Raw genomic sequence first — 55,030 nt, 5'->3', positions numbered from 1 at the left:
CGCCGGGAGCTATCCAGGTATTGCGCGGCTTGATGTAGAGAATGGGCGCCTCCGGAGCGGCCTTGTAGGGCAGCTCGTTCACGGTGTTGCCGAGTGCAGCCAACGCGTCACGGTGGTTGAGCAAGGTGCCGTAAACGGTGCCGCGGCGAGCGACGTTTTCCATGGGATTCACTCCGTAAGGCTTGTTCGATATCAAGCCCGAGCATCGTGGGCGTCCTCGCCCGGATGGAGAAGGCGGGCGCCGTCGAGGCGTCGTCCGGCGATCAATGAACGGGCGAACGTTAGTTGCCGGGTCAGGCCTGGGTTAAATCTCACCCATCAAGCCATCGCTTGCGCGACCAACAGCGTGTCGGTGAACTGCTCGAAACGCACGATCTTTCCGGCTTCGAGCTGCCACACGTGCACCACACGCGCCTGCATCGGCTTGCCGGTGGCACGGAAGGTGCCGCGGTAGTCGCCGATGCCCACGATGTTGTCGCCGCCATCGACCAGGCGTTCGAGCTTGAACTGGTAGCCTTCCCAGGCGGCTCCCAGCACGGCGAAGACGTTGTCGATGACCTGCTGCGGGCCGACCCACGTGCCGGCGCAGGGAAAGCCGGCCATTTCGGTCCAGCGCACCTGCGGCGACACGTCGGCCATCATGGCGGCGATATCGCCCCGGTCGGACCCGGCGTAGTGCGCCTTGATGATGTCGAGGTTGCTTTTCATGATCTCTCTCAGATGGGGCTGTGGGAAGCCGGGTAGACGGTGGTCGAGGCCACTTCCATGAAGGCGCCGGCGGGGTTGTTGGCGATCTCGCCATCGCCGGTCAAGCCGAGAAACTTACCGGTCGAGCGCTTCGATGCGAAGTTGAAGAAGAACACCGAGGCGACCGGAATCAGGAACTCGCGGAAAGTGAAGATGTACTGCTGCTCGTCGAATTGGTAGTACGTCGCCATGTCCACGTCCCCGTGGCCGCGCTGCACGCCCACCAGGCACTGCCAGCAGTAGCGCTGCGAACTGAGGTAGGTGTGCTCGTAAGTGTGGTTCGGGCTGTAGGTCTGCCAGGTGCGCAGGCCGATCAGGTCACGGCTTTCGTGCGGCACCAGCCCGCTGGCGGAACCGCCCCCTAGCGTGCCGATCAGGAAGTCCTGCGCCACGCGCGGCTCGGCGCCCGCCTCCTCGGCACTGCGCACGCGGCTCTCGATGGCCAGCACGCGGCGTGTTCGCGTATTCGCGATCACGGTCAGGGCGACCAGGGGGCGCGCCTTGAACGTGATGTCGATGAAGTAGGTGTCCGGCGCCACCTCGATGGTCTCGCACCAGTCGTGGCCTTCGCCATGGGCGCTGTCCTGCCACGCGAGTTCATTGGGCCGCTCAAAGCGCAGGGTCAGCGTGCGTGCAGGCAGGGCAAGCTGCAGCGTCTGGCCCAGAAGCGCCTCGCTCGGCGGCAGCCGATTGGTGGCGATGCCAGCCGCAAATTCGTCGTAGGTCTTCCAGCCGGCCGGTGGGAGGGTGGGTGTGCTCATGCGAATCCCTTAGTGTGCAAAGGCAATGGTGGGAAGGTCGACAGCCGAGGCTCCGCCGTCGACCATCAGGAAGGTGCCGTTGACCATGCTGGCGCGCTTGGACGCCAGGTAGAGCACGGCGTCGGCAACCTCTCCGGGTTCGGCGGCGCGGCCGAGCGGCACATCGCGGGCGACCAGCGCATAGGCCGCATCGGTGTCGGCGAGCTTGTATTTTTCGACCAGAACCTGCATTTGCTCATCCGCCATCGCGGTGCGCACCCAACCCGGGCAGACGGCATTCGTGCGTACGCCCTGGCGCCCGTAGTCGCGAGCCAGAGACCGTGTGAGCCCGATCAGCGCATGCTTCATCGTGACGTAGCCCACCACGCCCGGTCCGGCGAAGTGACCGGCGAGCGACGACAACACGACGATGTTGCCGCGCCGCGAAACGAGCTCGGGCATCAACTCGCGCGCGCAGACAAAGGCCGTGTCCAGATTCAACCGGGTGGCCATGCGCCACGACTCGTCGTCGGTTTGCGTGAGTTCGCCCACGCCATGCCCCCCGGCATTGGCGACCAGCACATCGATGCCGCCGAAGCGGTCTCGCGCTACGGCGATGGCCGCTTTCACGTCGCCAGCATCGGCGGCGTCTCCGGCGACCACGAGGCCACCGATCGGCTCGGCCACTTCCAGCAGGGGCTCTCGCCGCCGGCCCATCAAGATGACCTTGCCGCCCGCGGCTGCGAATTGCCGCGCAACCGCGGCGCCGATGCCGGTGCCGCCTCCGGTGATGAAGGCGACCTGACCTTGGAATTCTGTTGACATGGGCATGGCCCCTCGTTCGACTTTGGATCGAATGAGTCTAGTGAGCCATCCATTCGAGGCATGCGCTGTCAACGCACAAACCGTTGACCCAGGGCGCACGGGACGTCAGGGGGACGTCGTCCCATCAGGATGTCGCGGGGCTACGGACGGCGACCGTTTGGTCAATCGCGCCGAATACCGTCCTGCCCGCTTCGCCCAACACTTCGAGCCGCACGCGGTCGCCATCTCGAAGGTAAGGGTGCAAGTCAGCTGCTGCGACGCCGTCAAGCATCTGGCGAACGCGCGCCTCGGTGATGCAGGCACTCCCCGCCGCAGGATCGGCGTTGCTGATGGTTCCCGCGCCGATGATGCTGCCCGCCACCAGGCTGCGGGTGCGCGCCAGGTGCGCAATGATCTGCGCGAAGTTGAAAACGGTTTCCATGTTGGCGTGCGGCTCGCCGAAGCGTTCACCGTTCAAGGTGATGCGCACCGGCAAGTCCAGCATGACGCCCTTCCATGCCGCCCCCAGGGCCGCGGGGGTCACCGCAATGGGCGCGAAGCTGGTTGCCGGCTTGCTCTGGTAAAAGCCGAAACCCTTGGCCAATTCAGCGGGAATCAATCCTCGTAGCGAAACATCGTTGAGCAGGACGACCAAGGCGATGCAATCGGCGGCCTGCTCGGCGTTGACCCCCATGGCGACATCCTTGGTGATGACGGCGATCTCCGCTTCGAGGTCGATCTGGTGCGCCTCATCGACCGCGACGATGGGGTCTTCGGGCCCGAGCATCGCATCCGAGCCGCCCTGATAGACCAGCGGCTCATCTTCATACCTCGGCGGAATGGGCTCCTGGCGCCATTGGTAAATCAGCCGGGCGTGGTTGCGGTACACGGATGCGTCGGCCCACTGGTAAGCGCGTGGCAGAGGAGCCATGCAGCGGCTCGCCTCGAACGTTTCCGCACCCTGCCATCCGCAAGCGTCCAGCGTGCGGCGGCGCCGTTCGAGGTCGGGTGCCAGCGTGTCCCAGTCGTCCAGCAATGCCTGCAGCGTTTTCGCCGTGCCGGCGGCGGGCACCCATCGTTCCCCGGAGCCACTGACCAGCATCAGCGCGCCGTCCCGCGAGCCGTCCTTGCGTGTCGCCAGCCGAAGCTGCACGCCCGCCGACTTCATGCGTCGCCTCGCGATGCTGCTCGCGCGGTGCGCTTCTCGGCGTTCCAGCGGTTTACCTCCTCGTGCGCGTTGCGTGCGAAGCCCTCCACGACATGTTCAGCGGCCACTTCCACCGTCAGTTCGAGCCGCAAACCGTTGGGGTCGAAAAAGTAGATGGACTGGATGTAGCCGTCGTGGTCGATAACGCCCAACACTTCAATTCCGTGTCGCTCGAGTCGCGCTTTCATGGCGCCCAGGTCATCCAGGCTCTCGACCCTCAGGGCGATATGGTTGACCCACGCAGGTGTGTTCGGCGACGGCAGTGCCGCCACATCGTCGCCCAGGTCGAAGAAGGCAATGCAAGAGCCATCGCGCATGCGAAAGAAGATGTGCACGTAGGGGCAGTGCTCGCCGGTGCTCGGCACGTGGTCCTGCTTGATCACATGCACCAGCGGCATGCCAAGCACGTCCTCGTAGAACTGCCGTGTTTCCTCGGCATCCCGGCAACGCCAGGCGAAGTGATGCAGGCCTTGGACAGGGCGGGCGGAAGTTGCGTCCATCATGCCGTCAGTCAAGCGAAACGCCACTGGCGCGGATCACCTGGCCCCAGCGCGCCGCTTCGGATCGCGCGAGTTTCTTGAACTCTTCAGGTGTCCCGCGCACCGGTTCGAAGCCGAACTCGCTGAAGCGCTTGACGACCGTCGAATCGGCCAGCGCCTTGTTCAGCTCCTGATTCAACCGGGCCACCACGGGAGCAGGCAGCCCGGCCGGGCCGAGCACGCCCTGAAATGCGAAGACCTCGGTGTTCTTGACACCCAGCTCGTCCAGCGTGGGCACGTCCGGCAACACCGGCGAGCGCGCCTTCGAACCTATCGCCAGCGCCTTGACCTTGCCGCTCTTGATGATGGACAGACCCGAGGCCAGATCCAGAAACATCACGGGTACCTGTCCGGCCATGACGTCCTGCATGGCCGGAGCCGCGCCGCGATAAGGAATGTGTGTGATGAAAGTGCCGGTGCGGTTCTTGAACATTTCCATGGCCAGGTGATGCGGCGAGCCGTTTCCCACCGATGCGTAGCTCGCCTTGCCAGGGTTGGCCTTCACATAGGCGAGGAAAGCCTTGAAGTCCTGGGCCGGGAAGCTCGGGTGCACCACCAGTGCCAGCGGAAACTTGCCGATGGCGCCGATGTAGCTGAAGTCCTTCTCGGGACTGATGGGCAGCTTCTTGAACAGGTGTTCATTGAATGCCATCAGCGCGTTGTCCGCCGACATGATGGTGTAGCCATCCGGCTTGGCGCGCGCGACCAGTTCGGCACCGATGTTGGTCGCCGCGCCTGGCCGATTGTCAATGACGATCTGCTGGCCGAGCACCGCACGCATGCTTTCGGCAAGCGCGCGCGCAATGTTGTCGGTGCCGCCCCCAGCGGGGTATGGAACCACCCACTTGATCAACTGCTCGGGGTACTGGCCCTGCGAGAACGCCAGCGGGCTGGCAACAGCTGCCGCCGTGGCCGTGAGGCTGAATACGAGATTGCGACGATTCATGAATGTCTCCTGGAGTGTTATGGCCGTTTCAGGGAGCCGAGAGAGAAGGGGTGGGCAGGTCTTGCAAGGCGGCCTCGATGGCCGCGATGCACCGGTCCTCGTCCTGCACCTGTTCGAACAACAGCAGCGCGAGCCGCGCCAGGAACAGGGATTCCCTTTCGCGTCCTGCAGCCGCGATGGCGTTGCTGCAGCGGGCGTAGATTCGATCTTGAACAGCGGCTTCGTACGTCATTGAAGATTCCTTTCGGCGCCGCAGGCAAGTTGGACGGCGGCCAGCACCGTGGCAGCCGATGGCGCGTGCCAGCGTGCGCAAACGTGACCATCCGGCCGGACGAGATAGACCGAGCCCGCCCGGGCGCCGTACAGTTGCGTCACCTCGGCGCCGGCGTGCAGCACGACGCACTGAACCGGTAGCCAGCGCCACCCGGGTGAGGCGACGGCCGCCTCGATCTCGCCCTGCGCGGAAAGAGAAACAAAACCAAGTACCGTGAATCCATGCCGTTCCAGCAGGTCCGTGAGGAACACGCCCTCGCGGACCTGAACGTCCACGAGCACGGCGCCTTCGCCCGGCCCGGTAACGAAGGGATCACCGGCCGACGACAGCGGCGATTTCTCATAGGCGATGGCATGCGTCTGGCGCGGATTGACCAGGCGCGCAATCCCCTTGTGTCTGCCGGCCAAGGACAGGCAGGCTTCCCGCATCAGTTCGAAGCCGCGGTTCGGCGGTGACATGAACTCTGTGCTGCGCATCGCACTTTCCGCATTGACGTGAAAGGCCTGCACGCGCTCCGCGCTGTAGCTGTCCAGGAGCCTTTCCACGCCCTTTCCGTTCACGACGGCCGCGATCTTCCATGTAAGGTTGTCGCTGTCATCGAATCCGGAATTCAACCCGCGAACGCCGAAGATAGGCATCGCGTGCGCCGAGTTGCCCGCAAAAAGTATGCGGCCGTGGCGGTAAGAGTCCAGTGTCATCGCGCCGGCGCGGTATATCGATGTCCACACCGGTTTCCATCGCAGGTGCCCCTCTCCGATCGCGTCCAGATGCGTTTGCACGAACTGCCGCAACTGCTCGGGCTCGAGGACTTGCGCCGTGTCCTGGCCCGCAGCGAGCTGGTAGTCCACGCGCCAGATGTTGTCGGGTTGCCGGTGCATCAGGATCGTGGTGCCCCTGGCCCAGGGCGGATCGAACCAGGCCCGGCGTTCGGTGGGGTGGCTGCTGTCAAGCTCGATGTCCACGATGGCATAGCGCCCCTGGTAACCCGTGCCCTTCAGCTCAACGCCCAGGCTGGAACGGATGAGGCTTTGGCCACCGTCGCAGGCCACGAGCCAATCGGCGGACGCGTCGTAAGTTCCGAGCGCGTTCTCCACCCGCACGGTCGCGCCACGGTTGTCCTGGGTACAGGCCGTCACTTTGCTGGCCCAGCGGATATCCACCCTGCCCGGCGACGCGGCGTTGACCTTGGCAATTGAGTCCAGCAGAAACTGTTCGATGTAGTACTGCTCGAGGTTCACCATCGGAGGAAACTTGTCACCCTGCGCGGACGGCATGTCGAACACCAGCACTTCGTCCAGGCCGTAGAAGCTGCGGCCTCGGGTCCAGGCCAGTCCCTTCTGCATGAACGCCCGCACCGTGCCCAGCCGGTCAAGGATCTCCAGACTACGCCGCGAGATGCAAGCGGCCCGGCTGCCCTCGCAGACCGAGTCATCGGCCTCGATGACCACACTGGGAACCCCCCAATTCGCCAGGCCCAGGGCCGTGGCAAGACCCACCGGGCCGCCCCCCACGATCAGTACCGGATGCCGTTGCCCCTCGTCACCCGCGCGGTTCAGCTGCGGCAAGCTCGGCTGATAGTGCCGGTATTCGAACGGACCGATTCGCTCTAGAGCCATGGATCATTCCCGTCTTTGTCCAAGATCAAACATGGGGAGATTGTCGAAAATGCGCTGTGCAAAAATGTCCTAATAAATGAGGACGGGGTTACCCAGCGCATGAAACCTCTAAAGCTCGGTCATGTTCAGACGTCGGCCGAGGCGGAGCTTGCGACCGCGTTGATGGCCGCCATTGGCACCGCCGATTTCGCGGCCAGGCTGCTGTCCGCCGTGGAGCCTTCCTTGCCTGCCAGCCACTGCACGGTGTTTGCGCTGCGCAGCAGCGGGCGGGTGGAGGCGATCTCGAGCGCCAGCGTCATTGGAGAAGCCGCCACCCTCACTGCCGTCGAGTACATGCGCATGGGGTTTGACCAGCAAGACTCCAACATGGTCTGGCTCGCCAAGCGCAAGCCGGGCAAGAAGACGCAAATGTGGGTGGCGCACCAATTCTCCGATGAAGTGGCGAACGAGGCGTACCGCCTGCTGTGCTACGGGGAAAACGGCATCCGCGAGCGGCTGTCCCTGCGGGTCGTATGGCCGGACGGCTATCGATTCGCCGTCAGTTTCTACCGCAACTTCTCGTTCCCCGACTTCGGCGAGCCCGACTTCGACTGGATGGCCCGGCATAGTTCGCTGTTGTGTGCCGCAGTCATGCGCCACATCCAGATAGCGCCGCGTCCGGTCTTGGACATCCCTCTGGAAGCCCAGCTCACGACAAAGCTATCCGGCCGTGAGCGTCAGATCGTGGCGCACATTCTGGCCGGTCTCACCACCAAGGAGGCCGCCCACGAGATGGGCATCTCCGCCACGACCGCCCTGACCTACCGCTACCGCGCCTTCCAGCACCTGGGCATTCGCAGCCACCGCGAGCTGATGGTATTACTGGGAACAGGGGCAACTTCCTCAGACCGGCCGCGAAAGGCCTGAAGCAGGTTTTGCAATACGGCCTGGGGCAAGCCTGCGCTGGACATTCCAGCGCAGGCTCGCGCGCCAGCGCACAAACCGTTGATCCAAGGCGCATGGGACCCGCTTGGCCGTTTCCGCGCCGTGCTGCCACGGCCACACTCGCCCCATGGGCTATGACCACATCATCATCGGGGCCGGATCGGCCGGTTGCGTCCTCGCGCATCGACTCGTTCGCGGCGGGCGCCGCGTGTTGCTGCTGGAAGCCGGACCGAGCCATGAGCATCCGTTCGTGCGCATGCCGGCGGCCTTCGTTCGGGTGATCGGCACCGAGCGCTCCTGGGACTACGTCAGCGAAGCGCAGCCCGATGCCGGGGGACGGAGAATGCATGTTCCCCAGGGACGCATGCTGGGAGGCAGCAGTTCACTCAACGCCATGGTCTACATCCGCGGCACCGCCTCCGACTACGATGGCTGGCGCGACGGCGGCTGTGCTGGTTGGGGCTGGAACGACGTGCTCCCGGCGTTCAAGCGCGCTGAGGCCAACGAGCTCTACGCCGAGCCGCTCCATGGCACCGGCGGACCGCTGCGGGTGAGCGAACCGCGCTTTCGCCATCCGCTCAGCCAGGCGTTCGTGAAGGCCGCGCAGCAAGCGGGCTTGCCCGTCAACTACGACTTCAACGGTGCCACACAAACCGGAGTGGGCTTCTACCAGTCCACTACGTTCAACGGCGAGCGCGGCTCCACCGCGGCAACCTACCTGGCGGCAGTACGGAGCGATTCACGGCTCGCGGTGCGTACGGGCGTTCACGTCACACGCCTGTTGATCGAGGCCGGACGCGCCGTTGGCGTCGAGTTCGTTGAAGCGGGGCAGGCACGGCAAGCGCGTTGCACGCGGGATGTTCTGGTCTGCGCCGGCGCGCTCGCGTCCCCCAAGCTGTTGATGCTGTCGGGCATCGGCCCGGGCGCGCAACTGCAGTCACTGGGAATTCCCCTGCTGCAGGACAGCCCCGGCGTGGGCCAGAACTACCAGGACCACCTGGAGGTGAGTGTCTACGCCCGTACGCGTGCGGCGATCAGCCTGCTGGGCCAGGACCGGGGGCTGCGCGCCCTGCGCCACGGTATGCAATGGCAATTCTTCCGGCGCGGCCTGCTTACGTCCAACGTGGTGGAAAGCGGCGGCTTCGTCGACACGACCGGTGGCGATCGGCCCGACCTGCAGTTCCATGTGCTGCCGGTGCTGGTCGGCGACGTCGAGCGCGAGCCGCTGCCCGGCCACGGCCTGTCGATCAATCCCTGCTTCCTGCGTCCCCTGTCCCGTGGCAGTGTGGCGCTTCGCAGCGCCGACCCGGCGCAACCCATCCTGTTCGATGCCGGCGCGCTGCGCGAGCAGGCGGATGTGGACACGCTGGTGCGCGGCGTCAAGCTGGCTCGCAAGATCCTGCGGGCACCCGCGCTGGCGGCGGTGATCGAACAAGAGCTGCTACCCGGTGCGGCCACCGACCTGAGCGACGACCACATCGAAGCGCACGTGCGCAGCCATGCCAAGACCGTCTACCACCCGGCGGGCACTTGCCGCATGGGTAGCGACACCGGTTCGGTGGTCGACACAGAGTTGCGCGTGCGCGGCGTGCCTGGGTTGCGCGTGTGCGATGCCTCGGTGATGCCCACGCTGCCTTCCGGCAACACCAATGCGCCGACGATCATGATCGCCGAGCGCTGCGCGGACTTCGTGCTGCGCGCCCGATGAACGTGCGCGCACAGGCAACACGCGCTGCGCTTTCGGGCAACGGCAAAACTGCCATGCCATTTAGATTGAAGCACATGAACTCGCTTGATCTTTCCCGCCAACAACTCCAAGGCTCGCAATTCCTGTCGGAGCGGCGCGTCGGCAATGTGATCGACGGTGCCAGCCGGTTGCCCCTGTCGGGCCGCTGGCTGCCGGTGACCGATCCCGCCACCGAGGTGGTCGTGGCCGAAGCGCCCGACAGCAACGCCGCCGATGTCGAGGTGGCTGTGGCCTCGGCCCAGCGCGCGTTCGAAAGCGCCGCCTGGCGCGGCCTGCGTCCCGCCGACCGCGAGAAGCTGCTGTTCAAGTTGTCGGAGCTGATCGAGCGCCACGCCGACGAGTTGAGCGCGCTGGAGACGCTGCAGAGCGGCAAGCTGCAAGGCATCGCCCGCATGATCGACGTCGGCTCGGGCGCCGAGTTCGTGCGCTACATGGCCGGCTGGGCCACCAAGCTCGAAGGCCAGACACTCGACAATTCGATCCCAATTCCCGGTCCACAGTGGGTCACGTACACCCGGCGTGAACCCGTTGGCGTGGTCGGTGCCATCGTTCCCTGGAACTTCCCGCTCGCCATTGCGCTGTGGAAAGTGGCGCCTGCGCTGGCTGCCGGCTGCACCGTGGTGCTCAAGCCATCGGAAGACACGCCGCTGACTGCGTTGCGGCTGGCGCACCTCGCTATCGAAGCCGGCATTCCCGAAGGTGTCCTGAATGTGGTGTGCGGACGCGGTGCCACGGCCGGCGCCGCGCTGATCGCGCACCCGGGCGTGCGCAAGCTCAGCTTCACCGGCTCGACGGCCGTGGGCAAGGTGGTAGGCCATGCCGCCGTTGACAACATGGCTCGCTTCACCCTCGAACTCGGCGGCAAGAGCCCGGCCATCGTGATGGAAGACGCGGACCCGTCGCACGTGGCGCAAGGCATCGCGATGGGCATCTTCTTTCATCAGGGGCAGGTGTGCACCGCCAGCTCGCGCCTGTTCGTGCACCGCAGCCTTTACCGGCGCGTGCTGGATGAATTGGCCGGCATCGCGCAGGGCATGAAGATCGGCTCGGGCTTCGACGCCGCCTCGCAGTTCGGGCCGCTGACTTCGAAGGTGCACTTCGACCGGGTGACGAACTACATCGAATCTGCCAAGGCGGAAGGCGCCACGCTGGTCACCGGTGGCGGGCGCGCGCTGGAAGCCGGTTGCTTCGTGCAGCCCACGATCTTCGCCGACACCACGCCCCACATGCGTGTGGTCCGCGAAGAAGTGTTCGGCCCGGTGCTCGCCGCAGCGCCGTTCGACGACATCGAAGAAGCCATTGCCGCGGCCAACGACTCGCCTTACGGCCTGGCGGCGAGCCTGTGGACGAACAACCTTTCGCATGCCAACCGCATCGTGCCGCGCCTCCAGGCCGGCATGGTGTGGGTGAATGCGCACAACGTGCTCGACGCGGGGCTGCCGCTGGGCGGCATGAAGCAGTCAGGCACCGGGCGCGACCTCGGCCGCGCGGCGGTCGAGAGCTTCACGGAAGTCAAGAGCGTTTGCATGGCGGTTTGACGCCGGCCGTCGCATCGATTCAACAATCACAGGAGACAACACACATGAACACCTATCGCATCGCTACGCTGTCGGCAGTGACCATCGCCGCGGCGCTCGCATCCTCCGGGGCACTGGCACAGTCGAAGTGCGGCCTGGCCAATGGGAAGAAGGCCACCGGTGAGCCCATCGCGATTGGCGCCGTCGTCGGCAAGACCGGGCCGGACGATTTCAGCTCGTCGGCGCAGGCCGCGGCGGCCTACTTCAAGTGTGTGAACGACAACGGCGGCATCAATGGCCGTCCGATCGACTACATCGTCGCCGACGACCAGTGGAACCCCGAGACGGCGGCGCAGGTGGCCAGCAAGCTCGTCAAGGACCGCAAGGTGGTGGCGTTGGCCGGCAGTACCAGCTTCGTCGAGTGCGGCGCCAACGCGAAGATGTACGCGGACGAAGGCGTGATGGTCATCGCCGGCACTGGCGTGCCGCGCGAGTGCTTCAACGCGAAGAACTACGTGCCCATCAATTCAGGCCCGCGCATCAGCGGCACGATCGCGGCGATGTATGCCGCGCAGACCTACAAGAGCAAGAAGATGGTCTGCATCATCCCCAACATTCCCAGCCTGGGCAATTGGGCCTGCGAGGGTCCCAAGGAATGGGGCAAGAAGAACGGCGTCGAAGTCGAGACCATCGCCATCGATCCGGGCTCTGCCGATGCCACCTCGGTGATGCTGCAGGCCGCATCGAAGAAGCCCGACACCATCATCATGAACGTGCCCAAGGGCATTCTGGTGCCGATGCTGGCGGCGGCCGAGCAACAGAACCTGGGAAAGAAGATCCACTTCGTGTCGTCCGCACCGGCGTACAGCGTCGATGTGCCCAAGGCCATTGGCCCGTACTGGAACAAGAACTTTGCCGTCAACCTGGAATTCAATCCGCTTGAATCCAAGGGCGCCGACAATCTGAACTGGCAATCCGTCATGAATTCGCACGGCGCCAAAACCGACCCGCGCGATACCTTTTCGCAGGCCGGCTACCTGGCCGCGCGGCTGGTGACCGAGACACTGCTGAAAATGGATGTCAAGAAGATCGACCGGGCGTCCGTGACGGACGCCCTGCGCAAGGTTTCCAACTTCCGCAGCGACATCCTTTGCAAGCCGTTCTACGTGGGCGCCGGCAATCGGCACAACGCCAACAATTCCGGGCCCATGGTGGTGATCGACGGCAACGGCTTTGCGGGCGCATCGGCGGGCTGCCTCACCGCGGATGATCCGGAACTGGTGGACGTGCGCGCGGACGAGAAGAAGCTCAGCCTGAACTGACGCGACGCGGCTTTTTTCGCGAGTCCCATCCGCCATGCCCGATTTACTTCCGTTCGTCGTCTCCGGCCTTGGCGTGGGCGCGGTCTATGCACTGTCGGGGGTCGGGCTGGTGGTGCTGTACCGCTCGTCCGGCGTGCTGAACTTCGCGTTCGGCGCGCTTGGCGCCATCGGCGCCTATGTCGCCTGGTCGATGCTGCAGGCGGGATGGCCTCAGGTGCTCGCATGGGCAGCAAGCGTGGCCGTGGCGGTGCTCCTGTCGCTCGCCTACGGCCGCCTGATCGCGCCGCACCTGGCGCAGCGCAACCCGACCATCCGCAGCATCGGTACGCTCGGCTTCGCGCTCATCCTGCTCGGCTTTACCGAATGGTTCTGGGGCGAGCAACCGCGCCGCCTCGTCCTGCCGACCGACGCGGGCGCGCTGGAACTGGCCGACGTGCGCCTGACCTATACGCGCGTCATCGGCCTGGTGCTGGCCGTCGCGATGATGGCCGGTATCGGGCTGCTGCTGGTGCGCACCCGGGTCGGATTGAAGATGCGAGCCCTCGCCAATGACCGCGATCTGAGTGCCCTGCTCGGCATCCGTGTGCTGCAGGTCGATACCGTCGCCTGGGTGCTCAGTGGCGCCTTCGCCGGCGTATGCGGCCTGCTGCTGGCAAACATCGTGCGCCTGCAGGCCACGCTGCTCACATTTCTGGTCATTCCCGCCTTCGCCGCGGCGATCATCGGCCGGCTCGAATCGCTGCCCGCCACGGTGGTGGGTGGCATCCTCATCGGCGTGCTGGAAGCCGTCGCCATCGTGGTGCCCGGCCTGGCCGCATTTCGCAGTGCGACGCCGTTTCTGGTGGCGCTGTTGATGATCGCCTTTCACCGGCCCAACACCCGGTTGGCCTGAAGCATGACAACCCTTGCACTCCCCTCCACGGATATGTTCGCGCAAGCGCTCGAACGGGTGCGGCGCGAACGCTTGCGGTCGCTGCTGACGATGCTGGGCGTTCTGCTCGTCATCGGTGTCGCCCTGCCCTGGCTCACCAATGCCTATTGGACCAAGACCCTGAGCTCGGCGATGGCGATGTCGGTGGCCGCCGCGGGCATCGGCTTGCTGTACGGCCAACTGGGCCTGGTGTCGCTGTGCCAGTTCGCGCTGCTGGGCATCGGCGGCTGGGTGGCACTGCGCATCAGCCACGGCTGGGGTCTGCCGTTCGAGCTGTGCGTGCTGGCCGCGGGCGCGGTGTCGGCTCTTGTGGGCATGCTTGCAGGCCTGCCTGCGCTGCGGCTGAAGGGCCTGTATCTGGCGCTGGTCACCCTCATGCTGGCCGGAGGCTTCCAGGTGGTCATCACGGTCGTCGGTTTTCCCGATGGTGGTTCAGGTTGGCTGGGCCGCGTCGAAGGCAGCGAGCGCCTGTTGATGACGCGCCCTGCTTTCGCCAGTTCCGATTCGGCCTACCTGCGCTACGTTTTGTTGTGGCTCGCTGGTGTGCTGATGCTCATCGAACTGCACCGCCGCACACGCGCTGGCCGCTCATGGGCTTTGATCCGGCGGGGTGAGGCGGCGGCCATGGGTGCGGGTGTCAACGTCCTGTTCTATCAAACGTGGGCCTTCGGGCTGGCGGGCTTTTGCGCCGGCGTCGGCGGCGCCCTGCTGGCCGGCGGGGTCGGCCAGCTCGACGGACGCGCTTTCGGCGCGAGCGAATCGGTGATGCTGTTCGCGCTCTCGGTGGTGGGTGGCGTGCATCACTGGCTGGGCGCCATCATCGCGGGGCTGCTCCTGCGCGCCGTGCCGTCTCTGCTGACCGACTACAACGTCAACGGCTTCCTCGCCATGATCTTCTTCGGCGCTGCCCTGCTGCATGCCTTGATCACTGCGCAGCAAGGTGTGGCGGGTCAGGTGCTGGGACTGATCCATCGGGTACGCCGCCGGTTCACAGGCGGAGCGACACCATGATGACGATCCGCGATCTGACGGTGCAGTTCGGCGGCGTCAAGGCCCTGTTGAGCCTGGACGCGGTGCTCGACCACCCAGTCTGCGGACTGATCGGGCCGAACGGCGCCGGCAAGACGACCTTGGTCAACGTACTCAGCGGGCTGGTTCAACCGCGCACCGGCCGCATCGACGTGGACGGCACGGACCTGCTTACGCTGACCCCGACCCAGCGCGTGCGCTTCGGGCTGCGCCGCTCCTTCCAGACCGAGCAGGTAGTGGAAGACCTCGATGTGTGGAGCAACGTCCTGGCGGTGCTTGACCACGTGGCGCACGATCGCCGAAACGCGAACGCCGAGGTCGGCCGCGCGATCGACTATGTGGGGCTGGTGCACGTCGCCACAACGCCCGGCGCCCAGCTCAACCTGTTCCAGCGTCGAATGGTCGAGGTCGCCAAGGCGTTGGTGGGTGCACCCCGCCTGCTGCTGTTCGACGAGCCCGGCGCCGGACTCACCGAGCACGAGGCCTCGCACCTGCGCCGTGCGTTGCTGGGCATCAAGGACTTCTGCGGCGCGCAGGTGCTGCTGATCGATCACGACGTGGACTTGATCAAGACGACCTGCACACAGACGCTGGTGCTCGATTTCGGCCAGCGCCTGGCCCTCGGCCCGACGAACGAGGTGCTGGCCGACCCCGCGGTACGCCGCGCGTATCTTGGCGCGGAGGATTAAATGACACTCCCCCCGAAGCGGCCTGCGGCCGCCTCCCCCTCAGGGGGCGCCACCAGCGGCCCGGCAAAGCCGGTTCCGCGGTGGCCCCCGCCTCGGCCGGGTGGGCACTGAGATGCTGAGTCTGCAGAACCTCGTGGTGCAGCGCGGCGGCAAGAACGTGCTGCACGGCATTTCGCTGAACATCGCACCCGGCCAGATCACCGCGCTGGTGGGTGCCAATGGCGCAGGCAAGTCAACTCTGGTGATGGCGCTGGCCGGGGCGCTGCCGATCGTGTCGGGGCAGATCGACCTCGATGGTGCGGCACTGCAGGGGCGGCGGCCCGAGGCCGTTCGCGCGGCCGGGGTGGCCGTTGTGCCCGAGGGGCATCGCGTGCTGGGCGATTTGTCGGTGCGAGACAACCTGCGGGCCGCCGCCACGGCGTGGCCCGCGCGCCAGGTGCAGACCGAGATTGATCGCGTACTGGCCGTGCTGCCTGAACTGGAGGACAAGATGAACGCGCTGGGCCGTTCGCTCTCCGGCGGACAGAAGCAGATGGTGTGCGTGGCGCAGGCCCTGATCGCCCGGCCGCGGTACCTCGCGCTCGACGAACTGTCGCTCGGGCTCGCGCCCACGGTCGTGAAGCGCCTGGTCGCGCTCGTACAGGAGGTGGCGAAAGACGGCGTGGGTGTGCTGCTGATAGAGCAGTTCACCAGCGTGGCACTGGCGGTTTCGCAGCAGGCCTATGTGCTCGAACGCGGCAGAGTGGCGTTCGGTGGCTCGGCCCAAACCTTGCGCGAGCAGCCGGAGATTTTGCACAGCAGCTATCTCGCAGCCTGATCTCATGAGATAGGCTGCGAGTTTCGGCTAGTGCACTCTGCGCTTGAGGAACTCGCTGGGCGTGGTGTCGAACTCGCGCTTGAACATGCGGGAGAAATGCGCGTTGCTGTTGAAGCCCCAGCGATACGCCAGCGCCGAGATCGAGATTGTCGACGCATCGCCCGTGGCCAAGCCCTGCCTGCAGCGTTCCAGCCTGGCCAGCCAGATCTGGCGATCCAGCGTGTGGGCTTCGCCCTGGAACAGCGAGTGCAGGTAGCGCTTGGAACAGCGCATGTCGTGCGCGATACGCTCAACGGTCAGGTCGGGATCGGTCAGGTGAGCGTGGATGTACTGTCGCACGCGTGCGCGCATCACCTCAGGCAGCGGCACGCGCTCGGGAGCTTCCCCGCGTTGCGCCTGCAACGCCTGCGCGAGCAAGCCCAAAGTGGTTTCTGACAACGGGGCACCCACGGCATCGGGCAGGGTTCGCAACTGGGCCGCCAGCGCACCGAGGAACGATGACAGCACTTCGTACAACGCCAACAGCTCGGGCGCGTCGGCTTCACAGGTATGCAGCGAGCCGACCGGCAGGTGACCGAGTTTTTCGCGAGGTATCTGCACGACGAGATGGCGGATCGGCTCGGGAGAAGTGATGGTGTAGGGCTCACGCGGGTCGTAGAGGCTCCAGTCGCCCGGCTGCAGGCTGAAGCTCGCGTCGCGCTGGCGGATCTCGCTCACGCCCTGTATTTGCAACAACAGCTTGAAGCTGTCGTGGCGCGGATCGCTGGCGGCGTGGTCGCGCAGGACCCGATGCGCCGGTGCGTCGATCGTCAGCAGCCGCAGCGACCCTGCCTCGCAGGCGGTGAGGCGCGCGTCGAATGGGCCGTCGCAGAACGCCTGCGCCTGCAGGGGGCCGAAGTAGTGATCGGTCGCGTCCTGCCAATGCCGGACCTGCTGGCGCAGTGGCAGACCAAGGGTGTCGTGGGTCGCGCATTTCATGCCGTGTCTCCGATGTGGCCCGTACATTGCGGGCGTACATTGCACCACAAACGAACCCATCGGGAAAGGCGACCCCCCGCCTGCCTACATGGCGTCGAGACCCGCCTTCTTCATCATGACCTCGGTCAGCGCGATCTCCCGCGTGAAGCCGCGTGTGTAGGTCGCCGGGTCCTGGATATCGACCAGGCCGCCCGTGTCGCGGATACTGGCGAGCACCTTGGGGCTCTTCATCGCCGTCTCGAACGCGCTCTGGATGCGCGCGGCCACGGCATCGGGCGTTGCTGCCGGCACCGAGATGCCGCCCCACGAGGTCAGCTCGACGCCTTGGACGCCCAACTCGGCGAGGGTCGGCACCTGGGGCAGCGCCGGGTTGCGCTTGGGGCCGGTCACTGCCAGCGCACGCAGTTTGTTGGCCTGGATCTGCGGCAGCGCGACCGCCGAGATCGGGATGCCGAACACCACCTGCTTGCCCAGCACCGCGTTGACCAGTTCAGAGGCGCCCTTGTACGGTACGTGGGTGGCCTTCACGCCCTCGGCGCTCAACAACAGTTCGACGCCCATGTGCGAGGGCGTGCCAACGCCGCCCGAGGCGTAGTCCAGCTTGGCCGGCTGGGCGCGCGCCCTGGCCACGAGTTCGGCAAGGGTGCGGATGTCGGAATCCGCGCTGACGATCAGCGCGCAGTCCGCGCTGGTCAGGCGCATGATGTGGCGGAAGTCTTTCAGCGCATCGAAGCCGGGGTTCTTGTACATCCGCATGTTGGTCGCCATCGGGACGGCCGAATAGAGCCAGGTGTAGCCGTCGGCCGGCGCCATGGCCGCGAGCCGCGCGCCGATGTTTCCGGCCGCGCCGGCCTTGTTCTCGATCACCACGGGCTGGCCCATCAGCGGGCTCACCGCCTCGGCCAGCATGCGGGCCGTGGTGTCGGGCGCCGTTCCGGCCAGGTAGGGCACGACCCACTTGATGGCGCGGCTGGGGTAGGCCTCGTTCGCCCGGACGGGCGCTGCGAGCATCGGCAAGCCCAGAGCGGCCAGGGTGCCCTGCGCAAAGCGGCGGCGGTTGATGTCTTTCATTTCTTGTCTCCTGTATTTGATTCTCTGTGCGGCGGGCCCGCGTCGGGGCGCATGTCGCCGAGCAGCTCTTTGGCGATCGTGTTCTTCTGGATCTCGCTGGTGCCCGTCAACACACGGTACATCCGGAGCATCCGGAAGAGGAACTCGACCCGCCGCCCCTGCACGATGCCTTCGCCACCGTGAATTTGCACCGCACGGTCGGCCACGCTAAAGGCTGTCTCGGAGCAGAACAGCTTGGTCATGGAACTTTCCGCCCGGCCGTCCATGCCGGCATCGAGCTGGCGCGCGGTGTGGATCATCAGCGCCCGCGCCGCGGCCAGCTCGGTCGCCATATCGGCCAGCATGTGCTGGATGGCCTGGAACTGCCCGATGGCGCGGCCGAACTGCCGGCGCTGCAGGGCGTAGTCGCGCGCATCGCGCAGCGCGACCGTCGCCAGACCCACCATCGACGGGCAGTGCAGCAGCCGGTTGACGGTGATGCGCCCCAGTGCAAGCGCGAGTCCGCGGCCTGGCTCGCCGATGCGCTGCGCGGTCGAGATGCGGTGGTTCTCGAACACGATGTCGCCCGTGCTCGACTGGCCAGCCAGCGTCTTGTAGCCTGACTCCACGCGCACGCCCGGCGCATGCAGGTCGACGAAGAAGGCCGAAACCTCGCGTTGTTCGGGATCGGTCGCGGTCGAAGCCACCAGCACGGCGAAGTCGGCGAAGGGCGAGCCCGAAATGAAGCGCTTGCGACCGTTGATGACGTAATGATCACCTTCGAGCACGGCGTGTGTCTGCACCGCGCCGGCATCGGAGCCGGCTTGCGCCTCGGTGAGCGCGAAGCAGATCGCCTTCTCCGCCCGTGCCACGGGCAGGATGAAGTGCTGCATCTGGTGCGGCGTGGCAATGCGGGCCAGCGCACCCACGCGCGGCGGGCCGCTCAGCTCGCCAAAGACATGCGGCGCGAAGGGCGAGCCGGTGGCGTAGATGGCTTCCTTGATGAGGACATGGTCGAGCACCGAGAGACCCAGCCCCCCCATCGCCTCCGGCAGCGTCATGCCGTAGAAGCCGAGTTCGTGCGAGCGCTTCCACACGTGCTGCAGCAACGCGCGATCGACACTGCTCTCGTGGTCGATCCGGTGCTCGCGCGCCAGTGCGGCCAGCTCGCCGTTCAGATAGGTGGTCACGCGGTCGATCACCTGTTGCGCGCGCTCCGAACCTTCGAACGGACCGGCGAAGAAGCGCTCCGCGACCGGGATGGGCATGAGGGTGGTGGCTGCGTCCATCAGTTCACCATCCGCGATTGGCCGGCCCAGTACGGCGCCTGCACCGCCCTGCGCATCACTTTGCCGTTAGGGTTTTTCGGGAGAACTTCCACGAACTCGATGCGGCGCGGTCGCTTGAAGCCGGCCAGCCGGGCGGCGCAGAAGGCATCGATCAAGGCCGCGTCGGCGGCGCGACCGGCCTTGAGCACCACGTGCGCGGCCACCGACTCGCCCCACTTGTCGTCGGGAATCGCGAAAACACACGCCTCCTGCACCGACTCGTGTTGGTAGAGCACCGATTCCACCTCCGACGGATAGACGTTGAATCCGCCGCTGATGACCATGTCCTTCTTGCGGTCGACGATGTAGACGTAGCCTTGGTCGTCCATGTGCGCCAGGTCGCCCGTGTGGTAGCGGCCGTCCTTCAGCACCTCGGTCGTGAGCTCAGGCGCGCGCCAGTAGCCGGCGAAGATGTCCTCGCCGCCCACGACGATCTCGCCGATCTCGCCCGCGGCCACAGGCTGGCCCGCATCGTCAAGAATCTGCACGTCGCATTCGAGATAGGGCCGCCCGCAGGAGGCTAGGCGTTCGGGCATCGCGGCACGGGCGAACAGGTGGTCCTCCACCGAGAGGCCGCACACGCCGGAGGTGGTTTCGCCCGCGCCGTAACCCTGCGACAGCACGGGGCCGAAGACGTCCATCGCCTTCATGATTCTTGCGGGCGCCATCGGTGCCGCGCCGTAGCCCAGGCGCAGCAGATCGGGCAGCGGACGGTACTGGCCCTCCAACTCGGCGAGCAGCATGTTGATCATGGTCGGCACCATGAAGGTGTGCGTCACCCGGTCGGCTTTCATGTCGGCCACGAACCGGCCGGGCTCGAAACTGGAGAAGAGCCGGATCGTCACGCCGCTGCACAATGAAGGCACGATCTGCATGCCCGAGGCGTGCGTGACGGGGCCGACCAGCCCGATGATGTGACCCGCCTGCATGCCTTCGGCTCGCGTGAGGAACTTGCGCAGCTGGGCCAGCCGGTTCCCGAAGGTCTGCATCGCCGCCTTCAACACGCCTGATGAGCCCGAGGTGTAGTGCAGTACCGCCACCTCGTCGGCGAAGACCGTGACCGGCGTGAAAGAGTCGCTGGCGCGCGCCAGCACCCCTTCGTAGCCAATTTCGGTCTGGTCGTCGACTGCGAGCAGGCGCGGCATCACGCCCTGGATGTGCGGACGGAACGCCTCGATGCGCTGCGCCGTGCTGACAATGATCAACGCTTCGCTATTGGCTGCGACCTCGCCGACCTCGGCCGGTGAGAGCCGCGCGTTGAATGGGGCCTTGATCAGCCCAGCCTTGTAGCAGGCCAGCTCGAGCTCGACGATCTCAACGCAATTGGGCAGGTAGATGCCCACGCGGTCGCCGCGTGTCAGGCCCAAGCCCAGCAGCGCGTTGGCGAGGCGATTGGAACGCAGCTCCAGCTCGGCATAGGTGACGTTGCGGGCCGGACTCATGACAGCGATCTGCCGCGCATGGGCGCGGGCGCTGCGTGCGACGAGTGCGCCGACATTGGCGACGGTGCGTCGGGGAACGGTGGGGGTTGTGATGTGTCGTCTCCTGAAGGCGCTGCGGGCGTATCGGCCGGCGCCGGTTGGCGCGGCGTCGTGCATGGAGGCAGTGTTTCAGAACGGGCGGTATCGGGGAAATACCGTTTGCTGATCCGGGCCCATCACAGGAAGTGATGGCCCTCGGCTCACTCACTCGCCATTCACTCGCCCGTCAGGGGCCGCTCAGTCGCGGCTTCTCCACTCCGCTTCCCAGCGGCCGGCCTCGATGAGGGACTTCGCCTGCGTGAGCAACGCGTCGATCACGACCTGCGTGAGCGCATCGACCGGCTTGTCGGCCACCGTGGCCAATGTGTAGCTGCGCGGCAGCTCGGGCCGCGTGACGCGGGCCACGAGCCAGTCGCTGCCGCCCGGCGAGTCGCCCAGGGCGCACGCCGGCGAGAAAGTGAAACCCGCCCCACTCAGGTACAGCGAGCGGATGACGCGCGCCGAATCGTGCTCGTGCACGATGTTCAAAGGCACGCCCAGCGCGGCGGCAGCACCTTCCACGCTCTGGCGGATCGAAAAGCGCCGCGACTGCAGCACCAGAGGCTGCGCAGCGGCGACCGCAAAATCGATCTCGGCGTAGCCGCTACGCGCGGGTGCGGCGCGTCCGCGGCGACCGCGCGGGGCCGGGGGCTTGCGCAGCAGGCGCGCCACGGTGCCGCCATCGTCACGGCCGCACAGGAAGATGGCCTCGCGCGCGAACGGGCGGCAGCGAAGGCCCTCGACATGAGGCGTGTCGACAAGGATCGCGACATCGGCGCGGCGGTCGAGCATGGCCTTCCTGACCATCAGGCTCAGGTCGTCGAGCACGAACACACGCACGCGCGGATGCGACTGCTTGAGCGCCGTCAGCACCGGTCCCATGAGCAGCGAGGCCAGCAGGAAAGGCACCGCGACCGTCACGGAGCCTTCGGGGCCCAGCGGCAGGCGCTGAATGCGTTCGCGCATGGCGGCGGCGTCCGACAACAGCCGCCGGGCGTCCTGGTACAGCTGCAACCCGGCCGGAGTCGGCGCGACGCCAGCGTGCGAGCGCTCGAAGAGCTGCGCGCCCAGTTCGGCCTCCAGCTTCTTGATCTGCGCCGTGAGCGCCGGCTGTGCCACGAAGAGCGAGCCGGCGGCGCGCGAGAGGCTGCCCGCCTCGAGCACGGCAATGAAGTAGCGGAGTGCGCGCAGATCCATACCTCTTCAATCCCCAAGTTTGAGGAGGCCGCAAGTTGCTTGCCCCCTCTCCGGACGGTCAGCTTCGCACGTCGGCGTCTCGTGATCCCCCTTCAGCGCGAACCTCGTCGGGGACGGAAACGCGGTGATAAGTCATGCGCGCCGCCGTCTCCGAGGAATGGTACCCAAAGACGCGGCAGCATCATCGGGGCACTCGGGCGACCTCGCCGCGCCGCAGTTCAGCGCAGCCGAGTCTTCAACTCTTCGCTCGCCTGGTGCAGCGCCGCGCGGGTGGCGGGCACGCCGCCCAGAACGTTGAGCAGCCCGAAGTCGTGGATCATGCCGTTGTAGCGCGTGGCCACCACCGTGACGCCAGCGGCATCGAGCTTGCGGGCATAGGCCTCGCCTTCGTCACGCAGCACGTCCTTCTCGGCGGACTGGACCAGCGCCGGCGGCAACCCCTTCAGCTGCTCGGCCGTCGCCAGCAGCGGCGAGGCGTAGATCTCCTGCCGTTGCTTCGGGTCCTTGGTGTAGGCGTCCCAGAACCACTTCATCATGTTCTTGGTCAGGAAGTGGTCGTTCGCGAACTCGTCGTAGGAGGCGTTCTCGAAGTTGGCGTTGGTCACCGGCCAGAACAGCACCTGTGCGCGCAGCGCCGGCGCTCCCTTGGCCTTGGCCATCAGGGCCACGACCGCCGCCATGTTGCCGCCCACGCTGTTGCCGGCCACCGCGAGCCGCTTGCCGTCGACGTTGATCTGCGCGCCGTTGTCGGCCACCCACTTGGTTGCGGCATACGCCTCGTTGATGGCCACCGGATACCGCGATTCGGGCGAAGGCGTGTAGTTCACGAACACCGCCGCGGCGCCGGAGTCGGCCACCAGGTCGCGCACGAAGCGCTCGTGGGTCGGGAAGTCGCCGAGGATCCAGCCGCCGCCGTGGAAGAACATGAACGCAGGCAGCACGCCCGTGGCGCCCACCGGCCGCACGATGGTCAGCTTGAGCGGCTTGCCGTCCACGGTGATCGTCTTCTCGCTGACGTCGGCCGGCGGCAGTTTGGCCCCGGCTTGTGCGCCAACCAGCACCGCGCGGGCATCGGCCGGCGAGAGTGTTTCGAGCGGCTGGCCACCGCCTTTGGCCAGCGCTTCGAGGAAGGACTGGGTGCTGTGTTCGACGCCTGGGCTGCCTGCGGCCAGCGCGGCACCGGCGGCCAGTGAAACCAGTGAAGCGGTGAAGACTTTGCGGATCGAGTTCATGTCGGTACCTTTGTGGATGAATTGGAGGGGAACGGGGTTGGATTGGGGGAACGAATCGCGTCTGGAGACTGCAGCCGATGCGCGACGCCGGCTTGATTGATTTGCATACTATTAACTCGTGTACGATGTATTAGACTGAAAGACGGGCGCATGCCGCGCCCGTTCTCGTCGAATCTCAGCCGGCGTTCTTGTACAGCTTGGACCTCATGTTCGTGAGCTGCGAGCGAAGCGTGTCGATCTCGACTGGCGTGCACTCCATCGCCGCGGCGACACAGGCTGGAATATTCCGGGCGCGCTCGCGCAGGCGCTGGCCGTCGAGCGTCAGCGAGACGATGACCTGCCTCTCATCAACGCCCGACCGGTTACGCGCAACGAAGCCTGCCGCTTCCAAACGCTTGAGCAGTGGGGTGAGCGTGGGCGAATCCAGGAACAATCGCTCCCCGATCTCGGAGACGGTCAGGTCATCGCGCTGCCAGAGCGCGAGCATCACCAGATACTGCGGGTAGGTCAGGCCCAGATCCTTCAGCAACGCTCGGTAGACCTTGTTCACGCCCAGCATCGTGGAGTACAGGGCGAAGCACAGTTGCTGGTCCAGCTCGAGTGACGGAGCCGGCAGTGGTGTTGAGGATTTTCTGAGCTTCTGCATGCATCGAATTATACATCGCGTGCGATCTACTTGCAAGCGATGTTTGTCACCCGGCGCGCGGAGCGCCGAAATGTGCCTTGGCGAGATCACGCGATGCTTGGAGCCTGAACCGCGTCAGCCCAGGCTCACCGCGGCCTTTGCCATATCCGCACGCAGCGAACGCGGCGACGCGCCAAAGTGTCCGCGCACCGCGTGCGAGAAAGCACTTGGCTCGGCGTAGCCCAGTCGCTCGGCGAGCGCTGACAGCGGCACGGTGGTGTCGGCGAGCAATTGCACGGCCTCGGTCATCCGCGCTGCCTCCACCACCTGCCGGAAGCTGGTGTGGCACTGCTCCAGCCGCCTTTGCAATGTGCGCACGCTGAGATCCAGCGAGCGCGCCACGCTCTCGCATCGGGCCTGCGCATAGCCCTCTGCCGCAACTGCCGCGCGGACCTGGTCGACCAGTGCATCCGATCGACCCTGCGCCTGGCGCTGCGCGTCGGCTCGGCCCAGCAGCAGGCGCAACAGGCTCGGGTCGGCGGCGGGCCAGGGTGCATCCAGCGCCGCGGCGTCGAACTCCATGAAGATCTGCGGCGCTTCCAGCATAACGGGGCACTCCAGCCATTGCTCATAGGCAGCTGACTGGGCCGGGTCAGTTCCTGGCAACGCGACGAGAGACGGTCTTTGGTTGTTGGGCACGCAACGGTACAGCATGGTCAGGAAGCCCGCGAACAGTGAATCGACCTGCGCCGGATGCATGGGGACTGGGCAAGGCGTGATGCGATAGGCCATGCGGACCCCTCCCGGCACCGCGCTCAGCCGGAAGCGGCCGGAGTTGCTGATCAGTTGCTGGTAACGGATGCAATAGCTCAGTGCATCGCGCAGGCTGGCGCTGTGCATCACGACCAGGGTCAGCACGTTCATGGCCTGCAATGGAAGGCCTGCGCCCACACGCAGCCCCAATAGCGGGTCCGCGCTCAGGACAGCGGCGCGCTGCCACAGGCGCCGGACCTGGACCAGCTGCAGTTGCCGTGTCGGCGCCGCAAGCGCAACACCGGCGGGCATGCCAGTCCCCAGTTCGGCGAGGTCGATACCCAAACGCTCGAACTGCGCGGCAACTCCCAACAGCCAGGTGGCGATGACCGTCTTCGGCGTGGTCATCCTCCGTCATTCCCTACCTGGCGCGTCGGATCAAGTTCTTGGCACATGCGCGCATGGTCAACCACGGGGTGCGCTTCCACAATCCGCGAAAACCAGAAGCCCCCATCGACAACCCGGCGACCGAGCCGGCGCATCGCAAACCCGAAGGAGACGCATCTTGATCCGCATCACCGTGAGCTACCCGAACGCTGAAGGCAAACGCTTCGATCACACCTACTACCAGACGCAGCACCGCAAGCTGCTGATGGACCGATTGGCCGAGCACGGCCTGCAGCGCGTCGAGATGGACAAGGCGCTTGCCGACGGCGCCGGTGGCAAGCCTCCGGTGGTGGCCGCGGCACACCTGGTCTTCACGGACATGACGGGCTTCCAGAAGGGCATGGCGGCTCACGGCCGCGAGATCATGGGCGACCTCGCGAACTACACCGACATCGCGCCTGCCATCCTCATCAGCGAGATGGCGCCGTGAGCGGTTCGACGCTGTCCGGCAAACCCGCCCGTCGCTTCTGGGGCTGGGGCTACCTGCGCGACGGGCTCACCGATGACGAGCTCCGCGGCGTGCACAAGCTGCTCGCAACGCTGGGGCCGGCAGGCCCCGCGTTGCCCGAGCCGCAGCTGGCCGACTATGTGCTGACCCCGTCGCGGGGCAAGCTGCCCGAGTCGCTGTCGGCGCTGGTGTCCTCCACCGCCTACGACCGCATCACGCACTGCTATGGCAAGGGCTTCGCCGACGTCGCCCGCATGTGGATGCGCCATGTGCCCCACGCGCCCGACTGGGTCGCGTTTCCGCGCACCGAGGCCGACATCACCGACGTGCTCGATTGGGCCAGCCGCAGCAACGTGGCCGTGGTTCCTTTTGGCGGCGGCACCAGCGTGGTGGGCGGCGTGGAGGCGGCAGTCGGCGACGGGTACGCCGCCACCTTGTCGCTCGACCTCGAGCATTTCAACCAGGTGCTGGAGGTCGACACCACGAGCCGGGCCGCGCTGATCCAGGCGGGCGTGCTCGGGCCTGACCTCGAAACGAAGCTGCGACCGCACGGCCTGACGCTCCGGCACTTTCCGCAGAGCTTCGAGTTCAGCACGCTGGGCGGCTGGATCGCCACCCGCGCCGGCGGCCACTACGCCACGCAGTACACCCACATCGACGACTTCGTCGAGAGCACGCGCATGGTGACCCCGGCGGGCGTCGTGGAGACGCGGCGCCTGCCGGGGTCTGGCGCCGGGCCTGCGCCGGACCGGCTGATCATCGGCTCCGAAGGCACGATGGGCGTCATCACCCAGGCCTGGATGCGGCTGCAGAGCCGGCCCACGTTCCGCGCCTCTGCGTCGGTGGCGTTCGACGACGTGCTCACGGCCGCCGCCTGCGTGCGCGCGCTCTCGCAATCGGGATTGCAGCCCAGCAACTGCCGCCTGCTCGACGCGCGGGAGGTGGCGTTCGCCGGGGTCGGCGACCGCCGCAGTCCGACGCTGGTGCTGGGGTTCGAGTCGGCCGACCATCCGCTGCAAGCCTGGATCGCTCGCGCACTGGAACTGGTGGCCGACCATGGCGGCCGGTGGGATCGGCAAGCCGTGGCCGAGTCGATGCGTCCCGTGGGTGAGCAGCCCGCGGCCCACCGCAGCGGCGCCGCCGGCGACTGGCGCAACGCCTTCATCCGCATGCCCTACTGGCGCGACGAGACCACGCGCCGGGGGGCTATCTTCGACACCTTCGAGAGCGCCATCACCTGGGACCGGTTCGAGTCCTTCTACGACGGCGTGCGGCGCGACGTCGAGTCCGCCATCGAGCGCATCACCGGCCACGCCAGCACGCTGTCGTGCCGCTTCACGCATGTCTATCCGGACGGTCCGGCGCCCTACTTCACCTTCATGGCATGCGGCAGCAGCAGCGGCGACATCGCCAGCGCCCTCGCGCGCTGGCGCGACATCAAGCTGGCGTGCAACGAAGCCGTGGTGGGCCACGGCGGCACCAGCACCCATCACCACGCCGTGGGCCGTGACCACCGCAATGCCTATGAGATGGAGGTGCCGCCGTTGATGCGCCAGGCCTTTGCCGGCGCGAAGGCCGCGCTCGACCCGCGCGGCGTGATGAATCCGGGAGTGCTGTTCGATCCGCTGGGGCGCTCGGTGGGCATCCGCGGCGTTCTGGAACCCGGCAGCGCCGGCCGCTGAACCCGCACGCCGGGCCGCGTCCAACCGGCACGCGATCACACGACTGGCTCATTTCCATCGGAGACAACAATGATTGACTTCTCTTTCGTTCGGCGAGCGCTCGTACTCGCAGCGCTCGCTTGCGCCTGCACCGCACAGGCGCAAGGCTTCCCGGGCAAGACCCTGACTCTGGTCGTTCCCTACCCGGCCGGCGGCCCGGCCGACGCAACAGCACGCTGGCTGGAACCCGGCCTGCGCAAGTCGCTGGGCCAGGTCATCGTGGTGGACAACGTCGGCGGCGCCGGCGGCGCGCTAGGCATCCAGAAGGTGCTCGGGGCCCCCGCCGACGGGCACCAGTTCCTGATGGGGACGCCCAGCGATGTGATCCTCACGCCACTGGCGCTGACGGCGGTCAAGCACCGACCCGAACAGCTACGGCTGGTGGGGCTGGCCACGCGCGCACCGCTGGTGCTCGTGGGCAACATGCAGCTTTCGGCACGCAGCGTGCAAGAGTTGCTTAGTGGCGCGCAGAGGCCCGGCGCGCGGGAGCTGAGCTACGGAAGTCTGGGCGCGGGATCGCTCTACCATCTGCTAGCCGAGGACCTGTCCGCACGACAGAAGATCCGCATGACGCACGTGCCCTACAAGGGCGTTGCGCCGCTCCTGCAAGACCTGATGGGTGGCCAGATCGACCTGGCCTTCCTGCCCGCGGCGGGCAACCTGGGCGACCTGATCCAGCATGGCAAGCTGCGCGCCTTTGCCGTCACCGACGGCCAGCGCCTGGCGCGAATGCCCGAGGTGCCGACGATGAACGAGGCGCTAGTCACGCAGGACTTCGTCTACGAGATCTGGGCCGGCCTGTTCGTGCCGCGCGCGGTGCCTGCCGATGCCGCGCAGCGGCTGAACACCGCCGTGAACGACGCCTTGCAGGACCCTGACTACCGGCGCCAGGTGGAAGCCACGGGGGCCAACGTCGGTGCCCGGCTCGGCCTGGCCGAGGCCGACAGCTACCTCGCCGACCAGACCGCCCGTTACCGGCGGATCGCGCAGGCCGTGAAGCTGGAGCCGCAATGAGCTCGTCTGCCACTGTGCAGCCGCACGGCTTGGCCACGCTGGCCGACGTCGAAGCCTTCGAACGCGCGGCACCCCTGGAGCACAGGCTGCCGCAAAGTGGCGTTTGGACCATGCTCGAGTCTGCCGGCGAGCGTCATGCGGATCGCCCCGCCCTCAGCTTCCTGCCGAATGGCGATCCTGCCGAGCCTGCCGACACCTGGACCCATGCCCAACTGCTCGTGCAGTGCCGCCAGTTCGCCAACTGGCTGCATGCGCACGGCGTCGAACGCGAGGACGGCGTGGCCGTGCTGCTGCCCAACCTGCCGCAGACCTACTTCGCGCTGTTCGGCAGCCAGGCCGCGGCGGTGGCCTGCCCGATCAGTCCCACTCTGGGCGCCGCGGCAATGGCGGGCATTCTGGTCGCGGGCCATTGCGCCGTGCTCGTCACAGAAGGTCCCGCGCGCAACCCGGCACTGTGGCAGCGTGCCTGCGCCGCGGTCGCGCAGGTCCCTGCCGTGCGCCATGTGCTGGCCGTGGGTGGTGGCGGGCCCGGCATGCCTGCGGATGTGGACGTGCACGACTTCGATCTGGCCTGCGCCGCCCAGCGCGGCGGCCGGCTCGACTTCGTATCCACGCAGGACCCGCAGGCGCCCACGGCCCGTTTTCACACCGGCGGCACCACCGGTGCGCCCAAGCTCGCCACCCATACCCAGCGCAATCAGGTCTACCTGGCCTGGTGCATGGGTGAACTGGTCGATTTCGGCCCGCACGACGTGGTGCTGATCGGCCTGCCGCTGTTCCACGTGCATGCCGTGATCCCGCTCAGCATGGGCCCACTCAGTCAGGGCGGGCACCTGGTGCTGCTGGGGCCGCAGGGCTTTAGGCACGCCGGAGTGATGCAGGGCTTCTGGCGCATCGTCGAGCGTTTCGGCGCCACCTGCTTCAGCGCGGTGCCGACTGTGTATGCGGGCCTGCTGCAGGTGGACGTCGCGGGCGCCCGGCTGGACAGCCTGCGCGTGGCCTTCAGCGGCTCGGCTCCACTGGCCCGGCAGGTGGCGCAGGATGTCCAGGCCCGCACCGGCCTCGTCATCCTCGAAGGTTACGGCCTGACCGAAGGCACTTGTCTGTCGACGCTCAGTCCGCTGCGCGGGCCGCGCCGGGTGGGCTCCATCGGGCTGCGCCTGCCCTACCAGGCCATGAAGGTCGCGCGGCTGGACGAACATGGCCGGTGGCTGTCCGACTGTGCGCCTGGCAACACCGGCAGCCTGCTGATCCAGGGCCCCAACGTGTTTGCCGGTTATGCCGATGCGACCCAGACCGCCGCCGCATTCGCCGCCCCCGGCTGGCTGAACACCGGCGACCTGGGCCACTGCGATGCACAAGGCTACTTCTGGATCTCGGGCCGCGCCAAGGACCTGATCAAGCGCAGCGGCCACAGCATCGACCCGCAGGGCGTCGAAGAGGCCTTGCATGCCGACCCGGCGGTGGCCCTGGCCGCAGTGGTGGCGCGGCCCGACAGCCGCGCCGGCGAGGTGCCGGTCGCCTTCGTGTGCCTGAAGCCCGGGGCCACCAGCGACGCGGCACAACTGCTTGCCAGCTGCCGCCAGCGGCTGGGCGACCCGGTGGCCACACCGGTGCACCTCACCATCCTCCAACAACTGCCGATGACCGCCGTGGGCAAGCTCGACAAGGTCGCGCTGCGCGCGCTGGCCGCAGCAGACCACCAACCCCAGAACTGAAAGATCGATCATGAGCACACCAACGACCGGCACGCCCTACCGCAAGCACGAGGGCATTCGGGGCGACTTCGACACCGTGGTGATCGGGTCGGGCATGGGCGGGTTGGCCCTGGCATCCTTCCTCGCCCAAGACGGGCAGAAGGTACTGCTGCTGGAGCAGAACAACGTCATCGGTGGCATGACCCAGGCCTACAGCCGCGACGGCTACCGCTGGACCGTGGGCATGCACTACATCGGCGAAGTCGGCAACCCCAAGGGTGTGGGGCGCAAACTGTTCGACAAGGCCACGGGTGGCCACTTGCAATGGACACCAATGCCCGCCATCTACAACCGCATGGTGATCGGTGGCCGTGGCTACGACGTGCCGGCCGGCCCGCAGGCTTATGCCGACTTCCTGGTGAGCCACTTCCCTGACGAGGCCGAGGCCATCCAAACCTACCTGTCGCTTGTCAGCAGCGTCGCGAAATCGTCGGCTCCCTACTTCGGCGCCAAGGCGCTCCCGGCTGAGGCGGGCACAGCGCTGATGCAACTGCACGGCCAGGACTTCAAACGCTTTGCGCGCCAGACCACGAAAGAGGCCTTGCGCAGCCTGACCGACAACGAAGAACTGCTCGCCGTGCTGTGCGCCAACTGGGGCGACTACAGCCTGGAGCCGAGCAAGAGCTCGTTTGCGATGCACTGCATGCTTGTGAAGCACTACCTGCACGGCGCCAGCTACCCGGAAGGCGGCGGGCCCGCCTTCGCGCAGGCGATGGTGCCCATCATCGAAGCGGCGGGCGGCCGCGTGCTGCATAGCGCCGAGGTGACTGAGGTGCTGGTGGACGACGACGTGGTCCAGGGCGTGCGCCTGGCCTCGGGCGAGGTGGTGCGCTGTCGTCGGGTGGTGAGCAATGCCGGGGTGCAGAACACCTTCGGGCGCCTGCTGCATGGTGACAGCCCCGGCGTGCAAGCCGCCAAGGCGCAGCTGGCGGGCGTGAAGGACACCTACGCCGTGGTCGGCCTCAACATCGGCTTCAGGGCCGACCACGGCGCGCTTGGGTTCACGCCGGCCAACATCTGGTCACACCCAGGCTCGGATTTCGAAGCCAATCTCGCGGCGCACCGGCAAGATTTCGACGCACCGTTCCCTTGGCACTTCATCACCTTTCCGTCGACCAAGGACCCGCTGTGGGAGCGCGACTTTCCCGGCCGCGCCACGGTGGAGATGTATGCCTACACCGACTACCGGCACTTCGCACGCTGGGCCGGCACGCCGTGGATGAAGCGCGGCGACGACTACCTGGCGCGCAAGGACCAGATCCGGCAGCGCCTGCTGTCCGAGCTGTTCCGGCATGTGCCCGCGGCAGAGCAGTACATCGATCACGTCGAGGTTTCGACGCCGCTGAGCTACGAGACCTTTGCCAAGCGGGAGCGGGGCGGGTTCATGGGCGTCGAGTCGTCGCCGCAGCGGTTCGAGCAGGACTGGCTGCGCCCGGCCACGACGATCCGCGGTCTCTTTCTGACCGGGCAGGACGTGGCCACGGATGGTGTCATCGGAGCGCTCGTGGGGGCCACGCTGTGCGCGTCGGTCATTCTGCGTCGGGATCTGATGACGGAGATCCGCGAGGGTGCGAGGTCTTGAGAAGGTTGTCGCCAACGTGCGCCTGGCAAGATATCGGCTTGCTGTCATCGGCATTTCATGACAGCAATTCTTCGATGCGGTCCCCGGCGCGCAGTGCCGATGGTGGAACGCCGAACCAGCGCCGACAAGATCGAGACATCGCCGATTGTTCGGAGAAGCCAAGGAGGTCCGCAAGTTGGCTTATCGGAACCTTCGTCTCCCGCAAATAGCGCAGGGCAGCTTCCTTGCGGACTTCTTCGCGAATGGAATCGAACGTGGTGCCTTCGACTGAAAGGTGGCGCTGGAGGGTGCGGGGATGCATTGCAAGCAGGGCGGCAACATCGGTCTTGTTGCCTTGCGGTGTGCCGAGGGTACGACGCAACGCCAGGCGAACTCGAGCCGCCACACTTTCGCCAGGGATTCGAAAGTGCCTGGCGAGATAGTCTTCCGTGATCCTTCGCAAATCTTGGTTCGCCCCGTGCAGGTCGGCGCTAAGGGTTTCACGGCTGACGTGCAGCGCGGCTCGCGGCTGTTCTGTGTAGACGGGCGCACCGAAGAATCGCTCGTAGACAGAGATTGGTGCAATGGGAGTGTGCGGCAACGCGACTGCACGCAACTGGTAGTGCGCGCCCGCCAGCAGTCGGACGTTTTGGTGCATGTCACCGAGACAAAGGTCGATGGTCTGTCGCTGCGTCGGCAGCCGGGGAAGCCGGATCTCCAGACTCAGTTCCACCGCTCCCTTGACTAGCGAGCTGTCATCATGAATGTCCATCACGATGTCCGGGCTGTGCACGAACAAGTGGCGAGCCGCGTACTCGCAGGCCTTTCGAACCGTGGGCGCGTTCTGTAGCACGATACCAAGCGCTCCGAGCACGCCGATATCCTGGGTTTGTGCCAGTCGCAGGCCGAAGTCCGCGCAGCCCGTCCGGACGGCGCTGGCCTCGAGAAGATGGACGCATGAACGCAGCGATATCAGGGCGTCCTCGTCGGTCAGTGAACCCGATGAAATCCGGTAGCGCCGCAGCAAGGAAGCAGGGGCTGCACCCAAGCCTCGCATGAGTGCTGAGTAGCCCCTCAATCCGCTCGCTCGCACCGTCGATGTCATGTCTCGCAATGTCAAGCATGAGTCTCGCAATGTCAAGTCGCCCAGGACGAAACAGGCAACACTTCAAGCAATACACGCAAACCAAGAAGGCCCTTGTTTATGGAGACAACCTACGACGTCCTGATCATCGGTGCCGGCCTGTCCGGCATCAGCATGGCCTGTCATCTGCAGATGGAATGCCCCAACAAGCGCGTGGGCGTTCTGGAACGGCGCAAGGCAATAGGAGGCACCTGGGACTTGTTCCGCTACCCGGGCATCCGCTCGGACTCGGACATGTTCACCTTCGGCTACAAATTTAGGCCTTGGCACGAACTCAAGGTCCTCGCGGACGGGCCGTCCATCCGTCGCTACGTCGCCGACACCGCCCGCGAATACGGGGTCGACAAGAAAATTCGCTTCGGCATCAAGACGACTCAGGCGTCCTGGTCGAGCGAAGACAAGCGCTGGACGATCAGCGCGGTCGACGAAGAGAGCGGCGAGGCGTGCACGTTCACCTGCAACTTCTTCGTCAACTGCACCGGCTACTACGACCACGACGAGGGCTACCTGCCGAGTTTCCCCGGAATCGAGCGATTCAAGGGACCATGCATTCATCCCCAGAAGTGGCCCGAAGGACTGGACTATAGGGGCAAGAAGGTCATCGTGATAGGAAGTGGCGCGACCGCCGTCACGCTCGTGCCGACCATGGCCCGGGAGACTGCGCATATCACGATGCTGCAACGCTCGCCCAGCTACGTGTTCTCCGTGCCGGCCTTTGACAAGATTTCCGCGGTGCTGCAGCGCTTTCTTCCGGATCGCTGGGTCTTCAACATGGCACGTCGGCGCAACCTGTTGCTGCAGCGACTGATCTACAAGCTATCGAAGCGCTGGCCTGATCGGGTGAGGTCGGTGTTGCTGGCCGGCGTGAGGAAGCACGTGGGCAAAGACTTCGATATGTCCCACTTCTCGCCTCGGTACAAGCCTTGGGACGAGCGCCTGTGCGCTGTGCCCGATGCCGACCTTTTCAAGGCGATCAGAGCGGGTACGGCATCCGTTGTGACCGACCACATTGAGACCTTCACCGAGACCGGTATCCGCCTGAAGTCCGGGCAGGAGCTGCAGGCCGACATCATCGTGACCGCGACCGGTTTGCAACTTCAGTCCCTCGGCGGCATGGCGCTGCGCGTGGACGGCCAGGCGCGCGTCGTGAGCGAGTTGATGACCTACAAGAGCGTGCTGCTGCAGGATGTGCCGAACATGGCATGGCTCTTCGGCTACATCAATGCGCCCTGGACCGTCAAGGTGGACATGGCGGCGAGTTACGTCTGTCGGCTGCTCAACCACATGGACGTCAAGGGAGTCGATATGGTGACGGCCCGCGCGCCGACGGGTGAGATGCAGGCCGAAACTGTCATGGGTTCGCTTCAGTCCGGCTACGCGCGACGGGGCCAGGCCACGCTGCCGCGCCAGGGTCGTGGCCTGCCATGGCGTGTGCTCCACAACCCGGAGAAGGACCGCGTGATGCTGCTCAAGGATCCAGTGGAGGATTCGGCGCTCGAGTTCGGCGTCGGATCGTTGCGCGGCGCGCCATTCCCTGCAAGCGCTTGAAGCGAGCTCCCATGAACTCCATCGAATCTTCGTTTGTCAGCCAGGGCCTGCGCTGCGCAGGGACCCTGCTGATGCCCAGCCAGGGTGAGTGCCCTCCCGTCATCGTGATGGCGCACGGCTTTGCCGGCGTCCGCGCGATGTTGCTTCCGCACGCCACACGCTTCGTCGAGGCCGGCTACGCCGTGTACCTATTCGACTACCGCAACTTCGGCGACAGCGAGGGCCAGCCGCGCCACTGGGTGGACCCTGGACGGCACCTGAAGGACTGGGACGCCGCCATCCGGCACGTCAAGACGTTGGAGCGCGTCGACGGCCAGCGCATGGTGCTGTGGGGCACGTCGCTTTCCGGCGGGCATGTGACCTGCATGGCGGCGCGCGGGCACCGCGTGGCCGCGGTCATCGCCGGCCATCCTCACATGAGCGGTCTGGCCGCGATCACCGCGCTCAGCCCGTTGGTCTTACTGCGGCTGACCTTCGCGGGCCTGCGCGACGTGGTCGGTAGCCTGTTCGGCAAACCGCACTACCTGCCGGTCGTCGGCCGGCCCGGCGAGTTGGCCGCGCTGACTGGCGTCGAAGCATGGGACGGCATGGAGAAGCTGAAGGCCAGTGCCGACGTGGCGTGGGAGAACAAGGTGCTCGCGCGCGTGCTGCTGAAGATGCCGTACTACAGCCCGATCTCAGGTGCTCGCAATGTGCGCGTGCCGACGCTTGTGATCGCCGGCTCGAACGACACCATCGTCTCGGCAGCTGTCGCGCGGAAGGCGGCGAGCCGCATGCAGAACGCCGAGTTCACGCTGCACGCATCCGATCATTTCCAGCCGTACTATGGCAACTACCTCGAAACGAACGTGCAGGCGCAGCTTGCGTTCCTGCAGAAGCACGTGGCCATCTGCTGAAGGCGGCAATCTATAAGGTTTGCCCATGCTGGAACGACTGCCGCAGCAACTCCTGTTCTGCCAACAGGTCGACGAAGGCCCGGACTTTCATTGGACGGAAGCGCGCTGCCGGGAAAACCGCGTGAATGCCGCCGGTTGACAAGCGCCATTGAGGCAGGACTTCGATGAGGCGTCCTGCGGCGATGTCAGCCGCAACCGCATAGTCAGGCAGCACGGAGAGGCCGGCGCCGTGGAACACGGCTTGGCGTACTGCGAGCGTGGCGTCGAGAAAAATCGAGGCGTGCACGTTCACTACCTGGCGTTCGGCCGTGTTGAGAGAGAAGTCCCACCGCAACGGATCACGCAGGGCTGTGTTGGCGACGAACGGCAGATGGGCAATGTCATCCGGCTGGGTGATCTGGGCCACCTTCGCGGCCATCCCCGGCGCGGCGACGAGCACTTGCCTGAAGGTACCGATCTTGCGCGCCTGTAGCCCGGTTTCAGGCAGCCAGCCAACCCGGATCGCCAATTCAAAGTTGCCGGTCATGATGTTCAGCGTTTGGTCGCTCAGGATGGCGTCGACCTTGCACGCGGGATAACGCTGCATGAATGCAGCGATAACCGGTACAACCACGCCGACGCCGTAGTCGAAGGGCGCCGTCAGCCGCAGCGTGCCGGACGGCTCGGTCGATCCCTCGGCCAGCTCGTCAAAGGCCTCTTCGGCCTCGCGCAGGATCATTGCGCAGCGCAGGTAGAAGGCTTGCCCGGATTCAGTCGGTTGGACCTTCCGCGTGGTGCGAACCAGGAGCGAGGTGCGAAACTCGCTTTCAAGCCGTGCCACTTGTTGGCTGACCACAGCTTTTGTAATTCCCAGGCGCTCCGCTGCCGCCGTGAAGGAACCGGTTTCCACCACGGCCACGAAATAGGTCAGACGCTTGAGGTTTGACAGACCTCCCAGGCCGTTCTTGACTTGATTGTGTGTTTTTAACATACGTTATGTCTAGCATGTATGTGTTTACGAGTCAATCGTGGGCGCCTACCATCGGTCGCATCAAAGAAGGAATCCTATGAACACGACCTTGCACTACCTGTTCGATCCGCTGTGTGGCTGGTGCTACGGGGCGGCGCCGATTGTCTCCGGGTTGCTGGAGGCGCCCGGCGTCAAAGTCGACATGCTGCCGACCGGAATGTTTTCGGGCGGCGCCGCGAGGCCTATGGACGATGCCTTCGCAGGCTATGCCTGGTCCAACGACCAGCGCATCGAACGCCTGACGGGGCAACACTTCTCCGAGCAGTATCGCAATCGCGTTCTAGGCAACCGGCAGCAGCGCTTCGACAGCGGCCCCGCCACTTTGGCGCTGACTGCCGTGGCGTTGACCGATCCCGCCAGAGAACCGGAAGCCCTCCAGGCCATTCAGCGTGCACGCTTTGTGGATGGCCGCGACGTCACGTCGGCGGAGACGTTGGCCGATCTTCTGAAGTCACTCGATCTTGGAGAGGCCGCAGCGAGGCTCGCGCATCCCGACGCCGATCTGCTGGGCGCCACTCGAGCCCGTATGGGCCGCGCCCAGGCGTTGATGCAAGAGTTCGGTGTTGGCGGCGTGCCGACATTGATTGCCGAATCCGGCGCGAAGCGCTGGGTACTGGACCACTCCGCCGCCTATTCCAACCCACGGGCGCTCATCGGCGAGCTGGAGGCAGCGTGAGTGCGGCCCGATCACAGTCGGTTACGCCAACGCTCGTTCATTTGACCTAGAAAGCACGTTCCCCATGACCACACGAAGAGACGCAATCAAGACTGTAACCGCCGCGGCTGTCGCGACGGCCATCCTAGGAGTGAAAGACGCTATGGCTGCAACTACCCCACTGACATGGAAGCATTTCCCCGCCGGCGAGCACGGATTCTTCCGAGCCCCGGTGCTGATCTCCGGCGCGAGCGAAGCCGTGCTGATCGATGGTGGCTTCACACTTCCCGACGGCAAGGCGCTCGCCGAGGCCATCAAGGCCACGGGCAAGAAGCTCACCACCATCTACATCAGCCAGAGCGATCCTGACTACTACTTCAGCCTCGCCCCCATCAAGGCAGCGTTTCCCGCGGCCAAGGTGATCGCTGCGTCGGCCACGATCGCGGCCATCAAGGGAAATGTGGAAAAGAAGCTGGCGACCTGGGGGCCTCAACTCAAGGAGAACGGTCCGCAGGCCCTGGCTGACATCGTGATGCCCGAAGCCTTCGACGGCAAGACGCTCACGCTGGAAGGCCAGACACTCGAGATCGCCGATGCTGGTTCGCTGGCCAACCGTCGCTACATCTGGGTGCCTTCGCTCAACGCCATTTTCGGCGGCGTGCTGCTGTTCTCAGGCGTTCACGTGTGGACCGCCGACACGCAGGGTGCAGAGGCTCGCGCGGCTTGGGTGAAGACGCTTGACGCAATGGTTGCCCGCAAGCCTGCCGTGGTGGTCCCTGGCCACATGATGCCCGGAGCTGCGACCGACGCAACAGCAATACGCTACACACGCGACTACCTCGTGGCTTTCGAGGAAGAGCTTGCCAAGGCCGCCGACAGCGCCGCCCTGATCGCGGCCATGACCAAGCGTTATCCCAACGCCGGCATGGGAGTTGCGCTGCAGATCGGGTCGAAGGTTGCCAAGGGCGAGATGAAGTGGGGTTGAGGCGATGACAACGAACATCGAGATCGTCCGCGCCCATTACGCGGCATCGGCTCAGGGGAACATTGAGGCGATGATGGTCGATCTATCGCCGCAGGTACGCTGGACTGAGATGGCGGGCTTCCCCTGCGCCGGCACGTGGGTCGGCCCGCAGCAGGTCATCGACAACGTCTTTGCCGTCCTGGGCAGGGATTGGATCGGCTACCACGTCGAACTGCAGAACCTCATCGATGGTGGTGACCAGGTGGTCGGGGTAGGGACTTACCACGGCACCTTTCGCGCCACGGGAAAGGAAATGCAGGCTCGCGTCGCCCATGTCTGGAAGTTGCAAGACGGAAAGATCGTCGCCTTCGAGCAGTTCACTGACACGCTGCTCGTCCGCCAAGCAATGAGCTGACGGGACAAGGCGCTGTTCTGGCCGCATGGGCTAGCCGAAGATCGCGACATCTCGGGCTTCGACTCGGCGGCTGCAGCTGGCGGCGGCTTGGCAGCATCGGACGCATCCCGCCAACTCGATCCACTTCAACCACCACGCAGATCGATTAACCTTGCAGCCCCAGGACTTCCTCAATTCAGTTGGTACGCCGGCAGGGGGCAGGTCAAGAGTGCACGCCGGAGCGAATTCGGCGAGTGCCGTGGCACTGTCTTGCCGACGCGCAGCCCGGTTTTTGACTCATCTGCGCCTCGAGTGAATGCAGTAGATGTGAATCAGGTCGATCGGGGCAACAGGCATCGCGCCGAACCAGCAGAGGTACATCGTCAGGAGCTTGAAGAGCAGCAGGACGCCGGCATTCACGTAGAACACGCTCCTGCCCAAGATGAAGTCCACGATCGACTCGTAGAGGAATCTGGCGTACGGGTAGCTGGCCGATTCTGTTTGCGGCGCCGGCCGCGGACCGATCACCCGGCCTTTGTGTCTTGCTCAGTGCCCAAACGCCCGAAGAATCGCTTGCACCGAGCCCGACTCTTCCCGCCTGCACGCAACGTAGTCCCAATAGCTCTGCACCTGCGAGGCTTCCACGAACTCCTGCTGCGCCAAGCGATCGCCGTGAATGCTGAAAATCTCGTAGCCCAACGACTCGAAGTACGTGAACACATCGTTCGGATCGACGCCGTAAGCTCCGTAGCTTTGCAGGCCAAACTCGAACGCCACGACGGGACGCGCGCGCGCGATCGTTTCTCGCGCGCCAAGCAGCACCTTGTATTCCGCGCCTTCCGTGTCCAATTTGATGAAGCGCGGGTCGCCCAGCGCCATGCTGTCCAGTTTCTCTAGCTGGACCTGCACCTTCTCCAGGCGTGTGGGCCCGTTGTACACACGCTCCTTCAAGCCGGATTCCTCCGGCCGTTCGAGCGCGATGACAAACTCGGCCCGACCCGCCTCGTCGGACAGAGCAACCTCGTGCACCGTCACGTTCGGGGTCGCTAGGATTTTCATCCGCGCACGCAGCCGTTCCGCGATGGCCGGGTTGGGCTCGAACGCGGCTACACGGCCCAAGCCCACCGCACAGCTCATAGGCAATGCATGGCGGCCCGTATGGGCCCCAATGTCGATGCACACGTCGCCTTCGCGCAGCACGCCCATGTAGAGGTTTTGCAGCCGGTCTTCGAACGAAGTGCGCCCCTGTGCTGCCAGCACGAACGCGACGCGCAACGCGCCCGCCCCATCACCCTCTGTCGCGCGCGCCTGCGCCCAAGCCTCGAGGCGCTCCAGGTCTTCCGTCGGCACACCGCCTCCGGGCAACAGGACACGAAAGCCCATACCGTCACGCAGGTCGCGCAGCAGTCGCCAGGTTTCGGTCCGCCAATCCGCGGAGAACGACAGAAAAACGTCGGCCGTGCCAAATGGCGGCTGGCCCAATGCATTGGCCGCAACAGCAGGTACAGGCGGTGACACGGCCTCTGGCGGTGCGCTTGACGAGGTCAGCAGACGTTTGGCGCCCCGCGCAAACGCCATCAGGGGCGGCTGCATCGGCGTTGGAAGTTGGCCGATCAGCCCTCGAACCTGGGCCGCCAAGTCGCGGGCAGGCTCCCGCGCCGCTGCCGCAGGTGCGGACGCAGATGGCAGCGTGCCCACGATGTCCAAAGCGTACCGAACGGCCGCGGCCTCAAGATACTGAAAGCCGCTCGTGCCGAAGCTGCAGAACTGGAGCTCCGTGGGGTCGCAAGCCAGCGCGGCACGAAAACATTGCTCTTCCGTAGCACCAGGCCGGCGAGCCGCTTCATCCATCCAGTTGCCGACGTCCAGCCAGACCTTAGCCATTTGTTCATCCGTCCTCTTGTTGGGCCCGCAGTTTACCGGCAAGCAGCCGGCAGACGGTAGACTCGACGGCTCGTGAACCCTGATGCCGACAAACTCTGGCGCGCGCCGCGCTGGGCCCTTGCCGTATTGCTCTCGCTGTTGGGCATGCTGGGCCCGTTCTCCATCGACACCTATATCCCGGCGTTTTCGGGCATAGCGCAGGCGCTGGGCGCGGATCCGGTCGCCATGCAGCAGACGCTGTCGGCCTACCTGTTCGGCTTCGCGTTCATGAACCTCTTTCATGGCGCGCTGGCCGACAGCTTCGGCCGCAGGCCCGTCGTGCTGTGGGGCATCGCGATGTTTACGGTGGCGTCGGCGGGTTGCGCCTTGTCGCAGACCATCGGCCAGTTGGTGTTCTTCCGCGGGCTGCAGGGCCTGTCCACCGGCGCGGGCATCGTCGTCTCGCGCGCCATCATCCGCGACATGTTCCCGCCGGCGCAGGCGCAGAAGGTGATGAGCCAGGTGACGATCTATTTTGGCGTTGCGCCGGCGATTGCGCCCATCATCGGCGGCTGGCTCTTCGTCCATGCGGGCTGGCACAGCATCTTCTGGTTTCTCACCGGTGTCGGTGTTCTTCTGTGGAGCGCCAACTTCAAGCTGCTGCCTGAAACGCTTCACGTCACGCAACGCCAGCCGTTCAACGTTCGAAACCTGATGCAGGGCTACTGGCAGCTCAGTTCCAACCCGCGCTTCTTCTTGCTGGCGCTCGCCAGCGGCGTGCCGTTCAACGGGATGTTCCTCTACGTGCTGTGCGCGCCGGCGTTCCTCGGCGACCACCTGGGCCTGGCGCCCACGCAATTCTTCTGGTTCTTCCTGCTCACCATCGCGGGCATCATGGGCGGGGCCTGGGCCAGCGGGCGGCTCGCGGGACGGATCACACCGCGAAAGCAGATTCGCTACGGGTTCCTGATCATGGTGTTGGTCTCGCTGGCCAATGTCGCCGCGAATTTCATACTCAAACCCTCCGCATCGTGGGCGCTGGTGCCGATCGCGGTGTTCTCGTTCGGATGGGCCTTGATGGTGCCAGTGGTGACGCTGCTGGTGCTGGACCTGTATCCGGAGCGGCGCGGCATGGCTTCGTCGCTGCAGGCCGTCATCGGCTCGACAGCCAACGGAATCGTCGCAGGCGTGATCGCACCATTGGTGATGCATTCGACGCGCGCGATCGCGCTCACCTCATTGCTGATGATGAGCGTCGGTCTGGTCGCTTGGGTCTATGTCAATCGCCGCTGGCCGGATACCGGCCGGGCGATGACCGCAGCGGCCTGAACGGCCGCAGCTTTCTTCTCTACTTAGTTGGCCGGCTTGTACGGACGCTTCTTGGCGTCACGCGGCACGAACACCTTGCCGCCGTTGCCGGGCTTGGCCGGCTTGGCGAATGACGACGGGGCACGTGGGGCGAAGTCGCCGCGCGGCGCGAAGCCTTCGCGCTGGCCACCGAAATCGCCGAAAGCGGGCTTGCGGACGTAGCTTTCGTTGCTGCGGCGGTTGTCGAAGCCACGCTCTTCACGCGGTGCATGGTTGCCGCCGAAGCCGGCCGTGCGCGGAGCGCCGAACTTGCGGTCGCGCGAATGGTGATCGCGAGGAGCGCCACGGTCGGCGAAGCCGCCGCGCGGTGCCTGCGGCGCGCGTTGCGCCGGCTCCAGGCCGGGAATCGTTTCGGCCTTGAACTGCTGCTTGCTGTAACCCTCGATGTCGAAGATCTTGCGGCGGTCGCGGAACTCGGCGAACGTCACGGCCAGGCCATCGCGACCTGCACGGCCGGTGCGGCCGATGCGGTGGGTGTAGTCCTCGGCCTTCATCGGGAGTCCGTAGTTGAAGACGTGGGTGATCGTGGGCACATCGATGCCGCGCGCAGCGACGTCGGTGGCCACCAGCACCTGCACCTGGCCTTGGCGCAGCGCCATCAGGCGGCGGTTGCGCAGGCCCTGGCTCAGGGCGCCGTGCAGGGCGACGGCGTCGAAGCCGGCTTGCTGCAGGTCGTTGGCCAGGCCGTCGCACTCGATCTGGGTGCTGGCGAAGACGATGGCCTGGTTGATCGTGGTGTCACGCAGCCAGTGGTCCAACAGCTTGCGCTTGTGCTGGGGGCTGTCGGCCCAGAACAGCACCTGCTTGATGTTGGCGTGCTTTTCCTGCGGGCTGTCGATCTGGATCTTGCGCGGCTGGCGCATCACGCGCGCGGCCAGGGCCTGGATGCGCGGCGCGAACGTAGCGCTGAACATCATGGTCTGCTTGCGCTCGATGGTGAGCTTGTTGACTTCCGCCAGGTCGTCGGCAAAGCCGAGGTCCAGCATGCGGTCGCCTTCGTCGACGACCAGGAACTGCACCTTGTCCAGCTTGATCTGCGACGAGCGCTGCAGGTCGAGCAGGCGGCCCGGTGTGGCGACCACGAGGTCGGCGTTCTGCAGACGTGCGATTTGCAGCTGGTAAGGCATGCCGCCCACCACGCTGGCAATGCGCAGGCCGCGGCAATGCTGCACCAGGCCGATGGCGTCATGCGCCACCTGCTGCGCGAGTTCACGCGTGGGGCACAGGATCAGCGCGCCTGGCGTGGCGGGCTTGAAATTGCGCGAGCTGGTCGGGTCCTTGCGCTTGGGGCGCTTGGGAGCCGGCTCGCCGCGGGCCACGGCCTCGGCAATTTCCTGCTCGAATTCGGCGCGCAGCTTGGCTTCGGCTTCGGCCTGTTGCTTCAGCAGCGTGTGCAGCACGGGCAGCAGGAAGGCCGCGGTCTTGCCGCTGCCGGTCTGGCTGGAAACCATCAGGTCGATGTAGCCGGCGGCCGCGTCGTCGGACGGCAGTGCCAGGGGAATGGTCTGTTCCTGCACGGTGGTCGGCTGGGTGTAGCCCAGGTCTGCCACGGCGCGGATCAGCTCGGAAGCCAGGCCCAGCTTCAGGAAGCCGTTGGGGACGGCGGCAACGAATTGCTCGGCGGCCTCAGCGGCCGGCTCGGCGGCGATCGCCGCGGTATCAAAGGATTCGGCAGGCGAAAGCTCGCCCTGCACTGCAAAAGTGTCGGTCATAAAAATGCTCACACGCACGCGCCCCTGGAAGGGGCGCTTGTCGATGACGTCGCCAGAAGGTGGCGGCGTTGTCGTCAATGGTTAAGAAACATCAACCATCAAACGACTGTCAGGGCCTTGTGACTTGGGAGTCGGCGCTGGTGGCTCTTTATTCTTGAGCCGCTGTGTGAAGGGAGATGCACGAAGGCTGGATATCAGCCAAGCCCGCGATTGTCGCACGTTCAGGGTTTTCCCGCAAGCGGCGGAGTTCCGACCACCAGGAGGTGCTCGCGGTAGTGCACCAGTTCGTCGATGGATTCATGCACGTCGGCCAGGGCGGTGTGCTTCTGCTGCTTCTTGAACGACGAGTACACCTCGGGCTTCCAGCGCTTCGCCAGCTCCTTGAGCGTGCTCACGTCGACGTTGCGGTAGTGAAAGAAGGTTTCCAGCTTGGGCATGTACTTCACCAGGAAGCGCCGGTCCTGGCTGATGCTGTTGCCGCACATGGGCGTCGACGCCTTCGGCACGTACTTCGCGAGGAACTCGAGAATCTCCTGCTCAGCCTGCGCCTCCGTGATTGACGAAGCCTTGACCTTGTCTATGAGGCCGCTGCGCCCGTGCGTGCCCTTGTTCCAGTTGTCCATCTTGTCCAGCTGCTCGTCGCTCTGGTGGACGACCAGCACCGGGCCTTCGATGCGCGGAGTGAGGTGCGGGCCGGTCACGATCACCGCGATCTCGATGATGCGGTCGACTTCAGGGTCCAGGCCCGTCATTTCGCAGTCCAGCCAGACGAGGTTCTGGTCGCTCTTGGCCAGCGTTGCGGGTGTTTCGGTTGCGATTTCTGACATGCTTGCGATTGTCGCCGATGGCCTAAACTTGGGCAGATGACGGCTTCCTACTCACTGACCCTGGCGTTTGCCGGCTTCCTGCTCGCCGGCATCGCGGTCAAGTTCTGGCTGGCATCGCGCCAGATTCGCCATGTGGCGCGGCACCGCGACGCCGTACCGCCCGCTTTCGCAGCAACGGTGTCCCTCGCGGCGCACCAGAAGGCCGCCGACTACACGATCACGAAAACGCGGTTCGGCCTGCTCGAGCTGGCGTTTGGCGCAGCCGTGCTGCTGGGATGGACGCTGCTGGGCGGCCTGGACCTGCTGAATCAAGTGCTGATCGGCTGGACGGGCGCGGGCATGGCGCAGCAACTGGCCTTGATCGCGGGCTTTGGCCTCATCAGCGGCGCGCTGGACCTGCCCCTCACCCTGTACCAAACCTTTGTTATCGAAGAGCGCTTCGGCTTCAACAAGATGAGCTTCAAGCTCTGGCTCGCGGACTTGCTCAAGTCCACGCTGCTGGGCGCGGCGATCGGCCTGCCTGTCGTGGCGTTGATCCTCTGGCTGATGGGCGCCGCGGGCGCGCAATGGTGGTTGTGGGCGTGGGCGGTATGGATGGGTTTCAACTTGCTACTGCTGGTGATCTACCCCACCTTCATCGCGCCGCTGTTCAACAAGTTCAAGCCGCTCGATGACGAGACGCTGAAGGCTCGCGTAACCGAACTCATGCGCCGCTGCGGCTTCGCGGCGAAGGGCCTGTTCGTCATGGACGGCAGCAAGCGCAGCGCGCACGCCAATGCGTACTTCACGGGCTTCGGCGCCGCGAAGCGGGTCGTGTTTTACGACACGCTGCTCGCCAAGCTTTCGCCCGGCGAGGTGGATGCGGTGCTGGCGCACGAGCTGGGCCACTTCAAGCACAAGCACATCATCAAGCGGATCGCCGGCATGTTCGCCATCAGCCTCGGAGGGTTCGCGCTGCTCGGCTGGCTGTCAACGCAGGTGTGGTTCTATACGGGCCTGGGCGTGCGCCCGAACCTGAGTGGTCCCAACGACGCGCTCGCGCTGCTGCTGTTCCTGTTGGCAGTGCCCGTGTTCTCTTTCTTCGTTTCGCCCTTGATGGCGCGCCTGTCGCGCAAGCATGAATTCGAAGCCGATGCGTACGCCGTCCAGCAAACCAGCGGCCAGGATCTTTCCACCGCCTTGCTGAAGCTCTACGAAGACAACGCCTCCACGCTGACACCCGACCCGGTCTTCGTGAAGTTCTACTACTCGCATCCGCCCGCGTCCGAGCGGCTGCAACGCATGACTGCCGGGAGTGCCGCATGACAAGCATGATGAAGAAAAAAGACTGGTCCCTCCTGCCGCGCCGCGCGCTCACCGCCACGGAAATCGTCAGCCGCCTCGCGTCCCTGCCCGGCTGGCAGCTCACCGGAGACGGCGCCGATGTCGCCATCGAAAAGACCTATACCTTCGCCAACTACTACGAGACTATCTCGTTCGTGAACGCGCTGGCCTTCATCGCCAACGCGCAAGACCACCACCCCGATCTTTCCGTTCATTACGGCCGTTGTGTCGTTCGCTTCAACACCCACGACGTCAACGGGCTGTCGGAGACAGATTTCGAATGCGCGGCGCAGGCCAACGCGCTCCTCGCATGAAGGCGATTCGTCTTGGCTGAGCGCGCGGCGCTCGATCGCGGGCTGGTGGTTGCGAGCCACGGTCGCCACTTCCTCGTCGAAACACCTGAAGGCCAGCGGCTGATCTGTCACCCGCGAGGCAAGAAGAGCACGGCCGTCGTCGGCGACCGCGTCCTCTGGCAGGGCTCCCACGACGAGGGGACCATCGAGAAGGTCGAGCCGCGGCGCAACCTCTTCTACCGCCAGGACGAGATCCGCACCAAGTCTTTCGCCGCCAACCTGGACCTGGTGTTGATCCTGGTGGCCGCGGAGCCGGAGTTCTCCGAAAGCCAGCTCTCGCGCGCGCTGATCGCCGCGGAAGCTGAAAAGATCACGCCCATCGTCGCGCTGAACAAGAGCGACCTGGTCGAACCCTTCGAGCGCGCGTGGGCCCGGTTGCTGCCCTACCAGCGCATGCAGTATGGGGTACTGCCCTTGTGCCTGCGGCTCTCGGGCGCGGTCGATCGCGACCACCTGCTCAAGCACCTGAGCGGCAAGACGACGCTGGTGCTCGGGCCATCGGGCGCGGGAAAGAGCACGCTGATCAACCTTCTCGTGCCAGGCGCCACCGTGTTGACCGGCGAGATTTCCCAGGCGCTCAATTCCGGCAAGCACACCACGACCAGCACCACCTGGTATTGGGTCGACAAGGAGCGCACGACGGCCCTGATCGACTCGCCCGGCTTCCAGGAGTTCGGCCTGAACCACATCGAGCCGATGCAGCTGGCCGGCTGCATGCCGGACTTCAGGGCACACCTGGGCAACTGCAAGTTCTACAACTGCACGCACCTGCATGAGCCGGGCTGCGACGTGATCGCGGCCACGGGCAAGGACCCGGCCGAAGGCGGCATCACGCCGTCGCGCTACCGCATCTACAAGGAACTGTTCGCCGAGCTCTCGCAGCCCGAGCGGTACTGACTTGTCCCCTCTCCCCCTGGGAGAGGGCTAGGGTGAGGGCGTGGGCAGCAACAGCCGCAACGCATTCACCAGCGCTTCGCACTGCGCCGGCGTGCCCACGCTGATTCGCAGATACTGATCGATGCGCGGTTGCTTGAAGTGCCTCACCAGCACACCGTGCTCGCGCAACCGCGACGCCAGCGCGGCCGCGTCCTGGCGCGGGTGCCGCGCAAACACGAAGTTGGCCTTCGACGGCAGCACATCGAATCCCAGCCGCCAAAGCTGCACGGTGAGCTCTTCGCGAGCCGCTATCACGGCCTGGCGCGTCTGCTCGAAGTACTCACTGTCCTCATAGGCCGCCGCAGCGCCGGCCTGCGCCGGCCGACCCAGCGGATACGAGTTGAAGCTGTTCTTCACACGCTCCAACGCTTCGATCAAATGACGTTGCCCCGCCGCGAAACCCACGCGCAAGCCCGCCAGCGAGCGCGCCTTCGACAGCGTATGCACCACCAGCAGGTTGGGGTATTTCTCGACCAGCGGCATCGCGCTGTCCGCACCGAAGTCCACATAGGCCTCATCGACCAGCACCACGCTGCCGGGCTGCGATTGCAGCAAAGTCTCGATCGCAGCCAGAGGCAGCGCGCTGCCGGTCGGTGCGTTCGGGTTGGCGATGACCACGCCGCCCGCCGGGCGGCCAGCGTAGTGGGCCATGTCGATCTGCAATGCATCGTCTACCGGCAGCAGTTCCGCCCGGATGCCGTACAGCTGGCAATACACGCGGTAGAAGCTGTACGTGATGTCGGGCATCAGCAGCGGCCTCGGCTGCTGGAAGAACGCGAAGAACGCGTGCGCAAGCACTTCGTCAGATCCATTGCCGGGGAAGACCTGCGCCGCATCGATCCCATGATGCGCGGCAATGGTTTCGCGCAGGGCGGTCGACTCCGGGTCGGGATAAAGCTGCAAGCCCTGCCGCGCCGCCTGCTCGATCGCGGCGACGACGCGCGGTGACGGGGGATACGGGTTCTCGTTGGTATTGAGCTTGACCAGATTGGCGATGCGCGGCTGCTCGCCGGGAACGTAGGGCACCAGCTCGCGCACCCGCGGGCTCCACAAGGCTTGGCCGTCCATCGGTTAGCCCAGCAGCCGCGCCAGCGTCAACAGCGCCAGCAACACCATCCACAGCACGACCGAGCGCCACACCAGGCCGACGATGCTCCGCAGGTGGCCGATCTCCGCCTCGCGGCCGGGTGTGCTTTCGCTGTCGTCTATCGTCTCGGCGCCGGCCGAGCTAAAGCCCTGGGAGGCATTGGGCGCGAACGCAGCCGACTTCAGCGCTTCGCCGCCCAGGCGCACGTTGACGGCACCCGACGTCGCCGCCAGGATCACTCCATCGTTGTCATTGGGGAAACGCTGGGCATGGTTGCGCCAGCAGTCGATCGCCTCCTCGAAGCTGCCGACCACGGCGAAGGCCAGCGCCGTAATGCGCGCGGGCAGCCAGTCGATCACGCTCCAGGCACTCGTGGCCGCAGTTTCCAGTGCCTGGCTGGCCGGTTGGGCCTGTGTGCGGTCGCGGTGCTTCCAATAGCGGGCGACAAATTCGGTCATGCGGTACAGCACTGCCCCGGCCGGGCCGAAGCCGAACGCCGCAAGCACCGAATACCAGGCCAGCACACCGAACACGTGCCTGTGCGCCGCCAAAACCGAATATTCGATGACATGCCGCACGATCTCGCTGCGCGGCAGTTCGCTCGCATCCACTTGCTGCCATTGCGCCAGCAACTCGCGCGCGCGTGGCTCGTCGGCCGTGTCCAGCGCGTCGCGGATGTTGGTGAAATGGTGGCTGAACTGCCTGAAACCCAGCGTCACGTACAGCACCGCGACGTTCCAGAGCACGGCGACGGGCCAACCGACCAGAAGCGCCAGCGCCCAATGCACGCCCAAGGCCACCAATGCGGGCAACACGACTGCCAGCGTCCAGGCGACCCAGCCATGGTGCGGCTTGCCCGCGTCGAAATTGCGGCTGACCCAGCGGGCCCAGCCTCGCAGGCCGGCGTGGATCGGGTTGTGCCGTGCCAGCGGACGCACCTGCTCGATCAGCAGGGCGAACAGGATGGCGAAGAAACTCATGCGGCAATCATAAAGGCCGCCGTGAGCCCACCCTCGTCAGGCGGCGAGGAACCGGTAGAAGTTGCGCAGCATGGCCGCGGTGGCCCCCCAGATGAAGCGCTCCGTGGTGCCGTCCATGAAGGGCATGGAGAACCACTCGCGGCGTGCGCCGGCCCATTCGATCGCGTGGCGCCTGTGATGCGCCGGGTTCATCAGGAATTCCAGCGGCACTTCGAAGGCGTCGGCGACTTCAAATGCGTTGATGTTGAGCCGGTGATCGGGTTGCACCAGCGCGACGACGGGCGTGATGATGAATCGCGTGCCCGTGGTGTAAGTGGGCATCTGCCCAACCACTTCCACCAACTCAGGCGCGAGGCCGATCTCTTCCTGCGCCTCACGCAGGGCCGTGTGGGCGGTATCGGTGTCCGTCTCGTCCTGCTTGCCCCCGGGAAACGCCACCTGCCCGGAGTGCGTGGACAAGTGCGTCGTGCGTTCGGTGAGGATCACTGTCGGCCGCTCGCGCATCACCACGGCCACCAGCACGGAGGCGCGGGCCGGCTCGCGATCGGTGAATTTCGGTTCCGCCCACACCTCCGGCTCCCAGTGGGGCGGCGAAGCGAATCGCTCACGCAGCGAATCGGGACGCAGTGCCTCCGGACTCACGGCAGGTAAGTGCGTGTCGATGCCGACCACCGGCACGGTACGGGGATCGAAGTTCGGCAGCTTGGACAGCGGCACGTAGGCGGGGACGGGATCGATGGGCATGGAATGAGGTGGGCCGGAATGCAAAAACCGCCACGAGCACGAAGCCGGCGGCGGTTTTTTTGGCGAAGCCTTCGCTTATTCGGCAGCGGCAGCGGTAGCGGCGGGCTTGTTGCGGTGGGCCAGCTTTTCCTTGATGCGAGCCGACTTGCCGCTGCGGTCACGCAGGTAGTACAGCTTGGCACGGCGGACGTCGCCGCGGCGCTTGACTTCGATGCCGGCGATCAGCGGGCTGTAGGTCTGGAACGTGCGCTCCACGCCTTCGCCGCTGGAGATCTTGCGCACCGTGAAGCCGCTGTTGAGGCCGCGATTGCGCTTGGCGATGACGACGCCTTCGAAAGCCTGGGCGCGTTTGCGGGTGCCTTCGACGACGTTGACGCTGACGATCACGGTGTCGCCGGGGGCGAACTCGGGGATCTTCTTGCCCAGGCGGGCGATTTCCTCTTGCTCGAGGATCTGGATCAGGTTCATGTTTACCTCTGTGATCGTGCCCGCGCTACACAAAAGGCCTGGGTGCTAAAAAGCGGTCAGGCGGCCGGGCAGAGGATCGGAAAGCCTTTGATTATAAACAGTTTTACGGCAGCGTTGCCAGCAAGGCCTCGTCGGCTTTCGACAAGGCACCGGCAGCCCGGGCTACGGCGATCAGGTCCGGTCGGCGGCGCGCGGTGATTTCCAGCCGGCGGTCGCGGCGCCAACGCTCGATTTGTGCATGGTGGCCCGACAGCAGTTCGGGCGGCGCCTTGAGGCCGTCCCACTCCTCCGGCCGGGTGTAGTGCGGGCAGTCCAGCAGCCCGTCCAGGGCCGGGTTGAAGCTGTCGAACTGCGAGCTGTCCTCGTCACCCAGCACGCCGGGCTGCAGCCGCGCGACGGCATCCAGCAGCGCCATGGCCGCGATCTCGCCGCCCGAAAGCACGAAGTCGCCCAGACTGATCTGAACGGTCACGTGCCGGTCGATGAATCGTTGGTCGATCCCTTCGTAGCGGCCGCAGATCAGCACGGCGCCCTGGCTTGCCGACCAGCGCTCCACCCCCGCGTGGTCCAGCCGTTCGCCGACCGGCGAGAACAGCACCACGGGCGCCGTATCGGCGCGCTCGGCCTGGATCGCCGCGAGGCACTGCGCCAGGGGCGCGGCCATCATCACCATACCCGGCCCACCGCCGAAGGGACGATCGTCCACGCGCTTGTAGTTGCCCTCGGCGAAATCGCGCGGGTTCCACAGGCGCACGTCCACCAGCTTGGATTCGTACGCGCGGCGAGTGACGCCGCTCACCAGGAAAGGCGCGAACAGTTCGGGAAACAGCGTGATGACGTCGAAGCGCATCGCGTGACTTTCGCGCTAGTAGTCCGGCTGCCAGTCGACCGTGATGCGCTTGCCAGGCAGGTCCACGGTGTCGACGTAGGCCGAAACAAAGGGAATCATCCGCTCCTGGACCTTGCTGTCCTCGAAGTATTCGAGCACCAGCACGGTCTGCGGGCCGGTCGACAGCAGTTCACGCACCTGCCCGAGCGCTACGCCTTCGCGATTCACGACGTCCAGGCCGATCAGGTCGACCCAGTAGTACTCGTCGGTGCTGGCGGTGGGGAAGCTGGAACGGGGAACAAAAATTCGGGCCCCGCGAAGCGCCTCGGCCGCGTTGCGGTCGTCCACCTCATGCGCAGTGGCCACGACGGTGTCGGAGTGCTCCTTGGCCTCCTTCACGCGCAGCAGCACCGTGCCGGAAAAGGTCTTGGCGCCTTTTTCGGACGGTTGCAGATACCAGCGCTTGGAAGAAAAAAGCGCTTCCGGGGAAGCGCTGTGGGGCAGGACCTTGAACCAGCCCTTGATGCCCCAGGCATCGGCGATGCGCCCGATTTCGATCGCATCGGCCGGAAGTTCGGCCGGCTCCACGCCGGAAGGCAGCTGGGCTGCCGGACGCGGGGCCGCCATAACTGCCTTAAGCCGGCGTCTTGGCCGCGGCTTGCTTGATCAGGCGTTCGACGGTGGGCGACGGGGTCGCGCCGACACCGCGCCAGTACGTCAGGCGGTCCTGGGCGATGCGGATGCCTTCTTCATTGTCCTTGGCGCCGGGGTTGTAGAAACCGATGCGCTCGATGAAGCGGCCGTCGCGGCGGGTACGCTTGTCGGCAACGACGATGTTGAAGAACGGACGGGCTTTCGCGCCGCCACGGGAGAGTCGAATGACGACCATGATTTATCCTTGGGTGGGAGGGGAAATTTCCCCAAAATCTTTCCAGCGTTGAGACACGCGCTTACGGCCACCCGGCCAGCGACACGCTGTAGAGCCCACGATTATAACGTCAATGACCTTTATGAGCACCATACGCCCCAGCACCGACGCCGATTTGCCCGCGATCACCGCGATATATGCCCATCACGTGCTGCATGGAACAGGGACGTTCGAGACCACGCCACCCTCTGAGACCGAGCTGGCGGCCCGTCGCGCCGACGTGCTGGCCAAGGGCTTGCCCTGGCTGGTCGCGGAGGAAGGCGGGCACATCCTGGGCTACGCCTATTGCCAGTGGTTCAAGCCCCGGCCGGCCTACCGTTTTTCAGCCGAAGACTCGATCTACCTGCACCCCGACGCCGCCGGCAAAGGGCTGGGCAAGGCCCTGCTAGCAGAGCTTGCGACGCAGGCCGAAGCGTTCGGCATCCGCAAACTGATCGCGGTCATCGGAGATTCCAACAATGCGGGCTCGATCGGCGTGCACCGCACGCTGGGCTTCACGCCGGTGGGCACGTTCAAGTCGTGCGGCTGGAAGTTCGGCAAGTGGCTCGACATCGTGCTGATGGAGAAAACGCTGGGTGAAGGCGACACCACGCCGCCCGAGCCGAGCCCCGGATGAAAAACAAGACTCTCGCGGCCTGGCTGGCCTTTCTGGGCGGCCCCCTGGGCCTGCACCGCTTCTACTTGCATGGCTTCGGGGACATGGTGGGCTGGGCGCTGCCCATTCCCGCGGCGCTGGGCCTGTACGGCATCCAGCGCGTGCAACGGTACGGGCTGGACGATGCGTGGAGCTGGGTGCTGATCCCCTTGCTGGGTTTCACGGTTGCCGGCTGCGCGCTCACCGCCATCGTCTATGGCTTGACCTCGCGCGAGAAGTGGAACGCGCGGTTCAACCGGTCAGCCGGCGAAGACGCAGCCGCGGGCGGCACCAACTGGTTCACGATCGCCGCCGTGGCGCTGTCACTGCTGGTCGGCACCACGGTGCTCATGGCCAGCATCGCATTCAGCTTCCAACGCTATTTCGAATACCAGGTCGAGGAAGGGCGGAAGATTTCGCAGTAGCCGGCACGCGCGAGCGTGGTTACGGCATCGTTCCATGCGCAGGCGGCATTTGCCGCGCCGCGAGCCACTGGGTAGATTGGTTCGTCCATCCACCCTCACCAGGAGAAACGACATGGACGCCGCCCACAAGGCTGACGCCGACGCCATCATCATCCGCAGCGCCGAACCCGAAGACGCCGCGCGGATTTCCGCACATCTGGGGCAGCCCGGCGTATTCGAGGGCCTGCTGCAGATGCCCGATGCGCCCGTCGCGTCGCGTCTGGAATACCTGCAGAAGATGGAGTCGAATGCCTGCCGCCTCGTCGCCATGGCCGGCGACGAGGTTGCCGGCTGCGCCGGCCTGCACGTGCAGAGCGCCACCTTGCGCCGCATGCATGTGCGCGGCCTGGGCCTCAGCGTCAGCCCACAATGGCAAGGGCGCGGCGTGGGCCAGCGGTTGCTTGCCCGCGCGCTGGACTGGGCCGACAACTGGGCCGGCGTGCTGCGCGTGGAACTGTACGTTCACGCCGACAACGACCGCGCGATCGCGCTGTATCGCAAGATGGGCTTTGTCGAGGAAGGCCGGCACACGGCCTTCGGGCTGAAGAACGGGCGCTACGTCGACTGCTTGTCGATGGCGCGGCTGCATCCGAACCCGCCGGGATTGTGACTTGTTGTGCCTGTCAGAAGATCTGCAGGCTCACCCAGTAAGCGATGGCGGCGACGAAGGCTGACGCCGGGATGGTGAAGATCCAGGCCCATACGATGTTGCCAGCCACGCCCCAGCGCACGGCGCTGGCGCGCTGTGTGGAGCCGACACCGACGATGGCGCCGGTGATGGTGTGCGTGGTGGATACCGGAATGCCGAGCGCTGTGGCCAGGAACAACGTCACGGCACCACCGGTTTCCGCGCAGAAGCCGTGCACCGGCTTGAGCTTCGTGATCTTCTGGCCCATGGTCTTGACGATGCGCCAGCCGCCGAACATTGTGCCGAAGCCGATCGCGAAGTAGCAGGACAGGATGACCCAGTTCGGTGGCGAGGTGTCGCCCGCCGCGGTGTAGCCGGTAGCGATCAGCAGCATCCAGATGATGCCGATGGTCTTTTGCGCATCATTGCCGCCGTGGCCCAGGCTGTAAGCGCCGGCCGAAACCAGCTGGAGGCGGCGGAACCACCGGTCGACCTTCGATGGCGTGGCCCGCCTGAAAATATGCGACACGGCCACCATGATGAGGGAGCCAAGCGTGAACCCGAGGACCGGTGAAACGAAGATGAAAAGCACCGTCTTGCCGATGCCCGTCGCGATGAGCGAGCCCGCGCCGGCCTTGGCGATGACGGCTCCCACGATGCCGCCGATCAGCGCGTGCGAAGAGCTGCTGGGGATGCCGTAGTACCAGGTCACCACGTTCCACGTGATCGCGCCCACCAGCGCGCCGAACACAACGTGGGTGTCCACCACCCCCGGCTGGACGATGCCCTTTCCGACCGTCGCGGCGACGCTCAGGTGGAAGATCAGGATAGCGATCACGTTAAAAAAAGCGGCGAACACCACGGCCGTGGTCGGCTTGAGCACCCCCGTGGAGACGACGGTGGCGATCGAATTCGCCGCGTCGTGGAACCCGTTCATGAAGTCGAAGGCAAGCGCCAGCGCTACCAGCAGGATCACCACCCACAGGGCGGTCGGCACGTTTTCCATGCGTTCGATCCCCGGTCAGGAATGCTCGAGGACGATGCCCTCGATCACGTTGGCCACGTCTTCGCACTTGTCCGTGATGGTTTCCAAGAGCTCGTAGATGGCCTTGAGCTTGAGCACTTCACGCACGTCCGGCTCCTCGCGGAACAGCTTGCTCATGGCCGAGCGCATCACCCGGTCTGCGTCGGACTCGAGCTTGTCGATCTCTTCGCAGGTCTTCAGGGCCGCTTCGGCGGTGGCCGGATCCGCGAGCTTGCCGATCATGTAGACGGCTTCCTTCAGGCGGTCGCAGCACTTGACGCTCAGGTCGGTGAGGCGGGTGATTTCCTCGTTCACGGCCTTGACGTCGTACAGCGCCATGGTTTCCGCAGAGTCCTGGATCAGGTCGGCCACGTCGTCCATCGTGTTGATGAGCTTGTGGATCTGGTCGCGGTCGATCGGCGTGATGAACGTGCGGTGGATCATCCGGTTCACGTCATGCGTGACCCGGTCGGCGGCGCGCTCGGCATTGTCCACGTCGCGGTTGTACTGCTCGCGCAGGTGCACATCGCTGTAGTTGGCCACCAGCTGGGAGAAAGCACGCGCCGCCTCGACGATCTTGTCGGCGTGCTGGTTGAACATCTCGAAGAAATTGCCTTCGCGCGGCAGCAGCTTGCCAAACAGCATTGCTGGCTCCTGGTTGGGGATCGGGGATTCGGGTGCGGCGAGTGTAACTGGGGTCGGGTCTCCGACGGGCCGCCCCTGGGCGGGCCCGGGCCCCTCGGCGGGCAGCGCACTGCACGAAGTGAGAAGC

At 65.6% G+C, this 55,030-nt stretch carries 57 protein-coding genes (1 of these 57 only partly in view); 25 read left to right on the top strand and 32 right to left on the bottom strand.

Annotated elements, in window-relative coordinates; genetic code table 11:
* From EEB15_RS21885 to EEB15_RS21845, 9 genes are all read right to left on the bottom strand, one after another.
* Positions 1-163 carry the start of a fumarylacetoacetate hydrolase family protein gene (locus tag EEB15_RS21885; RefSeq protein ID WP_141512062.1) on the bottom strand. Its footprint begins 497 nt before the window's first position, so the window shows 163 of its 660 coding nt (coding positions 1-163); the start codon lies at positions 161-163; the stop codon falls past the left edge of the window.
* 155 nt (positions 164-318) lie between these two features.
* Positions 319-708, bottom strand: a complete 390-nt coding sequence (locus EEB15_RS21880; RefSeq protein WP_141512061.1) for a nuclear transport factor 2 family protein — start codon at positions 706-708, stop codon at positions 319-321.
* An 8-nt stretch (positions 709-716) separates the two neighbouring features.
* The gene (locus EEB15_RS21875) at positions 717-1,508 is read right to left on the bottom strand and encodes a MoaF C-terminal domain-containing protein (RefSeq protein ID WP_141512060.1); all 792 of its coding nucleotides are present in this window, start codon (positions 1,506-1,508) and stop codon (positions 717-719) included.
* 9 nt (positions 1,509-1,517) lie between these two features.
* Complete coding sequence (locus EEB15_RS21870; protein ID WP_141512059.1) at positions 1,518-2,312, bottom strand: SDR family NAD(P)-dependent oxidoreductase; 795 nt, start codon at positions 2,310-2,312, stop codon at positions 1,518-1,520.
* A 124-nt stretch (positions 2,313-2,436) separates the two neighbouring features.
* Complete coding sequence (locus tag EEB15_RS21865; RefSeq protein ID WP_141512058.1) at positions 2,437-3,459, bottom strand: fumarylacetoacetate hydrolase family protein; 1,023 nt, start codon at positions 3,457-3,459, stop codon at positions 2,437-2,439.
* Entirely contained in the window at positions 3,456-3,998 is a 543-nt protein-coding gene (locus tag EEB15_RS21860) for a VOC family protein (RefSeq protein WP_141512094.1), read from the bottom strand. Before EEB15_RS21860 ends, EEB15_RS21865 begins: the two co-directional genes overlap by 4 nt.
* Positions 3,999-4,005: 7 nt before the next feature.
* Positions 4,006-4,983: a tripartite tricarboxylate transporter substrate binding protein gene (locus tag EEB15_RS21855; protein WP_141512057.1), complete on the bottom strand. Its 978-nt coding sequence runs from the start codon at positions 4,981-4,983 to the stop codon at positions 4,006-4,008.
* A 28-nt stretch (positions 4,984-5,011) separates the two neighbouring features.
* A complete protein-coding gene (locus EEB15_RS21850; protein ID WP_141512056.1) occupies positions 5,012-5,215 on the bottom strand; it encodes a hypothetical protein in 204 nt (67 codons plus the stop codon).
* Complete coding sequence (locus EEB15_RS21845; protein ID WP_141512055.1) at positions 5,212-6,873, bottom strand: FAD-dependent monooxygenase; 1,662 nt, start codon at positions 6,871-6,873, stop codon at positions 5,212-5,214. The genes EEB15_RS21850 and EEB15_RS21845 overlap by 4 nt, the downstream gene beginning before the upstream one ends.
* A 15-nt stretch (positions 6,874-6,888) precedes the next feature.
* Here EEB15_RS21845 and EEB15_RS21840 point away from each other — a divergent pair, with 15 nt between their 5' ends.
* The 8 genes from EEB15_RS21840 to EEB15_RS21805 all read left to right on the top strand — a co-directional run bounded on the left by EEB15_RS21840 (position 6,889) and on the right by EEB15_RS21805 (position 15,849).
* A complete protein-coding gene (locus EEB15_RS21840) occupies positions 6,889-7,779 on the top strand; it encodes a helix-turn-helix transcriptional regulator (protein WP_233259573.1) in 891 nt (296 codons plus the stop codon).
* Positions 7,780-7,924: 145 nt separating this feature from the next.
* On the top strand, positions 7,925-9,505 hold the full coding sequence (locus tag EEB15_RS21835; protein WP_141512054.1) for a GMC family oxidoreductase: 1,581 nt from the start codon (positions 7,925-7,927) through the stop codon (positions 9,503-9,505).
* A gap of 74 nt (positions 9,506-9,579) precedes the next feature.
* Complete coding sequence (locus tag EEB15_RS21830; RefSeq protein WP_141512053.1) at positions 9,580-11,082, top strand: aldehyde dehydrogenase; 1,503 nt, start codon at positions 9,580-9,582, stop codon at positions 11,080-11,082.
* Between the two features lie 44 nt (positions 11,083-11,126).
* Complete coding sequence (locus tag EEB15_RS21825; RefSeq protein ID WP_141512052.1) at positions 11,127-12,383, top strand: ABC transporter substrate-binding protein; 1,257 nt, start codon at positions 11,127-11,129, stop codon at positions 12,381-12,383.
* 34 nt (positions 12,384-12,417) lie between these two features.
* Complete coding sequence (locus tag EEB15_RS21820) at positions 12,418-13,275, top strand: branched-chain amino acid ABC transporter permease (RefSeq protein ID WP_141512051.1); 858 nt, start codon at positions 12,418-12,420, stop codon at positions 13,273-13,275.
* Positions 13,276-13,278: 3 nt separating this feature from the next.
* Positions 13,279-14,325, top strand: coding sequence for a branched-chain amino acid ABC transporter permease (locus tag EEB15_RS21815; RefSeq protein WP_141512050.1), 1,047 nt, complete (start codon positions 13,279-13,281; stop codon positions 14,323-14,325).
* Positions 14,322-15,032, top strand: coding sequence for an ABC transporter ATP-binding protein (locus tag EEB15_RS21810; RefSeq protein ID WP_141512049.1), 711 nt, complete (start codon positions 14,322-14,324; stop codon positions 15,030-15,032). The genes EEB15_RS21815 and EEB15_RS21810 overlap by 4 nt, the downstream gene beginning before the upstream one ends.
* A gap of 112 nt (positions 15,033-15,144) precedes the next feature.
* Positions 15,145-15,849 (top strand): ABC transporter ATP-binding protein, encoded by a 705-nt coding sequence (locus tag EEB15_RS21805; RefSeq protein WP_141512048.1) that lies wholly within the window; start codon positions 15,145-15,147, stop codon positions 15,847-15,849.
* A 27-nt stretch (positions 15,850-15,876) separates the two neighbouring features.
* Here EEB15_RS21805 and EEB15_RS21800 read toward each other — a convergent pair whose 3' ends face one another.
* The 8 genes from EEB15_RS21800 to EEB15_RS21765 form a co-directional block, all read right to left on the bottom strand.
* On the bottom strand, positions 15,877-16,827 hold the full coding sequence (locus EEB15_RS21800) for a helix-turn-helix domain-containing protein (RefSeq protein ID WP_158290190.1): 951 nt from the start codon (positions 16,825-16,827) through the stop codon (positions 15,877-15,879).
* 84 nt (positions 16,828-16,911) lie between these two features.
* Positions 16,912-17,898 carry a tripartite tricarboxylate transporter substrate binding protein gene (locus EEB15_RS21795; RefSeq protein WP_141512046.1) on the bottom strand — a complete coding sequence of 329 codons (987 nt, stop codon included), beginning with the start codon at positions 17,896-17,898 and terminating at the stop codon, positions 16,912-16,914.
* Positions 17,895-19,166: an acyl-CoA dehydrogenase family protein gene (locus tag EEB15_RS21790; RefSeq protein WP_233259572.1), complete on the bottom strand. Its 1,272-nt coding sequence runs from the start codon at positions 19,164-19,166 to the stop codon at positions 17,895-17,897. The genes EEB15_RS21795 and EEB15_RS21790 overlap by 4 nt, the downstream gene beginning before the upstream one ends.
* On the bottom strand, positions 19,166-20,803 hold the full coding sequence (locus EEB15_RS21785) for an AMP-binding protein (RefSeq protein ID WP_141512045.1): 1,638 nt from the start codon (positions 20,801-20,803) through the stop codon (positions 19,166-19,168). The genes EEB15_RS21790 and EEB15_RS21785 overlap by 1 nt, the downstream gene beginning before the upstream one ends.
* A gap of 120 nt (positions 20,804-20,923) precedes the next feature.
* The gene (locus tag EEB15_RS21780; RefSeq protein ID WP_141512044.1) at positions 20,924-21,922 is read right to left on the bottom strand and encodes a LysR family transcriptional regulator; all 999 of its coding nucleotides are present in this window, start codon (positions 21,920-21,922) and stop codon (positions 20,924-20,926) included.
* Between the two features lie 218 nt (positions 21,923-22,140).
* On the bottom strand, positions 22,141-23,154 hold the full coding sequence (locus EEB15_RS21775; protein WP_141512043.1) for an alpha/beta hydrolase: 1,014 nt from the start codon (positions 23,152-23,154) through the stop codon (positions 22,141-22,143).
* Between the two features lie 175 nt (positions 23,155-23,329).
* The gene (locus EEB15_RS21770; RefSeq protein WP_141512042.1) at positions 23,330-23,800 is read right to left on the bottom strand and encodes a MarR family winged helix-turn-helix transcriptional regulator; all 471 of its coding nucleotides are present in this window, start codon (positions 23,798-23,800) and stop codon (positions 23,330-23,332) included.
* Between the two features lie 114 nt (positions 23,801-23,914).
* Positions 23,915-24,940 (bottom strand): AraC family transcriptional regulator, encoded by a 1,026-nt coding sequence (locus EEB15_RS21765; protein ID WP_141512041.1) that lies wholly within the window; start codon positions 24,938-24,940, stop codon positions 23,915-23,917.
* Positions 24,941-25,097: 157 nt separating this feature from the next.
* Here EEB15_RS21765 and EEB15_RS33760 point away from each other — a divergent pair, with 157 nt between their 5' ends.
* The 5 genes from EEB15_RS33760 (at position 25,098) to EEB15_RS21740 (ending at position 31,501) form a co-directional block, all read left to right on the top strand.
* A complete protein-coding gene (locus EEB15_RS33760) occupies positions 25,098-25,409 on the top strand; it encodes an EthD family reductase (RefSeq protein WP_158290189.1) in 312 nt (103 codons plus the stop codon).
* Entirely contained in the window at positions 25,406-27,109 is a 1,704-nt protein-coding gene (locus EEB15_RS21755) for an FAD-binding oxidoreductase (protein ID WP_233259570.1), read from the top strand. Before EEB15_RS33760 ends, EEB15_RS21755 begins: the two co-directional genes overlap by 4 nt.
* A gap of 69 nt (positions 27,110-27,178) precedes the next feature.
* On the top strand, positions 27,179-28,162 hold the full coding sequence (locus tag EEB15_RS21750) for a tripartite tricarboxylate transporter substrate binding protein (protein ID WP_141512039.1): 984 nt from the start codon (positions 27,179-27,181) through the stop codon (positions 28,160-28,162).
* Entirely contained in the window at positions 28,159-29,880 is a 1,722-nt protein-coding gene (locus EEB15_RS21745; RefSeq protein ID WP_141512038.1) for an acyl-CoA synthetase, read from the top strand. The genes EEB15_RS21750 and EEB15_RS21745 overlap by 4 nt, the downstream gene beginning before the upstream one ends.
* 10 nt (positions 29,881-29,890) lie before the next feature.
* Positions 29,891-31,501 carry an NAD(P)/FAD-dependent oxidoreductase gene (locus EEB15_RS21740; protein ID WP_141512037.1) on the top strand — a complete coding sequence of 537 codons (1,611 nt, stop codon included), beginning with the start codon at positions 29,891-29,893 and terminating at the stop codon, positions 31,499-31,501.
* A 55-nt stretch (positions 31,502-31,556) separates the two neighbouring features.
* On the opposite strand, the gene EEB15_RS21735 is transcribed toward EEB15_RS21740, so the two are convergent.
* Complete coding sequence (locus EEB15_RS21735; RefSeq protein WP_370283802.1) at positions 31,557-32,537, bottom strand: AraC family transcriptional regulator; 981 nt, start codon at positions 32,535-32,537, stop codon at positions 31,557-31,559.
* Positions 32,538-32,684: 147 nt separating this feature from the next.
* On the opposite strand from EEB15_RS21735, the gene EEB15_RS21730 reads away from it, so the two are divergent.
* Both EEB15_RS21730 and EEB15_RS21725 read left to right on the top strand, forming a co-directional pair.
* Entirely contained in the window at positions 32,685-34,172 is a 1,488-nt protein-coding gene (locus EEB15_RS21730; protein ID WP_141512035.1) for an NAD(P)/FAD-dependent oxidoreductase, read from the top strand.
* A gap of 11 nt (positions 34,173-34,183) precedes the next feature.
* Positions 34,184-35,068: an alpha/beta hydrolase gene (locus EEB15_RS21725; protein ID WP_141512034.1), complete on the top strand. Its 885-nt coding sequence runs from the start codon at positions 34,184-34,186 to the stop codon at positions 35,066-35,068.
* 10 nt (positions 35,069-35,078) lie between these two features.
* Here the strand turns inward: EEB15_RS21725 and EEB15_RS21720 are convergent, their stop codons facing one another.
* Complete coding sequence (locus EEB15_RS21720; protein ID WP_141512033.1) at positions 35,079-36,038, bottom strand: LysR family transcriptional regulator; 960 nt, start codon at positions 36,036-36,038, stop codon at positions 35,079-35,081.
* 76 nt (positions 36,039-36,114) lie between these two features.
* Between EEB15_RS21720 and EEB15_RS21715 the strand changes: the two genes are divergently transcribed.
* From EEB15_RS21715 to EEB15_RS21705, 3 genes are all read left to right on the top strand, one after another.
* Positions 36,115-36,753, top strand: a complete 639-nt coding sequence (locus tag EEB15_RS21715; RefSeq protein ID WP_141512032.1) for a DsbA family protein — start codon at positions 36,115-36,117, stop codon at positions 36,751-36,753.
* Positions 36,754-36,817: 64 nt separating this feature from the next.
* Complete coding sequence (locus EEB15_RS21710) at positions 36,818-37,717, top strand: MBL fold metallo-hydrolase (RefSeq protein ID WP_141512031.1); 900 nt, start codon at positions 36,818-36,820, stop codon at positions 37,715-37,717.
* Positions 37,718-37,721: 4 nt separating this feature from the next.
* Complete coding sequence (locus tag EEB15_RS21705; protein ID WP_141512030.1) at positions 37,722-38,111, top strand: nuclear transport factor 2 family protein; 390 nt, start codon at positions 37,722-37,724, stop codon at positions 38,109-38,111.
* A 276-nt stretch (positions 38,112-38,387) separates the two neighbouring features.
* Here EEB15_RS21705 and EEB15_RS33755 read toward each other — a convergent pair whose 3' ends face one another.
* Positions 38,388-38,618 (bottom strand): hypothetical protein, encoded by a 231-nt coding sequence (locus tag EEB15_RS33755; RefSeq protein WP_158290188.1) that lies wholly within the window; start codon positions 38,616-38,618, stop codon positions 38,388-38,390.
* Between the two features lie 18 nt (positions 38,619-38,636).
* Positions 38,637-39,974 (bottom strand): FkbM family methyltransferase, encoded by a 1,338-nt coding sequence (locus EEB15_RS21700; protein WP_141512029.1) that lies wholly within the window; start codon positions 39,972-39,974, stop codon positions 38,637-38,639.
* 72 nt (positions 39,975-40,046) lie between these two features.
* On the opposite strand from EEB15_RS21700, the gene EEB15_RS21695 reads away from it, so the two are divergent.
* On the top strand, positions 40,047-41,282 hold the full coding sequence (locus tag EEB15_RS21695) for a multidrug effflux MFS transporter (protein WP_141512028.1): 1,236 nt from the start codon (positions 40,047-40,049) through the stop codon (positions 41,280-41,282).
* A 23-nt stretch (positions 41,283-41,305) separates the two neighbouring features.
* Here EEB15_RS21695 and EEB15_RS21690 read toward each other — a convergent pair whose 3' ends face one another.
* Complete coding sequence (locus EEB15_RS21690; protein WP_141512027.1) at positions 41,306-43,033, bottom strand: DEAD/DEAH box helicase; 1,728 nt, start codon at positions 43,031-43,033, stop codon at positions 41,306-41,308.
* Positions 43,034-43,254: 221 nt separating this feature from the next.
* A complete protein-coding gene (gene orn, locus EEB15_RS21685) occupies positions 43,255-43,860 on the bottom strand; it encodes an oligoribonuclease (RefSeq protein WP_141512025.1) in 606 nt (201 codons plus the stop codon).
* Between the two features lie 36 nt (positions 43,861-43,896).
* Between orn and EEB15_RS21680 the strand changes: the two genes are divergently transcribed.
* The 3 genes from EEB15_RS21680 to rsgA are packed head-to-tail and all read left to right on the top strand — an operon-like array spanning position 43,897 to position 46,433.
* Positions 43,897-45,165 (top strand): M48 family metallopeptidase, encoded by a 1,269-nt coding sequence (locus EEB15_RS21680; RefSeq protein WP_141512023.1) that lies wholly within the window; start codon positions 43,897-43,899, stop codon positions 45,163-45,165.
* Entirely contained in the window at positions 45,162-45,497 is a 336-nt protein-coding gene (locus tag EEB15_RS21675) for a 4a-hydroxytetrahydrobiopterin dehydratase (RefSeq protein WP_141512021.1), read from the top strand. Before EEB15_RS21680 ends, EEB15_RS21675 begins: the two co-directional genes overlap by 4 nt.
* Before the next feature lie 12 nt (positions 45,498-45,509).
* The gene (rsgA, locus tag EEB15_RS21670) at positions 45,510-46,433 is read left to right on the top strand and encodes a ribosome small subunit-dependent GTPase A (RefSeq protein WP_141512020.1); all 924 of its coding nucleotides are present in this window, start codon (positions 45,510-45,512) and stop codon (positions 46,431-46,433) included.
* A 27-nt stretch (positions 46,434-46,460) separates the two neighbouring features.
* On the opposite strand, the gene hisC is transcribed toward rsgA, so the two are convergent.
* From hisC to rpsP, 7 genes are all read right to left on the bottom strand, one after another.
* Positions 46,461-47,540, bottom strand: coding sequence for a histidinol-phosphate transaminase (hisC, locus tag EEB15_RS21665; protein WP_141512017.1), 1,080 nt, complete (start codon positions 47,538-47,540; stop codon positions 46,461-46,463).
* A 3-nt stretch (positions 47,541-47,543) separates the two neighbouring features.
* Complete coding sequence (locus EEB15_RS21660; RefSeq protein WP_141512016.1) at positions 47,544-48,539, bottom strand: CobD/CbiB family protein; 996 nt, start codon at positions 48,537-48,539, stop codon at positions 47,544-47,546.
* A gap of 36 nt (positions 48,540-48,575) precedes the next feature.
* Positions 48,576-49,283, bottom strand: a complete 708-nt coding sequence (locus EEB15_RS21655) for a CoA pyrophosphatase (protein WP_141512014.1) — start codon at positions 49,281-49,283, stop codon at positions 48,576-48,578.
* A gap of 75 nt (positions 49,284-49,358) precedes the next feature.
* Positions 49,359-49,751 carry a 50S ribosomal protein L19 gene (gene rplS, locus EEB15_RS21650; protein WP_141512013.1) on the bottom strand — a complete coding sequence of 131 codons (393 nt, stop codon included), beginning with the start codon at positions 49,749-49,751 and terminating at the stop codon, positions 49,359-49,361.
* 103 nt (positions 49,752-49,854) lie between these two features.
* Positions 49,855-50,601 carry a tRNA (guanosine(37)-N1)-methyltransferase TrmD gene (gene trmD / locus EEB15_RS21645; protein WP_141512011.1) on the bottom strand — a complete coding sequence of 249 codons (747 nt, stop codon included), beginning with the start codon at positions 50,599-50,601 and terminating at the stop codon, positions 49,855-49,857.
* Between the two features lie 15 nt (positions 50,602-50,616).
* Entirely contained in the window at positions 50,617-51,207 is a 591-nt protein-coding gene (gene rimM, locus EEB15_RS21640; RefSeq protein ID WP_141512009.1) for a ribosome maturation factor RimM, read from the bottom strand.
* Between the two features lie 7 nt (positions 51,208-51,214).
* Entirely contained in the window at positions 51,215-51,469 is a 255-nt protein-coding gene (rpsP, locus tag EEB15_RS21635) for a 30S ribosomal protein S16 (protein WP_141512007.1), read from the bottom strand.
* 121 nt (positions 51,470-51,590) lie between these two features.
* On the opposite strand from rpsP, the gene EEB15_RS21630 reads away from it, so the two are divergent.
* The 3 genes from EEB15_RS21630 (at position 51,591) to EEB15_RS21620 (ending at position 53,216) form a co-directional block, all read left to right on the top strand.
* Positions 51,591-52,124, top strand: a complete 534-nt coding sequence (locus EEB15_RS21630; RefSeq protein WP_141512005.1) for a GNAT family N-acetyltransferase — start codon at positions 51,591-51,593, stop codon at positions 52,122-52,124.
* Positions 52,121-52,567 (top strand): TM2 domain-containing protein, encoded by a 447-nt coding sequence (locus tag EEB15_RS21625; protein WP_141512004.1) that lies wholly within the window; start codon positions 52,121-52,123, stop codon positions 52,565-52,567. Before EEB15_RS21630 ends, EEB15_RS21625 begins: the two co-directional genes overlap by 4 nt.
* Before the next feature lie 112 nt (positions 52,568-52,679).
* The gene (locus EEB15_RS21620) at positions 52,680-53,216 is read left to right on the top strand and encodes a GNAT family N-acetyltransferase (RefSeq protein ID WP_158290187.1); all 537 of its coding nucleotides are present in this window, start codon (positions 52,680-52,682) and stop codon (positions 53,214-53,216) included.
* A 13-nt stretch (positions 53,217-53,229) separates the two neighbouring features.
* Here EEB15_RS21620 and EEB15_RS21615 read toward each other — a convergent pair whose 3' ends face one another.
* Entirely contained in the window at positions 53,230-54,240 is a 1,011-nt protein-coding gene (locus EEB15_RS21615) for an inorganic phosphate transporter (RefSeq protein ID WP_141512002.1), read from the bottom strand.
* Positions 54,241-54,255: 15 nt separating this feature from the next.
* Positions 54,256-54,903 (bottom strand): DUF47 domain-containing protein, encoded by a 648-nt coding sequence (locus tag EEB15_RS21610; protein WP_141512000.1) that lies wholly within the window; start codon positions 54,901-54,903, stop codon positions 54,256-54,258.
* Positions 54,904-55,030 lie beyond the last annotated feature (127 nt).

The organism is Ramlibacter sp. WS9 (genome assembly GCF_003797765.1).
Lineage (GTDB): Bacteria > Pseudomonadota > Gammaproteobacteria > Burkholderiales > Burkholderiaceae_C > Ramlibacter.
The sequence above is the reverse complement of the archived record's forward strand: the minus strand, read 5'-3'. Positions and strand labels throughout refer to the sequence as shown.

What these genes read in the sequence shown, in the direction of transcription:
- EEB15_RS21705 (WP_141512030.1), top strand. Translation starts at nt 37,722, where the DNA reads ATGACAACGAACATCGAGATCGTCCGCGCCCATTACGCGGCATCGGCT.
- EEB15_RS21745 (WP_141512038.1), top strand. Translation starts at nt 28,159, where the DNA reads ATGAGCTCGTCTGCCACTGTGCAGCCGCACGGCTTGGCCACGCTGGCC.
- rplS (WP_141512013.1), bottom strand. Translation starts at nt 49,751, where the DNA reads ATGAACCTGATCCAGATCCTCGAGCAAGAGGAAATCGCCCGCCTGGGC.
- rpsP (WP_141512007.1), bottom strand. Translation starts at nt 51,469, where the DNA reads ATGGTCGTCATTCGACTCTCCCGTGGCGGCGCGAAAGCCCGTCCGTTC.
- EEB15_RS21625 (WP_141512004.1), top strand. Translation starts at nt 52,121, where the DNA reads ATGAAAAACAAGACTCTCGCGGCCTGGCTGGCCTTTCTGGGCGGCCCC.
- EEB15_RS21855 (WP_141512057.1), bottom strand. Translation starts at nt 4,983, where the DNA reads ATGAATCGTCGCAATCTCGTATTCAGCCTCACGGCCACGGCGGCAGCT.
- EEB15_RS21790 (WP_233259572.1), bottom strand. Translation starts at nt 19,166, where the DNA reads ATGGACGCAGCCACCACCCTCATGCCCATCCCGGTCGCGGAGCGCTTC.
- orn (WP_141512025.1), bottom strand. Translation starts at nt 43,860, where the DNA reads ATGTCAGAAATCGCAACCGAAACACCCGCAACGCTGGCCAAGAGCGAC.
- EEB15_RS21785 (WP_141512045.1), bottom strand. Translation starts at nt 20,803, where the DNA reads ATGCACGACGCCGCGCCAACCGGCGCCGGCCGATACGCCCGCAGCGCC.
- EEB15_RS21620 (WP_158290187.1), top strand. Translation starts at nt 52,680, where the DNA reads ATGGACGCCGCCCACAAGGCTGACGCCGACGCCATCATCATCCGCAGC.
- EEB15_RS21655 (WP_141512014.1), bottom strand. Translation starts at nt 49,283, where the DNA reads ATGCCCATCGATCCCGTCCCCGCCTACGTGCCGCTGTCCAAGCTGCCG.
- EEB15_RS21795 (WP_141512046.1), bottom strand. Translation starts at nt 17,898, where the DNA reads ATGAAAGACATCAACCGCCGCCGCTTTGCGCAGGGCACCCTGGCCGCT.
- EEB15_RS21845 (WP_141512055.1), bottom strand. Translation starts at nt 6,873, where the DNA reads ATGGCTCTAGAGCGAATCGGTCCGTTCGAATACCGGCACTATCAGCCG.
- EEB15_RS21740 (WP_141512037.1), top strand. Translation starts at nt 29,891, where the DNA reads ATGAGCACACCAACGACCGGCACGCCCTACCGCAAGCACGAGGGCATT.
- EEB15_RS21770 (WP_141512042.1), bottom strand. Translation starts at nt 23,800, where the DNA reads ATGCAGAAGCTCAGAAAATCCTCAACACCACTGCCGGCTCCGTCACTC.
- EEB15_RS21805 (WP_141512048.1), top strand. Translation starts at nt 15,145, where the DNA reads ATGCTGAGTCTGCAGAACCTCGTGGTGCAGCGCGGCGGCAAGAACGTG.
- EEB15_RS21680 (WP_141512023.1), top strand. Translation starts at nt 43,897, where the DNA reads ATGACGGCTTCCTACTCACTGACCCTGGCGTTTGCCGGCTTCCTGCTC.
- EEB15_RS21865 (WP_141512058.1), bottom strand. Translation starts at nt 3,459, where the DNA reads ATGAAGTCGGCGGGCGTGCAGCTTCGGCTGGCGACACGCAAGGACGGC.
- EEB15_RS21610 (WP_141512000.1), bottom strand. Translation starts at nt 54,903, where the DNA reads ATGCTGTTTGGCAAGCTGCTGCCGCGCGAAGGCAATTTCTTCGAGATG.
- EEB15_RS21830 (WP_141512053.1), top strand. Translation starts at nt 9,580, where the DNA reads ATGAACTCGCTTGATCTTTCCCGCCAACAACTCCAAGGCTCGCAATTC.
- EEB15_RS21630 (WP_141512005.1), top strand. Translation starts at nt 51,591, where the DNA reads ATGAGCACCATACGCCCCAGCACCGACGCCGATTTGCCCGCGATCACC.
- EEB15_RS21820 (WP_141512051.1), top strand. Translation starts at nt 12,418, where the DNA reads ATGCCCGATTTACTTCCGTTCGTCGTCTCCGGCCTTGGCGTGGGCGCG.
- EEB15_RS21850 (WP_141512056.1), bottom strand. Translation starts at nt 5,215, where the DNA reads ATGACGTACGAAGCCGCTGTTCAAGATCGAATCTACGCCCGCTGCAGC.
- EEB15_RS21725 (WP_141512034.1), top strand. Translation starts at nt 34,184, where the DNA reads ATGAACTCCATCGAATCTTCGTTTGTCAGCCAGGGCCTGCGCTGCGCA.
- EEB15_RS21835 (WP_141512054.1), top strand. Translation starts at nt 7,925, where the DNA reads ATGGGCTATGACCACATCATCATCGGGGCCGGATCGGCCGGTTGCGTC.
- EEB15_RS21875 (WP_141512060.1), bottom strand. Translation starts at nt 1,508, where the DNA reads ATGAGCACACCCACCCTCCCACCGGCCGGCTGGAAGACCTACGACGAA.
- EEB15_RS21710 (WP_141512031.1), top strand. Translation starts at nt 36,818, where the DNA reads ATGACCACACGAAGAGACGCAATCAAGACTGTAACCGCCGCGGCTGTC.
- EEB15_RS21780 (WP_141512044.1), bottom strand. Translation starts at nt 21,922, where the DNA reads ATGGATCTGCGCGCACTCCGCTACTTCATTGCCGTGCTCGAGGCGGGC.
- EEB15_RS21720 (WP_141512033.1), bottom strand. Translation starts at nt 36,038, where the DNA reads ATGTTAAAAACACACAATCAAGTCAAGAACGGCCTGGGAGGTCTGTCA.
- EEB15_RS21715 (WP_141512032.1), top strand. Translation starts at nt 36,115, where the DNA reads ATGAACACGACCTTGCACTACCTGTTCGATCCGCTGTGTGGCTGGTGC.
- EEB15_RS21810 (WP_141512049.1), top strand. Translation starts at nt 14,322, where the DNA reads ATGATGACGATCCGCGATCTGACGGTGCAGTTCGGCGGCGTCAAGGCC.
- EEB15_RS21735 (WP_370283802.1), bottom strand. Translation starts at nt 32,537, where the DNA reads ATGCGAGGCTTGGGTGCAGCCCCTGCTTCCTTGCTGCGGCGCTACCGG.
- EEB15_RS21860 (WP_141512094.1), bottom strand. Translation starts at nt 3,998, where the DNA reads ATGGACGCAACTTCCGCCCGCCCTGTCCAAGGCCTGCATCACTTCGCC.
- trmD (WP_141512011.1), bottom strand. Translation starts at nt 50,601, where the DNA reads ATGCGCTTCGACGTCATCACGCTGTTTCCCGAACTGTTCGCGCCTTTC.
- EEB15_RS21700 (WP_141512029.1), bottom strand. Translation starts at nt 39,974, where the DNA reads ATGGCTAAGGTCTGGCTGGACGTCGGCAACTGGATGGATGAAGCGGCT.
- EEB15_RS21765 (WP_141512041.1), bottom strand. Translation starts at nt 24,940, where the DNA reads ATGACCACGCCGAAGACGGTCATCGCCACCTGGCTGTTGGGAGTTGCC.
- rimM (WP_141512009.1), bottom strand. Translation starts at nt 51,207, where the DNA reads ATGGCGGCCCCGCGTCCGGCAGCCCAGCTGCCTTCCGGCGTGGAGCCG.
- EEB15_RS21775 (WP_141512043.1), bottom strand. Translation starts at nt 23,154, where the DNA reads ATGAACTCGATCCGCAAAGTCTTCACCGCTTCACTGGTTTCACTGGCC.
- EEB15_RS21800 (WP_158290190.1), bottom strand. Translation starts at nt 16,827, where the DNA reads ATGAAATGCGCGACCCACGACACCCTTGGTCTGCCACTGCGCCAGCAG.
- EEB15_RS21615 (WP_141512002.1), bottom strand. Translation starts at nt 54,240, where the DNA reads ATGGAAAACGTGCCGACCGCCCTGTGGGTGGTGATCCTGCTGGTAGCG.
- EEB15_RS21690 (WP_141512027.1), bottom strand. Translation starts at nt 43,033, where the DNA reads ATGACCGACACTTTTGCAGTGCAGGGCGAGCTTTCGCCTGCCGAATCC.
- EEB15_RS21660 (WP_141512016.1), bottom strand. Translation starts at nt 48,539, where the DNA reads ATGAGTTTCTTCGCCATCCTGTTCGCCCTGCTGATCGAGCAGGTGCGT.
- hisC (WP_141512017.1), bottom strand. Translation starts at nt 47,540, where the DNA reads ATGGACGGCCAAGCCTTGTGGAGCCCGCGGGTGCGCGAGCTGGTGCCC.
- EEB15_RS21750 (WP_141512039.1), top strand. Translation starts at nt 27,179, where the DNA reads ATGATTGACTTCTCTTTCGTTCGGCGAGCGCTCGTACTCGCAGCGCTC.
- EEB15_RS21675 (WP_141512021.1), top strand. Translation starts at nt 45,162, where the DNA reads ATGACAAGCATGATGAAGAAAAAAGACTGGTCCCTCCTGCCGCGCCGC.
- EEB15_RS21880 (WP_141512061.1), bottom strand. Translation starts at nt 708, where the DNA reads ATGAAAAGCAACCTCGACATCATCAAGGCGCACTACGCCGGGTCCGAC.
- EEB15_RS21730 (WP_141512035.1), top strand. Translation starts at nt 32,685, where the DNA reads ATGGAGACAACCTACGACGTCCTGATCATCGGTGCCGGCCTGTCCGGC.
- EEB15_RS21815 (WP_141512050.1), top strand. Translation starts at nt 13,279, where the DNA reads ATGACAACCCTTGCACTCCCCTCCACGGATATGTTCGCGCAAGCGCTC.
- EEB15_RS21870 (WP_141512059.1), bottom strand. Translation starts at nt 2,312, where the DNA reads ATGTCAACAGAATTCCAAGGTCAGGTCGCCTTCATCACCGGAGGCGGC.
- EEB15_RS21825 (WP_141512052.1), top strand. Translation starts at nt 11,127, where the DNA reads ATGAACACCTATCGCATCGCTACGCTGTCGGCAGTGACCATCGCCGCG.